A 57514-nucleotide genomic window follows, 5' to 3' on the forward strand; every position below is an offset into this window, starting at 1 on the left:
TGCACGGGCAGTGAGGGGCGCAGCTCGCGGACCTTCTCGATGAGGGCACGGATGGTGCTCAGCGCCCGCGGGTCACGGCTGCCGTGGCCCACGAGGACGAGCGCGGGCGCCGCGGAACGCCGCGTCCCGTCGCGCGAGACGAGGCTGAGCTGGCTGCCGAGCTGGCTCGTGATCCGGTTCATGAGTTGCGCCGTACTGTCGAGGTGAGCGGCCCGGAGCTGCTGGCCACCGGGGCGTGTGGTGGACTCGTCGCGAGGAAGGTTCGACGCCGTCATGAACTGATGGTGGCGGTTCGACGTTGCCGCCCCGTTGCGCGGGAATGACGGGTGTTTTCCAGGGGTTCACGGTGGGGGGCGGGGGGTCGTGAGGTGGCCCGGGGCCGCCGGAGAACCGGATCACCGTTCCTGGCGTCCCCTTCGACAAGGCCACTGACCTGGGAGGAAACCGGATGCGCCACCTGAGGCTGGGCAAGCTGCGGATGCTTCGACCGCGGCTGCTGCGCCTCTTTCCGCTGCTGAGACCGCGGTTGCCGCGCACCCGTGCCGGACAGCGGCGGGCCGTGCAGCTGGTGATACTCGGGTGCGTACTGGCGCTGCTCCCCTCGACGTGGCTGTTCCTTGCGGCGGACGATCGGCTGCGGACCACCCGGGACGTGCCGCGGACCGAGGTGGCGATGGTGTTCGGCGCCGGACTGCGGGGCGCGGAGCCCTCCCCGTACCTCGCCCACCGCCTGGACGCGGCGGCCGAGCTGTACCGGTCGGGCCGTATCGAGGTCGTCCTGGTCACCGGCGACAACAGCCGCGAAGACTACGACGAGCCCGACAGCATGCGCACCTACCTCACCGAGCGCGGCGTCCCCGACCGGCGCATCGTCAGCGACTACGCCGGCTTCGACACCTGGGACTCCTGCGTCCGCGCCAAGAAGATCTTCGGCGTCGACGAGGCCGTGCTCATCAGCCAGGGCTTCCACATCCGCCGTGCGGTCGCCCTGTGCCAGCAGGCCGGCGTCACGTCGTACGGCGTCCCGGCACAGGGCGACCGGCGTGACGGAACCTGGTACTACGGCGCCGTCCGGGAAGTCTTCGCGGCGAGCAAGGCGGCGACGGAGGCGGTGTTCGAGCCCGATCCCATGTTCCTGGGTCCGAAGGAGCCGGGGGTGTCGCGGGCCCTGGCCGCGGCGGAGTAGCAGAGGCGCCGCTCCCCGCAGTCGTCCTCCGTCGACCCAGCCCAATCGCCCCAGTGGTCCCGGTGTGCCAGTGGTCCCGGTCGTCATGGCCGCACGTCAATCAATGTCCCGCGTGCGCGTCACGTCCACCATCGGCTCCACCTGCGTCCGGCTGCCCGGCCCGCTGGCCCTTCTCGACCACCGCGAACTGGCCCATCATGCCCTCGTCCTCGTGGTAGAGGAGATGGCAGTGGTACATGTACGGGGTGTCCGGGTCGGCCGGGCCCTCGAAGCGCAGCGCCAGCTTCATCGTCGTACCGTTCGGCAGGAAGACGGTGTCCTTGGCGCCCCGCAGATGCGGGGGCGGGGTCTTTCCGTTCACCTCCAGGACGCGGAACTGCACATCGTGGACGTGGAAGTTGTGCGGCATGCCGTTGGTGTTGCGCACGGTCCAGGTCTCGGTGGTGCCCCTGGTGACCGTCTCGTCTATTCGGTCCATGGCCATCTTGCGTCCGTTGATCCCGGACTTCTTCAGGTCGAAGTGCCGGGCGCGCACGGCGTCCGAACCGTCCGGCACCTCCAGTTCACCCAGTTTCTGCGGCAGTGCGGGCGAGGGGCGGAGCGTCTCCGCGGCCCGTAGTTGCAGGATGTCGAAGGAGTCGTCGGCCCCGCCGAAGCGGGTGTTCCAGGCGTCCCCGTAGTTGTTCTGCGGGAAGCTGCGCAGGGTGGTGCGCTCGTCGGCCCGCATCCGTACGACGATCTCGGCACGCTCCCCCGGTGAGAGCTGAAGCCGCTCCGTCTGCACGGGGCGTTCCAGGAGGCCGCCGTCGGTCGCTGTCTGTGTGTAGCGGCGGTTGTCGTCGAAGCCGAAGGAGTATGTCCGGGCCGTTGAGGCGTTGAGCAGCCGCAGCCGCACCAGTTCGTCCCGTACCTCTCGGTGCGGGTCGAGGGTGCCGTTGACCATGGTGCGGTCGCCGAGGAAGCCGACGTTCTGCATCAGGCCGCGCCCGTGATCGAACTGGGCTCCGTCGAACTTGACGTCCTGCACGATGACGGGCAGATCGTCCACGCCGTACTTCTTCGGCAGCGGCAGGGCGGCGGACTTGTCGTCGTCGAGGAGGAACATCCCGGCGAGGCCGCGCTGGACGTGCTGCTCGGTCCGGCCGTGGGGATGCGGGTGGTACCAGAGAGTGGCGGCGGGCTGGTCGATCTTCCAGTACGGCGTCCACGTGGCCCCCGGCCGCACCATCTGATGCGGACCGCCGTCCATCCGCGCGGGCAGGTGCATTCCGTGCCAATGCACGGTCGACGACTCGTCAAGCGTGTTACGCACCCTGACCTCGACCTTGTCCCCGCGTTCGGCACGCAGGGTGGGTCCGAGGTGGTCGCCGTTGAATCCCCAGGTTCTGGTCCGCTTCCCGGGCCTGAACTCCTTCTCGCCCGCGCGCATTTCGAGGTCGAAGACCTTGGTGCCGTCCGCCTTGACCCGGCTGGGTTCGGCGAGCGGCGGGATGGCGAGCTCATTGCCGAAGGAGCCCTTGCCGACCGTGCTGGTATCGGCGCTGGTCCACAGCCACGCCAACCATCCACCGAACGCGGCGAGCAGAACGGCCACGACCGTGCCAAGGGTGACCAGAACCCGCGTGAGAGTACGGCGCCCCTTCTTCTTCCCGGCCTTCTTCCTGTCCGCTTTCCCGGCCGCACTCCCCTCGCCGCTGCCGCCCACCGGCCCTGCCGCCCCTGTCGTCCTCGTCCCCGATTTCGTCATGTCTCGACGATCTCGGTCCGAGGGCACCCCGGACATCCGGGCACCGCCCTGATCCGACCCCGGTCCTCCCCCTACGGGGCACGGACTCACAACCCCCACACGACGAGGGGCGGCGGACGAGAACCCCCGTCCGCCGCCCCCGCTCACCGGATCAGCTCACCCCCCTCACCGGGTCAACTCACCCCGTCCTCCCGTCAACGCCCCTGGAAAACAGGCGCCCTCTTCTCCATGAACGCGCTCATCCCCTCCCTCTGGTCCTCCGTCGTGAACAGCGCATGGAACACACGTCGTTCGAAAAGAAGCCCGTCACGCAGGCCGGTCTCCAGGGCCCGGTCGACCGACTCGCGGGCCGCCGTGACGGCCGGGCGGCCGTAGGAGGCGACGGTCGCGGCGGCTTCCGTGGCCTCGGTGAGGACGCGGTCGTCCGGGACCACCCGCGACACCAGGCCCGAAGCCTCCGCCTCACCGGCGTCCATCGTGCGGCCCGTGAGGATCAGGTCCATGGCCTTGGCACGGCCGACCAGGCGGGTCAGCCGCTGGGTGCCGCCGATGCCGGGGATCACGCCGAGCTTGATCTCCGGCTGGCCGAAGACCGCCGACTCGCCCGCGATGATCAGGTCGCACATCATCGCGAGTTCGCAACCGCCGCCCAGCGCATAACCGTTGACGGCCGCGATCTTCGGCGTACGGAATCCGGCGAACTCCTCCCAGCCCGCGAAGTAGTCCTCCGCGGCCATGTCCACGGCCGACTTCCCGGCCATCTCCTTGATGTCGGCACCGGCCGCGAAGACTTTCTCCGAACCGGTGAGGACGAAGCAGCCGACATCCGGGTCGCGGTCCAATGGACGGAGTACGTCGAGGAGTTCGGCCAGCAGCTCGCTGCTGAGGGCGTTCAGGACGTGCGGCCGGTGGAGTCGTACGGTGACCACGCGGTCATGGCGTTCGATCTTGAGGGTGTTCATCGACTCTCCCTCTCTCCTTCTCTCCTGATGGTCTGTTACGAGTCCCAGATCGCGCCGTACGCGGGAATGCCGCGCCGCTCGAGACCGTGAACGACCTGCCAGGTCAGCTTCTTGTTGGAGATGCAGATGACAGCTTCGGCACCGAAGCCGCGGTACGCGGTGTACGCGAGCCGCACCATGTCCGGTTTGCCGTGCTGTGCGGTGTCCCAGACCAGCGCGTTCGGCTGGACGGCGAGGATCTCGTCGACCAGGTCGTCGCCATAGGTCCTGCGGGGATCACGCGTCGCCCACACGAGCCGTGAGGGCACCTCGGCGGCCAGCAGATGCGGCAGGCAGGGACCGATACCGCTGCCGGTGGCGACGTAGATCACCTTGCTGAACAGGGTCTCGATATTGGCGACCCCGGCCGTGGTGATGCCCTTGACCCAGACCTTCGGGGGCGCGTCGTCGATGAACGAGCCCGTCCAGTCCCCCGCGCGGGAGATGGTCAGCCGGAAGCCGGGTTCGCCGGGTGAGGGCACGTTGGCGAAGGAGTGCCACTCGGTGAGCGGGCTGCGGCTGATGGCGGTGGACGACCCCGCGAAAGGGGTCACGCCGTGATCGAAACGGGCCAACGCGACGTGCGTGGAAGGCCGTTCGATCCGTACGTTCACCTTGCGGAGCCGCAGCCAGGGCAGGGCGACGCTGAAGGTGACCACGGCCAGCACCCCGAGGGCGACCGGCCCCTGCGCGCCCAGCAGCGTATGCGTCCAGAACAGTGCGAGGGCGCTCCAGCCGCCGAAGCGGTGGATCTTTTCGAAGTGGTCGTGGAAGCGGGAGCGGAAGGGCGGCAGGGCGGTTGCGACGATGACGACGAGCAGGGCAACGAGTGTCCAACTCACGGTGACAAGCGGCACGTTGGCGCCGTCGACGGTCACCACGACCGCCCCCGCAAGGAACCACACCGCTCCGGCCAGTGCCCCGCCCACGTGCAGTCCGCCGAAGTGGTACACCTTCCCGAGCGTCCACCGCACCTTCAGCGGCCAGCTCGTCGGAGCCCAGGTCGCCAGCCGGAAGAAGAGGTTGATGACGTACTGCTGGCGTACGACCACGGCGAGCGCGAGGTTCGCGAGGGACGCGTAGCCGATGGTTTGGCCGCTCGGGACCCAACTCGCCGCCAGCAATCCGAGGTTGGCGAGCAGCACCAGGGCCGCCAGGCGGTTGTAGTGCATCAGGCGGGGGTGCTTGAGGAGGCGACGGGGCGCGGACGTGAGCGGAGGGAGTTCGGCGAGAGCCGCGGGAGGGGCGGGAGGCGCTTCGTGCGTGGCGCCTCCCACCTCGACGGATGAGGCCTCAGCGGACGAGGTCTCCACGGACGACGTCATCAGGCCGCCCCCTCTCGCACCGCCGACACCCGCAGCAGGGGTGCTCCCTCGCCATGAACCGTCGCCGCCCGCGCGGCCTCCCGCGCGGCCTCCTCCCGTTCCGTCGCCAGCCGCAGCAGCGCCGCCCGGTCGACCTTGCCCCGGTCCGTCTCCGGCAGCGCGGCCACCGGGAGGACCGTGGCCGGCACGCAGTAGTACGGCAGTGCGTCGGCCACCGCGCGCCGGGCCGTGTCCGGGTCGACGTCGGCCGGGCAGACGAAGGAGATCAGGCTGCGGGCGTCCCGCTTGAGCGTGACGGCGCGGGAGCAGCCCGCCACCGACTCCAGCACTGAGGAGACGGAGTCGAGTTCCACGCGGAAGCCGCGGACCTTGACCTGGTCGTCGGTACGACCGAGATGCTCGAGTTCGCCGTCGGGCGTCCAGCGGCCGAGGTCGCGGGTACGGAACATCCGGTGTCCGCCGCCGAGGAAGGGGTCGGGGGCGTACCGCTCGGCGTTCAGCGCCTCGTTGTTCAGGTAGCCCGCCGATACGCAGTCACCGCCGGCCCACATCTCGCCTGTCTCCCCGATGGGCAGCGCACGCCGGTGCTCGTCGAGGACGTACACCGTGTTGTTGGGGGTGGGGCGGCCGATCGTGAGCAGCGGGTCGTCCACGTGGTGGCGCCGCATCGTGTTGACGATCGTCGTCTCCGTCGGCCCGCAGGAGTTGTGGAACGCGGACCGCCGGGCCCAGGCGTCCGCGAGCGGGCGCGGGCACGGCTCCCCCGCGACCGCCACCGTCCGCACATGGGGGCAGCTCGCCGGGTCGATACCGGACAGCACTGTCGGCGTCGCGATCAGCACGTCCGCCGTGCGGGCCGCCGCCGCGACGTCCTTGCCGCGGACGACGAGCGTGCCGCCGTGGGCGAGGCAGCCGAGGATCTCCCAGGCGGCCATGTCGAAGGCGATGTTGAGGAGCTGGGCGACCCGGTCACCGGGGCGGATGCCCAGGTCACCGGGCTCGGTGAGGAGGATGTTCGCGACGTTGCGGTGGGTGACCTTCACGCCGTTGGGCTTGCCGGTCGTGCCGGAGGTGAACAGGACGTAGCACCCGTCGTCGGGGTGTACAGGCCGCTCGAGCCGGACCGGCCCTTCCGTGGAGAGGTTGGCCAGATCGTCGTCGAGCGTGATCAGCCGGTGTCCGGTGTCAGGCAGAGGCACCCGCAGCGTGTGCTCTGTCTGAGTGAGGACGACCCGCGTTCCGGCCGTACGGATGACGTGCCGTAACTGTGCGGTGGGGGTGAGACCGATGTCCTGCGGGACGTACGCGGCGCCGGCCTTCAGCGTGCCGAGCAGTCCGACGAGCATCGGGATGGAGCGGCGTACGAAGAGGCCGACGTGATCGCCGGGCCTTACGCCCTCCCGTACGAGCCTGGCCGCGAGCCGGTCGGCACGACGGTTCAGCTCGGCGTACGTGATCGTCGTGCCCTGGTGCTCGGCGGCGACGGCGTGTGGCGTGGCGGCGGCCCGCCGTTCGACGGCGTGGTGGACGAGGGGGTCGGGGACGGGGACTTCAGGACCTTGGCCGAACTGCCAGAACAGGGCCCTGTCTTGGGGGGACAGATGGCTCAGGGGCATGCTTCACAGACCTCCTGTGCTGTGTGGGGAGAAGGTGCCTCGGGCGACTGAACGCTTTCTTTGCGTCGAAATGCCGAACACCGTGCGGAGGTGCATGGCCGCACCGTCCGTGCGCGGTGGCGGCTCCAATAGCTTCAACGTTCAATGTGGTCCGCGTCACTGGCAAAACCAGTCACATGACTGAACTGACAGCACATCGACAGCTTCCGAACAGGCAGATGACAGGAACCTCACGCGCGGCGCTTGTGGCGCCTCACGCCGCCGGAGCCCCCACGGGGAGGTCCCCGTGCCTGCCGTGTAACGAGAGGCGTTGCGGTGCGTAACACGTGCGACGCACGCTGGACGGTATGCAGAACACCGTGACGCCCACCCACTGCCCGTACTGCGCCCTGCAGTGCGGGATGAATCTCACGCCCGAGCAGGACGGGGGCGTCGCGGTGGTCGAGCGGCCGGACTTCCCGGTGAACCGTGGCGCGCTGTGCGGCAAGGGCCGCACCGCGCCCGCGGTGCTGTCATCGAGCGTCCGCCTGACCTCACCCCTCGTCCGGAACGACGGTGTCCTGGAGCCCGCCACCTGGGACGAGGCGCTCGGCCGGATCACCGAGGCGCTGTCCCGCACGCGTACGGAGCATGGCCCGGACGCGTGCGGGGTATTCGGCGGCGGCGGGCTGACCAACGAGAAGGCGTACACGCTCGGGAAATTCGCCCGCATCGTGCTCGGCACCTCGCAGATCGACTACAACGGACGCTTCTGCATGTCGTCCGCGGCGGCCGGCGGGATCAAGGCGTTCGGCCTGGACCGGGGGCTGCCGTTCCCGATGGAGGACATCCCGAAGACGGGCTGCGTCATCCTCGTCGGCTCGAACCTCGTCGAGACGATGCCGCCCGCGCTGCGCTATCTCACCGAGCTCAAGGCCAACGGCGGCAAGCTGATCGTCATCGACCCGCGCCGCACGCGCACCGCCGAGCAGGCGGACCTGCACCTCGCCCCCCGCCCGGGTACGGATCTTGCCCTGGCGCTCGGCCTGCTTCATCTGGTCGTGGCGGAGGGGCGTACGGACGAGGCGTACATCCAGGAGCGTACGAGCGGCTGGGAGGAGGCGCGGGCCGCAGCGATGGCGCACTGGCCGGAGCTGGTGGAGCGGATCACGGGGGTGTCCGTGCCTCAACTCCGGGAGACGGTACGGCTGTTCTGCGAGCCGGAGTCCGCGATGGTGCTCACCGCGCGCGGGCCCGAGCAGCAGTCCAAGGGTACGGACACGGTGGGCGCGTGGATCAACCTGTGCCTGGCGACGGGCCGTGCGGGGCGCCCGCTGTCCGGCTACGGCTGTCTGACCGGGCAGGGCAACGGGCAGGGCGGCCGTGAACACGGTCAGAAGGCCGACCAGCTGCCCGGCTACCGCAAGCTCGACGACCCGGCGGCCCGCCGCCATGTGGCCGAGGTCTGGGGCGTGGACCCGGACTCGCTGCCGGGTCCGGGACGCAGCGCGTACGAGCTGCTTGACGCCCTCGGTACGGACATCCGCGCCCTACTGCTGATGGCCTCGAACCCGGTGGTGTCGGCGCCACGCGCCGCGCACATCGAGGAACGCATCAAGTCGCTTGATTTCCTGGCCGTTTGTGACGTGGTCCTTTCGGAAACGGCGGCCCTGGCGGATGTCGTACTGCCGGTGACGCAGTGGGCCGAGGAGACAGGGACGATGACCAACCTGGAGGGCCGGGTGCTGCTGCGGCGGCGCGCGATCACTCCGCCGGAGGGCATACGCAGCGACCTGGAGATCATGCACGAACTGGCTGCCCGCCTGGGCGTGGAGAAGGGCTTCCCGACGGACGCGGAGGAGATCTTCGAGGAGCTGCGCCGGGCGAGCGCGGGCGGGCCCGCGGACTACTCGGGGATCACATACCGTCGGCTCATCGAGGAGAACGGGGTGTTCTGGCCTTGCCCGGCGGAGGCTCCTGAGGCTCAGCAGGCGGGCGCCGGCACCCCCGCGCCCGCGGCAGGGAAGCCGCTGCCCGGCGCCGCAGACGCCACGGCACAGGACGGCGAGGACGCAGCGCTGGACCTCGGGCCGGACGACCCCGCGAGCGAGGCGGCCGAGCCGACGGCCACGGCCGACGTCCACCCCGGCACGCCCCGCCTCTTCCTCGACCGTTTCGCCACCCCCGACGGCCGCGCCCGGTTCGCCCCCGTGACGCATCGGCCGCTCGCCGAGGAGCCCGATGGCGAGTACCCGGTGCTTCTGACCACCGGGCGGGTCGTGGCCCAGTACCAGTCCGGGGCCCAGACGCGCCGGGTGGACGAGCTGAACGCCGCCGCCCCCGGCCCCTTCGTGGAACTGCACCCGAGGCTCGCCGAGCGGCTCGGTGCCAAGGAGGGCGACCCGCTGGCCGTCGTCTCCCGGCGCGGACGCGCGACCGCGCCCGCGCGGATCACCACCTCCATCCGCCCGGACACGGTCTTCATGCCCTTCCACTGGCCGGGCGAGGGCCGGGCCAACACACTGACCAACCCTGCCCTCGACCCGACCTCCCGCATGCCGGAGTTCAAGGCGTGCGCGGTACGCGTGGAGCGGGCGAGCTAGCGGGCGTGCAGTCCCGCGCCCCTGAAGGAGGCCTCAGCCCTTCCTTCAGGGGCGCGGGGAACTGCGCGACCAGCCACAACGCACCCGCAGCTCAGAACTGCATCTCCCGCGGTGCGGCCCCAACTAGTCCAGAACAGGCGCCAGTTCAACCCTGTCGATGTTCGGCGCCCATGCGGTGGCGTTGCCGAACGTCACCGTGTTCGTGCCCTTCGTCAGGTCGACCGGGACGCCGAGCGTCCAGTAGTCGTCCCAGCTCCAGGTGTTCTTGAAGGTCACCTTCCTGGTCGTGCCGCCGACCGTGACGTCCGCCGTGCGGGACACGATGTCCGTGTTGTAGGCGTGGCCGTTGTCGCGGCGGTCGTTGTTGGCGTACGAGATGAGCAGGATGTAGCGGCCCGCCTTGGGGGCGTCGACCGCGAACTGGGCCGTACTGGCAGCGGAGTTGCCCAGCCAGCCGATGTACGAGCCCGCCGAGGCGTAGGACGAGGACTCCAGGCGCGCTCCGCCGGCCAGGGTCGCGTCGCCGCCCTCGTACCCGAGCGTGCCCGAGGACGAACCCGTTCCCGACACGTCCAGCGAGCGCAGCCCGACGCCCGAACCGGTCGCCGTCACACGGTTGTTGCCCGCGACCAGATACAGCCGGAGCGCCCGGTCGGGCGGTGCCGTCACCGACTGGCCGTGCAGGGACAGCTTCACGGCCGCCGAGGCCCGCGAGGTCAGCGTGTAGTAGCCGTCACGCGGCGCGTACACGTCGAAGACCGCCTTGTCGCCGGAGCCGAGCCGCAGAGTTCCCGTCCCGGTGCCGGCCGAACTCCCGTAGCCGTACGCCGGCTTGCCCGAGATGTCCGCGAGCGTCGCCTCGTACTGCGCCGAAGGCGTGCTGCTCGCCGTCAGGTCGACGCGGTCCAGCGTCACCTCCTTGCCGTCCTTGGCCAGCGTCAGCGTGTGGCTGCCCGCCGTGAGGGAGACGGGGACGGTCTTCAGGGCGCGGTACGTCCAGTTCTCCGTCGAGGGATACGTCACCGTCGTCGCCGTGCCGCCGTCCACGGAGAGCTTCTGTGTGGCGGGCGTCCCGCTCTGGTTGCCGTACAGGATCCCCAGGTCGTACGTCCCCGTGCGCGGCACCGAGACCGTGAAGTCGACCTTGCTGGAGGCGGTGTTGAGCGAGCCGACGTCCTTGGTGCCGGAGGCGGCGTACCCGTTGGCGTTGGAGACCGTGCCCTGGGTGTAGACCTGGCCGCCGGTGATCGCCGCGTCCTCCGCCTCGTACGACGCCGACCAGGGGACGGACGGCGTGGCCGGCGTCCCGGACCCGGCCGGGGTGATGACGACGCGGTACGCCGACATCTTCCGCATGCCGGTGAGCGGAACGGTGACCGTGCCGTCGGAGGCCACGTTCAGCTTCACGCGCTTGAGCACGTGCGGCGCCGGGTGCCCGCCCTCGTACCCGGACCAGGCCGCCTCCGCCACGGTCGCGGTGACCGAGCGACCGAAGACCCGCCGGTCGACGCTCTTGACGACGACGTCCGCGTCGCCCGCCGCGCCGCCGAGGACCACCTGCGCCTGGCGGCGATTCGTGTCGTACGAGGCGAGACCCTGGAGCGTGTCGATGGTGTTGGCCTGCGGCGGTGTCACCTTGACGGTGTCGCCGGTCAGACCCGCGTACCAACGGAACAGCCACCAGCCGCCGTTGGGGATGTTGGAGCGCACCACATGGCCGCTGAGATTGCCGGCGGCGTCCCAGTAGGCCATGTTGCCGTACACCTTGTTGCGTTCGAGCATCGAGATCCACTGCACGAGTTGCCCCGGCACGGACAGATCACGGCGGTTGGCGTACTCATCGATGTTGATCTTCAGCGGTGCGATCCCCAACTCGCGCTCGATCGCCCGGTAGTTGTCGTAGTGCCCCTGGAAGTCCCGCAGCGAGCCGGAGCCGAGCTCGTGCCAGGTCATGATCTGGGGCAGTACGTTCTCCCGCTTGGCGAAGGCGAGGAAGTCCGTCAACAGGCGTGTGTGGTACGCGGCTTCGTTCGGGCCCGCGATCCTGGCGTCCGGGTCGATCGCGCGGATCCGCTGGTACACCGTCTTCCAGTCCTGGAAGAACCGGTCGCGGTTCTTCTCGTACGTCGCCTGGTCGGAGACGCCGAGGTTGTACCAGATCTGGTCGGGCTCGTTGAACGGGATGTAGACGAAGCGATCGCTGTCGGGGGCGGCCGACACCTCCTTGACGATCTTGTCGACCTTGGGGAGGTAGTCGGCGATGCCGAGGTCCTCGTACGGCCACTTGGCGTAGATGTCCTGCATCATCACGTTGATCTCGCCGCCGCCGTTGCGGAAGAACGACTTGGAGACGGTGATCGCGTCGCCATTGGGGTGCTGGGCACCGCCCTCCGGCTTCTGCGAGATGCTGGTGACCTTCAGGGGCTCCAGCGCTGCGTCGCTGGGCACCCCGTCGTCGCTGAGCCCGTACAGCGCGCCGTTCGCGCCGCGCATCACCGGCCCCTCGGAGTCGGCGAGGTCGACGGAAAGGCGGGGCGCCGCCCGTTCCGCCCCCTGGGCCGCGGACATCTGTGCCGCCGACATGGCCCCTCCCATCAGTGCGAGCGTGAGGACCGTCGTGGTCCATCGTCCGGTCCCTCGTGTCGTGCGCGTTCTCCGAGTCATCCATCGGCTCCTGGACTCTTGTGTGAACGGTCACATCAGCGCATGATTCTCCCGCCGCAGTACCATCTGTCAACACCTGTTGCAGCATTAACAGTGGAGTGACCGTTCACATGAGGAGCCTTCAGGAGCCGACCATCCGGGACGTCGCCCGCGCGGCCGGCGTCTCGTACCAGACCGTCTCGCGCGTCATCAACGGCAACGAACGCGTCGCCGAAGCCACCCGACGGCGGGTGCAGGCCGCGATCGGCGAACTCGGCTACCGGCCCAACCGGGCCGCGCGTGAACTCGCCGGCAAGGCGGTCCGCTCGCTGACCGTGCTCACCTCCGACACCTCGCTGTACGGCAATGCGACGGCCCTGCGTGGCATCGAGGAGGCCGCGCGCACGGCGGGCTTCGCGGTCTCGATCAGCGTGCTCGACCGGCACGCGGCCCCGGACGCCGAGGAGTTGCGGGCCCGGCTGGTACGCCCGGGCGAGCCCGTGATCGTCATCGCCTTCGACGCGGCGGGCGCCCGCGCGCTGGAGCTGCTGCCTGCGGACGTACCGGTGACGGCGCTGGTCGAGCGGCCACCGGGCGACGACCCGGACCCCCGGCACGTATGGCTCGACGACCGCCTCGCCGCCACCCGCGCCACCCGCCATCTGCTCGGCCTGGGCCATCGCACCGTGCACTGCCTCGCACTCCCGTCGTCCACGGCACGCACGGCCCAGCGGACGGAAGGCTGGCTGGACGCCCTGCGGGAAGCGGGAGTTGACGCCCCCACGCCGGTCGAGGGCGGCTGGACGCCGCGCTCCGGTCACCTGGCGGCGCGCACGCTGCTGGATCGCCACCCCGACGCCACCGCCGTACTGTGCGGCAACGACGACCTGGCGCTCGGGATGCTGCGGGCGGCACGGGAGGCGGGGCGCCGGGTGCCGGACGAGCTGAGCGTCGTGGGCTTCGACGACACGCCCGCGTCCGCGTATCTCGCTCCGGCGCTGACCACGGTGCGGCTGGACTTCGAGGGGCTCGGGCGTACGTGTTTCGGCCTGCTGCATCGTCTGCTGGATCCGTCGGCTCCGGGGCAGGAGCCTTGCGCGGAGCCGGAGCTGATCGTGCGGGAGAGTTCGGGGCCGGGTGGCCCGGGTACCGGTTGACTTGTTGACTTTGGGATCACGGCATCAGGGCATGAGTCATCAGGGCTATCGCGGGGGGAATGAGTGACGCAAGAGCACGACAACGGCGCACGGCACTATCGCTGGGGACATTCGGGCCTCGCTGTCGACTTCGATTTCGGCGGGATCGGCGGGGTCAGCGGGGTGGGTGGGACCGGTGGGCCAAGCGGGGCCGCCTGGGCCGCCGGTGCCGGCGGGGACTCGCCTCGGCTGCTGCGGGTGGCGCGGCCGGGCGATCCGGAGCCGAAGGATGAGGATGCCGAGGTCCGCGCCGCCTTGCCGCTGGTCGACGTCGTGCCGGCCGGTGAGGGTACGGGGTTCTCGGGACCGCGGTTCACGGGGACGGCGCTCGGGCCGCGGCTGAGGTACCGGGCACACGACGCCACGTACAACGACGGCTGGCATCGTCTGACGGTCGAACTCCACGATTCAGCAAGCGAGTTGATGGTGTTCGCGGAGTACGCCTCGCCCGACGGGGTGCCTGTGCTGCGCTCCCGGGTACGGCTCCGCAACGACGGCTCAGCGCCGGTCACCCTGCGCTCGGTCAGCAGTCTGCTGCTGGGCGCTCTGCCCTCCCCCGACGACCTGCTCGTGTTCCGGGCGCGCAACGACTGGCTCGCCGAGTGCCGTTGGTACGCCGAGCCGCAGCGGGCGGCCGTGCCCGACATCGGCCGGGATGTCCACGAGCACGACAGCCGGGCCGCGGTGCGCCTCGCCGGGCGGGGCAGCTGGCCCACCGACGGGCATTTGGCGATGGGCGCCCTCAGCCACCGTACGGACGAACGCAGTTGGCTGTGGCAGATCGAGTCCGCGGCGAGCTGGTCCTGGGAGGCGGGGGAAGCCGGCGGGCACACGTATCTGACGCTCGGCGGCCCGAACTCGGACGAGCACGGCTGGCGTGAAGTCCTCGAGTCCGGCGAGGAGTTCAGCAGCGAGTGGGTGGCGCTGGCCCTCGGCACCTGCTTCGACGGAGCGCTGGCCGCGCTGACGACGTACCGCCGTCTCGTCCGCCGCCCGCACTCCGACCACGAACGGCTCCCCGTCATCTTCAACGACTACATGAACACGTTGATGGGCGACCCGACCACCGAGAAGCTGCTGCCGCTGATCGACGCGGCGGCCTCGGCCGGTGCGGAGTACTTCTGCATCGACGCCGGCTGGTACGACGACTCCGCGGGCTGGTGGGACAGCGTCGGCGCCTGGCTGCCGTCCTCCGGGCGCTTTCCCGGCGGGGGGCTCGGCGCGGTGCTCGACCGTATCCGCTCGCGCGGGATGGTGCCGGGGCTGTGGCTGGAGCCGGAGGTCGTGGGCGTCCGCAGCGCTGTGGCGCGCGAACTGCCGGACGAGGCGTTTCTGCGCCACGAGGGCGGTGCGCGGGTCACCGAACAGGGCCGCCATCAGCTGGACCTGACGCATCCTGCGGCCCGCGCCCATCTCGACCGGACGGTGGATCGGATCGTGGGTGAGTGGGATGTGGGCTATCTGAAGCTGGACTACAACATCACCACGTCCGTGCCGCGGTTGCTCTCGCATACACGGGCGTGGCTGTCGTGGCTGTCGTCTGTGCTGGACCGCCACCCGTCGCTGGTGATCGAGAACTGCGCGTCCGGTGGTATGCGCATGGACGGCGCGTCCCTGGCGGTGGCTCAGCTGCAGTCCACGTCCGACCAGCAGGATCTGCTCCGCTATCCGCCGATCGCGGCGGCGGCGCCTACGGCTGTGCCGCCGGAGCAGGGGGCGGTGTGGGCGTATCCCCAGCCCGAGTTCTCGGACGACGAGATCAACTTCACGTTGGGTACGGCGTTGCTGGGGCGGGTGCATCTGTCAGGGCATCTTGATCGGATGTCGGCGGGGCAGCTGTCGCTGGTACGGGACGCTGTGGCGACGTACAAGTCGATCCGGGCGGATCTGCGGGAGGGGGTGGCGTTCTGGCCGCTCGGATTGCCGGGGTGGACGGATGAGTGGGTGGCGTTGGGGATGCGCGTGCCGGATACCGGGGTGACGTATCTGTCGGTGTGGCGCCGGGGTGGCGAGGCCGCCGAACGGACATTGCCTTTGCCGCACTTGGCCGGCCGCGACGGCGTGCGGGTGGAGGTCCTGCATCCGTCGGCGTCGGCCGGTACGGCGGAGTGGGACGGGGAGTCGGGGGCGCTGCGGGTGGTGTTGCCGGTGGCTCCGGGGGTGCTGTTGGTCCGGGTTGCTTCCGGGGGATGAGCGGGTGGGTTCGTTGTCGGGTGCGGGTTGGTGGGTGGCTGGTCGCGCAGTCGAGACACGACCTGTCACCACCCGCCCCCTGTGGGGGCCTGGGGGCGGCAGCCCCCAGTTTCGGGAAGGGGTGGGGCTGGGGAAAAGAACCCCTCCCACCCGTAGTCGCACCCTCGGCCGATTCCGAGGGTGCGACTACGGGTGGGAGGGGCTGCCTGATCCGTCACCGGCGGTGGTGGGCGAGTCGCCGGGCCAGTACGGGAATGATCACGGCGGCGGCGACCACGTGGGACACGGCCAGGACAACCTGCGTGGACGTGGCGGTGTGCGGGGCGACGGCCGGACCGGCGAGGGACAGTGCGGTCAGTGCGACGGTGACCACCACGAAGGTACGGGCGGGCCGCTTGGCCCAGCGGGCGAGAACCATCGCGAGGACGATCCCGGCGATCGACCAGAACACCACGCCTCCGGCAAAGCCGCCCACCGGAATCTCCGCGGCCTCCTTGGCTCCTGGACTGGCCGCCTCCATCGGTACGCCGGCGCCGCGAACGATCAGCGCGAACACCTCGGTCACAACGGCCCCGGCGAGCGTGGCCAGAACACCGACCAGCCACACGGGCCGCGTGGCGAGGGACCGGGTCGAGGAGGGGGAGGACGGGGCGATGGTCTGCGTCTGGGGCGTGGTCACGGTCATGGCTCTGACTCCTGTTTGTCGTACGGGCGTTGGTGGGCCTTTCGTAGATGTAGACCGAGGAGCGCCACAGAACTGAGCGGTGACGGGGGACTTTTTCAGAAGGGTGGGCTTGGGGAAAGAAAGACCGACCTCAACAACCCCGTCCCCGCCAGTCCCCTCCCTCAATGAGCTTGCCGCGCGCCCGCAGCCGAGCCGCCACCGAAGGCGCAGCCACGTACACCCAGGCCTGGACACTCGTACCGTCCGCGAGCGCCACGTCCCGAGCTACGCGCTCGTACAGGTTGGCTGGATCTCCGGGCGCGTAGTCCTCCAACCGGTCGAGGGCGAGGAGGAGTTGGCCGTACTGCTCGGGCAAGGAAGTGATGAGCTCGCCGCAGACCACGCCCCCGGGCTCATCCACGGCATACGGATAACCGGGTCCCTCGTACAGCACCGCCCCCTTCAACCGCCCGGGCACCTCGGAAATGGTGCGCCCGAGGAGGAAGAGATCGTGATTGGGCTCTCCGGGCCGCAGCGTCCCGTACACGAAGATGGGCAGACGGCTCACCCCGCCGTCTCCTGCTCCAGCCACTCCAGATACGCCGCACTCCCCCGCACCACCGGCGTGGCGATGATCTCCGGCGTGTCATAGTCGTGCGCCTCGCGCAGATACGCCTCCAGCTCCGCGTACCGCGTGTCCGTGGTCTTGAAGAGCACCTGCCACTCGGACGCGGTCTCGATCTCTCCCTTCCACCGGTAGACGGACGTCACCGGCCCGGAGATCTGCGCGCAGGCGGCGACGCGCGCCGCGACCGCGCCGCGCGCGAGGGCGTCCGCCTTCTCCGGGGCGTCGGTCGTGGTCAGGACGGTGAGCCAGTCGGGCATGGCCATGATTGATCTCCTTTCCAGGCGCCACAGAACAATTCTCACCGGTCCTGACTGAAGACTGAGCGGGCGGCCCCTCGCACGGTGAGCGCCCAGAGTGCTCAATCAACCAAAGGCCGGCATGATCCCGTCGTGGATCAGGCGGAGCTGGGTGTTCACGTCGGCCACCTCCGTGAGGTCGCGGCCGGTGAAGGCCTTGACCAGGGTGCGGTCGGTGATGGCGCAGATCATGTGGTTGACGCCGGTGGGGGCGATCTCTCGTTGGATTTTGTCGCGGCATTCTTCGGGGGTGCCCGCTATGGAGAGGCGCTCGGCTATCTCCGGCGTCGTCAGTTCGATGCCGCGGGCCAGGTCGCCGGCGGCGATGGCGTCGATGATCGGTTTGAGTTCGGTCGGGTCGACGCCGTTGCGGCGTAGCTGCTCCTCGGGCATCGAGGAGGCGTAGATGCCGACCATGCTGCGTGCCGCGTCCTTGGCGGCGGCGGAGTCGGGGCCGGTCGCGAAGACGACCCAGGCGCCGATGTCCAGGGACTGCCAGTCCTTGCCGGCGCGCTCCGCTCCGGCCCGGATGTGCCGCACCGCGTACTCGTACGCCTCGCGGGTGTAGCTCAGCGCATGGTGGCAGCCGTCGGACAACTCCCCCGCCGCCTCGAAGGACTTGGGTCCGCGCATCGCACCGAGCTTCAGCGGCACCCGGCTCTGGACCGGTCGCGCGAACGTGAACAGGCCTTCGTACGAGAAGAATTCGCCGTCGTAGGAGATCGTCCCCTCGTCCAGCAGCGTGCGCACCACATGAAGCGCCTCCTTGACCCGGGACAGTGGGCGGGTGCGGGCCCAGTCGATCTTGTACTGGGCCAGCAGCCCGAAGTTGCCGCTGGAGAGCACGGCCTCCGCGCGTCCGTCGGACAGTTCGTCGAGTGTGGCCACGGCCTGGGCGATCAGGGTCGGTTCGCGGAGGGTTACCGGGGAGACGCTCGGGCCCAGGCGGATTCGGCTGGTCTGCCCGGCGGCCGCGGCGAAGAGCAGCCACAGGTCCTTGTGCCAGGTCTCGTCGGCGGCGTAGCAGGCATGGAAGCCGAGTTCGTCGGCGAGCCTGATGGACTCCAGGGACTCCGCGAGAGGGTAGTCGGGGAGCATGGCGTAGCTGAACTTCACAAATGTCACCTTCCGAAGAGGGGACGGCGGTCAGTACGGGTGACCCCACGAGGATGGGAAAACGGGGCCCAACTGTCCAGCCTTTTCAAGCCAGTTGGCTATCCCTCGCCCGGTGCCGCCATCGTGAAGCCCGCCTCCGTCAGTACCGTCGCCGCCACCCCGCGGCCGACCCGGCTGAGGCCTGTCAGCAGGTGGTCGCAGTCGATGAGGCCGGAGCCCGCTTGTTCTTCCGCCAGTGCGATGGCCTTGCGGGAGTAGGGAGTCCAGGCGATCCGTTCGGCGGCTTGTGAGGCGCCCATGCTCAAGTGGGCCTCGACGGAGCGGTGTACGACGTCGGGGGCGACACCGGACGCCTCGAGGAGCCGGGTGGCGTTGTTGGGCTTCGCGGTCAGGCCCCACAACAGGTGCTCGGTGCCTATGTAGTTGTTGCGGTGCTGCACCGCGGCCCGCTTGACGTGGGTCATCGCCTCGCGGAGATCGTCGGTCATCGTCTCGGGGGCGTATCGCTTGTGGGGTGCGTGAAAGCGCTGCTGCACCGCCTGCCGGGTCACGCCCAGGGCAGCGCCGATGTCGGTCCACGAGCAGCCGTGCATCCGGCAGTGCTCGACATAGTCCTCGACCAAGTCATCTGCCAGGGCCTGCAGTTGGCCGGAAAGCTGCGCGGCCACGGTCAGCAGGGCGAGCCAGTCGGGCTGCTCCGCCGCGCCGCCGGGTCGGTGTGCGGTGTCGCAGGTGCGGTCGACTTCCGCGATGAGTTCGTCCAGGTCTGGAAGAGTCATGAGGCAAGTGCGCCTTGACAGTTGGGAATTGTCAAGGCGCACTTGCCTCTTCAGCGGAACGAGGGGCGGAAACTCGTCACCCCGCGTACGGCCGAACCTCCTTCGCTTCCTTCAACGTCCTTCCCCACCACACCAGTTGGCCCAGCATCCCTTTCGCTGCGGCTTCCGGAGCCGCCGGATCCCGGTGGCGGCCCTCGTCGTCGAAGTGGGCGCCCGCGTTGTGGAAGGAGACCGTGTCGCGGACGGTGACGGCGTGAAGTTCGGCGAAGACCTGCCGGAGGTGCTCGACGGCGCGGAGGCCGCCGGAGAGTCCGCCGTACGAGACGAAGGCGACGGGCTTGGCGCGCCACTCGGTGTAGTGCCAGTCGATGAGGTTCTTCAGGGGCGCCGGGAACGAGTGGTTGTACTCGGGCGTGAGGACCACGAAGGCATCGGCGTCGGCGAGCTTCGGCGTGACCTTGGCGAGCTCGCCGGTCACCTCGGCGGACGGCGAGTAGGACAGGGCCGTCGGCAGTCGCACGTCGGCGGCGTCGACGACATCGACCTCCATGTCGTCGCGCTCGCGGATCCGGCTCAGCAGCCATTCGGCGACCACAGGTCCGAAGCGGCCCTCACGGTTGCTGCCGATGATCAGGGCGACATGGATGGGTGCGTCGGTGATGGGTTGGTCAGTAGCGGAGTTCATGAGGACAGGCTCATACCTCAATCAAAGTTGAGGTCAAGTCCTGGCCGTGCCACACGACTGGACCCCCCGCCAGGCCCGTCGCCCACGAGGGCCGGTCACCCGTTCACACCCGCGCCCCACGCCCCGCGAATTCTTTTTGCTCGTACGCCCGTGACCTGCCGAAACGTCGCCCGTCACGTCAGTCGACGCAGCCATCCGACACCCGTTCTGACGCATCATCAGGAGGCGTGTCGGACGGACTGCCACTTACCTCGACAGGAGAGGGATGCGACCGAGGTGGAGGAGCGAGCACGATGCGCACAGGCCGTCTGCTGACCGGTACCGCGCTGGCCGTCGCCGCCGCGGGCCTCCCCGTCGCGCCCGCGTATGCGTTCGGCGAGGACACCGGGCCGCTGGAGGTGTATCCGTCGACCGTCGCACCCGGCGCCGAGGTCATGGTGAACACGGCTCAGTGCGGTGCGGACGGCTCGATGACGGGGGACGCGGGCGCGGTGGGCGCGGGCGCCTTCACACTGACGCCCAGCGCGCACGAGCGGAACGCGGTCGGGCGGTTCCGGGTGCCGCCGTCCGCGCAGCCGGGAACGTACGAGATCGTCGCGCGCTGTTCCAGCGGTATGCGGCTGTCGGGGGACCTGAGGGTCGCGCTGGCCCAGGCGGAGGGAGCCGAGAAGGGCGTCGGCGAACCGGTGCACCCGAGAGGAAGCGTGAAGACGGGGGTCGGTGGCGCGGTCGGCCCCGGCCCCGTGCAGACCGCGGCGGGAGTGGCGGCGCTCGCCGTCGCCGTCGCGGGCGGTACCTGGCTCCTGCTTCGCCGGGCGAGAGGCGACGGGACCTGACGGACACCTCCGCTGTCCACCGGTACCGCGGTCCCCTCCCCCTCCGGGTCCGACGCCCCTCGCGGCCGGGTGGGGGAGGGTTTTCTTTCCCCAAGCCCGCCCCTTCCCGAAACTGGGGGCTGCCGCCCCCAGGCCCCCGCCAGGGGGTGGGGGTGACACGTCGTGTCGCGGCTGCCAGTCCGTCGTGGCTGGTCGCGCCCCGCGGCGGAGCCGCTAATGTCACAGCCCCGCGCCCCTGAAAAGCAAAAGCCTGCGACTCCCGCGCCCAGAAAAAGCCCGCACCCCCAACTACCCGCACCCTCCCACCGGCGGGAGGGGACGTGGGCCGGTGCGTCGTATGCCCGTCGCGTAGGTTCTGTCTCAGGAAACCCGCACCCTGTGTCAGACGCAGGGCCGTATGCCCACCCTGCGACGGGCTGACGCACCGGCCCACGGCCCCGACCCACCACGCACCCCAGGGGCGCGGGGAACTGCGCGACCAGCCACAACGCACCCGCACCCAAAAACGAACCCACCCGCCCAACCGCCGGAGGCAACCCGCACCCGACAACGAACCCAACCCTCACACCGCCGGAGGCAACCCGCTGAGGGCAGCGTTCCCAGGGGGAAACAGTTGTGATGCGGCCGGGTAACACCGGCACCGCACGCTCGTCACCATGACCTCGAATACGCGTGTGGTGGTGATCGGCGCCGGCCTCGCGGGCGTACGGCTCGCCCGGCGGCTCGGCGAGCTCGGGCTGCCCGCCGTGCTCATCGGTGAGGAGGAGCACACCCCGTACAACCGGGTTCTGCTCGCCGAGGTGCTGGCCGGACGGTACGCCCCCGACGTGATCGCCCTGCCCGCGCCCGCGGAGCTGGTCCGCGCCCGGGTCACCGGCATCGACCGCGGTCAGCGGGAGGTGCACTGCTCGGACGGCTCGGTGATCGCATACGACACGCTGGTCCTGGCGACCGGGTCGAACGCGAAGCTTCCCCCGCTGCGAGGGCTTTTCACCGCGGATCACGTGCTGCCGGAGGGCGTCCACGCCTTCCGCACGATGGACGACTGCCTCGGGCTGTCCAAGGCCGTGCGCCCGGACGCCCGCGCCGTCGTCATCGGCGGCGGTCTCCTCGGTGTCTCGGCCGCCCGCGCGCTCGCCGCGCGCGGCGCGCAGGTCGTGCTCGCGCAGCAGGCCGAACGGCTGATGGAACGCCAACTCGACCCGTCCGCCTCGAAGCTGGTGCTCCGGCACCTGAAGGACCTGGGCGTCGAGGTGCACACCGAGTGCCGGGTACGCGATGTGCGCTGCGTCGGCGGAGCGGTCCGCTCGGTCGAACTGGCCGACGGGTACGCGCTCGACGCCGACCTCGTGGTGCTGACCTGTGGCGTGCACCCGCGCGTGGGTCTGGCCCAGGACGCGGGGCTCGCCGTACACAAGGGCGTCATCGTCGACGACGAGCTGCGTACGTCCGACCCGCACATCCGGGCGATCGGCGACTGCGCGCAACACGCGGGCACCGTCTACGGTCTCGCGACGCCCGCCATCGAACAGGCCGAAGCGCTGGCCGAGCTGCTGGCGACGGGCGACAGCGCCGCGCGCTACACCGGCACCCGCGCCCTGACCCGGCTGACCCTCGCCTCAGGCACCCCGCTCGACCTCGCCGCCTTCGGCGAGCCCACCCCGCAGCCCGGTGACGACGTCATCCAGCTCGCCGACGCGACCCGCGGCACCTACCGCAAGGTCGTCGTTCGCAACGACCGTGTGGTCGGCGGCGTACTCGTCGGCGAACTCGGCACCGTAGGCGCGCTCGCCCGCGCCTGGGAGGGAGCAGAGCCGCTCCCCGAGACCGGCCCTCTGCTCCACCTGCTCACCAATGATGGAGGCTCCTGATGTCCACGGACACCCCCACGATCGTGCTCGTCGGCCATGGCATGGTCGGCCAGCGCTTCCTCGAAGCGCTCGCCGAGCGCGGCCTGACCGCCACGCACCGCGTGGTCGTGCTGTGCGAGGAGCCGCGGCCCGCGTACGACCGCGTCCAGCTGACCTCGTACTTCTCGGGCAAGACGCCCGAGGACCTCTCGATGACCGACATGGCGTTCATCGAGAAGGAGGGCATCGAGCTGTACGTCGGCGACCCGGCCGAGACCATCGACCGTGAGTCCCGCAAGGTGACCGCCCGCTCCGGTCTTGTCGTCGACTACGACGTCCTGGTCCTCGCCACCGGCTCGTACCCGTTCGTGCCGCCGGTCCCGAACAAGGACGCCGAGGGCTGCTTCGTCTACCGCACGATCGAGGACCTGCTCGCGATCGAGGAGTACGCGAAGTCGAAGGCGACGACAGGTGCCGTGGTCGGTGGCGGTCTGCTCGGCCTCGAGGCCGCGGGCGCGCTGAAGGGTCTCGGACTCAAGGCCCACATCGTGGAGTTCGCGCCGCGCCTGATGCCGGTGCAGGTCGACGAGGGCGGTGGCGCCGCCCTGCTGCGCACCATCGCGGACATGGGCCTGTCCGTCCACACGGGCGTGGGCACGCAGGAGATCGTGACCGACGACTCGGGCGCCGTCACGGGCATGACGCTGTCCGACGGTTCCGAACTCGCCACCGACATGGTGGTGTTCAGCGCCGGTGTCCGCCCCCGCGACCAGCTGGCCCGTGACTGCGGCCTGACGGTCGGCGAGCGCGGCGGCATCTCGGTCGACGAGCAGTGCCGTACGGTCTCCGACCCGCATGTCTTCGCGATCGGCGAGTGCGCGCTGGCCTCCGACGGCCGGGTGTACGGGCTGGTGGCGCCCGGTTACGAGCAGGCCGAGACGGTGGCCGCGACCATCGCTCTGGACGAGGCCGAGTTCACCGGCGCCGACCTGTCCACCAAACTGAAGCTGCTCGGCGTGGACGTGGCGTCCTTCGGTGACGCGCACGGAACGGCCGAGGACTGCCTGGACGTCGTCTACTCCGACTCCCGCTCGGGCCTGTACAAGAAGCTGGTCATCGGCCGCGACGGCGAGCTGCTCGGCGGCATCCTGGTCGGCGACGCGGATGCGTACGGCACGCTGCGCGCCCTGACCGGTTCCGTACCGCCCGTCTCCCCCGAGCAGCTGGTGCTCCCGGCCGGCTCGGGCGGCGGCGCCCAGCTGGGCCCGTCCGCGCTGCCGGACGAGGCGGTCATCTGCTCCTGCCACAACGTCTCCAAGGGCACGATCCGCGGCGCGGTCACCGACCACCAGTGCACGACGGTGCCCGAGGTCAAGAAGTGCACCAAGGCCGGTACGGGCTGCGGCAGTTGCGTCAAGGTCCTCGGTCAGCTCGTCAACGCCGAGCTGGAGGCCAGCGGCGTCGAGGTCGACAAGGGCCTGTGCGGCTGCTTCTCGCAGACCCGCGAGGAGCTGTACGAGATCGTCCTCGCCCTGCGCATCAACAAGTACCAGGACGTGCTCGACCGTTACGGCCGTGAGGGCGCCCGAGGCGGCGACGGCTGCGAGATCTGCAAGCCGGCCGTGGGCTCGATCATCGCCTCCCTCGCCCCCACGATCGGCGCGAGCGGCTATGTCCTGGACGGCGACCAGGCGGCCCTGCAGGACAGCAACGACCACTTCCTCGCCAACCTCCAGAAGAACGGCTCGTACTCGATCGTGCCGCGCATCCCGGGAGGGGAGATCACCCCCGAGAAGCTCATCGTCATCGGGGAAGTGGCGCGCGACTTCGGCCTCTACACGAAGATCACCGGCGGCCAGCGCATCGACATGTTCGGCGCACGTGTCGAGCAACTCCCCCTCATCTGGGCGCGGTTGGTGGACGCGGGCTTCGAGTCGGGGCACGCGTACGGAAAGGCGCTGCGTACGGTGAAGTCGTGCGTCGGCCAGACCTGGTGCCGCTACGGCGTCCAGGACTCCGTACGCATGGCGATCGATCTGGAGCTGCGCTACCGGGGGCTGCGTTCCCCGCACAAGCTGAAGTCGGCGGTCTCCGGCTGCCAGCGCGAGTGCGCCGAGGCCCAGTCGAAGGACTTCGGCGTGATCGCGACGGCCAACGGCTGGAACCTGTACGTGGCCGGCAACGGCGGCGCCACCCCGCGCCACGCGGACCTGCTCGCGCAGGACCTCTCCGACGCCGAACTGATCCGTCTGATCGACCGTTTCCTGATGTTCTACATCCGCACGGCCGACCGCCTTGAGCGCACGTCGACCTGGCTGGAGCGGATCCCCGGCGGCCTGGACCACGTACGCGACGTCGTCGTGGACGACTCCCTGGGCATCTGCGAGGAGCTGGAGTCCCTGATGGCCGCGCATGTCGCGAACTACCGCGACGAGTGGGCCGAGACCATCAGCGATCCGGAGAAGCTGTCCCGCTTCGTCTCCTTCGTGAACGCGCCGGACACCCCCGACCCCGTCGTCGGCTTCGTCCCCGAGCGCGACCAGATCAAGCCCGACCTGCCGCTGCTGACCATCGGCACCCGTCCCCTGGAAGGAAGCGCCCAGCGATGACCCTCGCACCCGAGACGACGACCCTGAAGGTCCAGCTTCGCGTCGACGACACGGCGGACGACTGGTTCACGATCTGCGACATGAGTGCGCTGATGCCGGGCCGTGGGGTGGCGGCCCTGCTCCCCGACGGCCGCCAGGTCGCCCTCTTCCAGGACCGCGCGGGCCGCCTGTACGCCATCGACAACCGCGACCCGTTCACCGGCGCCGCCGTCCTCTCCCGTGGCCTCATCGGCTCCTACCAGGGCCGCTCGTTCGTGGCCTCACCCCTGCTCAAGCAGCGCTTCGAGCTGGAGTCCGGGCGGTGCCTGGATGACGACACGGTGACGGTGGCGACGTACGGGGTGCGTACGTCCTGACGCTGACGGTGCGTACGTCCTGAACCTGCCGGCCCCTGGCTGTTGTCAGACCTTGAGGCCGTCGTACGTCACTCCCGTGAGGCGTTCCGATTCCGCCCAGAGCCGTTCCCCCGCCGCGTCGTTGATCGTCCACTTGGCGCGGCGGGACTTGGCCGGTGAGCCGCGCCAGTTGGCGAACGAGGGGCCGGTGAAGGAGTCGGGTTCGACGCCGGGCGCGGTGGCCGCGTACAGGATGGGCAGGGCGCCGGATTCGGCGGACTGGGCGAAGAAACGGTTGCCGGTCCGCATGAACAGTTCGGCGGCCTTGCGTCGCTCCATCCTGGGACCCTTGGTCTGCAGGTTCGTGGCCGCGTAACCGGGGTGGGCGGCGGCCGCGACGACGTCCGAGCCGGTCGCGGTGAGGCGGCGGGCGAGTTCGTGCGTGAAGAGCAGGTTGGCCGTCTTGGAGCGGGAGTAGGCGAGCCAACGGTTGTAGCGGCGCTCGCTGTTGAGGTCGTTGATGTCGATGTTGGCCACCGAGTGCATGGTGCTGGACACGGTGACGATCCGCGCGCCCGGCGTCTTCAGGAGCAGCGGCAGCAGGAGCCCGGTGAGCGCGAAGTGCCCGAGGTGGTTGACCCCGAACTGGGTCTCGAAGCCGTCCGCTGTGCGCCCGTGGGGCAGGGCCATCACACCAGCGTTGTTGATGAGCAGATCGAGCCGCTCGTGACCGTGGGACGCCGCGAACTCGGCCGCGAACTCCCGTACAGACGCAAGGCGTCCGAGGTCGAGAGCCCTCAACTCGACCTGTGCATCAGGGATTTCACCAAGGATCCGGTCGCGAGCGCGGGCCCCCCGCTCCTCACTCCGGCAGGCGAGCACCACATGGGCCCCACGCCGGGCCAGCTCACGCGAGGTGGCCAGCCCGAGCCCACTGTTGGCACCGGTCACGACGACGATGCGCCCGCCCTGGTCAGGGATGTCCTGCACACTCCAGCCGGCCATGACGGCTCCTTTTCACGGCGCCTGAGGACTCTCTCAACTCCGTACGGCACGTGCAGCTTCAGGGTAGCCCTGGTTCCGCTCACGGACGGCGGTCCGTCCTCCTCCTCGTACGGTGACGGTGCGCCGCCACCACCAGCAGAGCGACACCTGCAAGGCCGACCAGGAAGGTCCCCCATTCCGGCACGTCGGCCGCGCGCAGGATGCCGGCGACGCCAAAGCTCGTATCCCACCCGGCCTCTGTGATGGCAGAGCCGAACCCCTGGATGGCGAGGACGGCGCCGAACAGCCAAAGCAGCCCCTGACCTGAGTTGTTGTCCACACTTTTGAGCTGTTTCACCACGACGGATGTCCCTTCCCGGAGCGCCAATCGTTCCGATGCGATCGCATCACATCGTGCAGTGGATACGGATATGATGCAAGTGCATCGGAACGCGGGAGGGAGCGGATCATGCCCAGGCAGGTCGACTACGAGGACCGGCGCCGGCGGATCGCCGAGGCGGTCTGCGCTCTGATCGCGCGTTCCGGGATAGAGGCAGTCAGCCTCCGCGACGTCGCCGCCCAAGCGGACGTGTCCATGGGTGCTGTCCAGCGGAGCTTCCGCACCAAAGAAGACATGCTGCTCTTCGCCTTGGAGCACATCTCCCAACAGGTCAGCGACCGAGCCAACCAGCGCATCGCGGCGGCCCCCACCCCCCAGGCCGCATCCACCTTGCTGTCACACACCCTGGCTCAGATGGCCCTGCTGGATGAGGAATCGCAGACGCAGGCACACGTATGGCTGACCTTCGTCGCTCAAGCTCCTGCCAGCGAGAAACTGACGGACGTCCTGCGGGCCACCTACACCAAGCTCCATGACCTGGTCGCCTGGCTCATCCGCTACGGCCAGGACACCCAGGAAGTCCCCAAGAACGTCGACCCTGATCGAGAAGCACACACGCTCCTTGCCCTGGCCGACGGCCTCACGGTCCAAGTCCTCGCAGGCCATCACTCACCAGAGACGGCGCTCGCTGTCCTCCAACGCCACATCAATCAACTGCTGGATGCCACATCCGACCCCGGATGACACCTCCGGCCTGGTACTCCCGTGTGGCGTGATCAGGATGGTGTTGCCTTCCCGGAGGTTGAACGCCAGGTCGGATTCCAGCCAGCTTCGGGCGCTGGTGCCAGCAATGCTCAACGTCATGAACCGACTTGAAGGAAACGTGGCCTTGATCACGGGCGGAAGCCGGGGTATCGGTGCCGCTGTTGCGTTACGACTGGCCGAAGAAGGCGCCGACGTCGTCCTGACCTATGAGAACAGCGCGGAACTCGCCACCGAGGTGGTGGAGCAGATCAAGACCAGGGGGCGCCGGGCCCTTGCCATCCAAGCCGACAGCGCGGTCCCTGAGGCACTCACCGCCGCGGTGGACGAGGCCGCCGCACTGTTCGGCAGACTCGACATCCTCGTCAATAACGCCGCCGTCTTCCTCGTCGGCCCACTTGAGGACCTGGGGACGGCAGAGATCGATCGCACTCTGGCGGTGAACGTCCGGGCGCCGTTCACAGCGTCCCAGGCGGCAGTGCGCCATATGGGCCAGGGCGGCCGCATCATCAGCATCGGCAGCAATGTCGCCGAGCGTGCAGTCTTCCCCGGACTTGCGCTGTACTCGATGAGCAAGACGGCTCTGGCCGGGATGACGAAGGGCCTGGCCCGAGAACTCGGTCCGCGTGGAGTCACCGTGAATCTGGTGCATCCCGGCCCCACCGACACGGACACCAACCCCGCCGACGGGCCGAACGCCGAGATGATCGCCGGCTTCACCGCTGTTGGGCGCTACGCGCAAGCGGCCGAGATCGCGGCCACCGTCGCCCACCTGGCAAGTGCGGACGGCGCGTACATCACCGGAGCCTCGATCCATGTCGACGGCGGCTTCACCGCCTGACACGCGAGCTCGATTTCGCAGTCAAGCTGAGGGCCCAGCCCGCAAGAGGGACGGCCGCCGCGTGATCATCGGGGGTTGTGTGGAAGATCATGTGGTGGCCGCGGGCCATGGCGTGTCCTCTGGCGGGCGATCAGCTTCAGCATGAGGAGGACGGACTCCCGCCAGGCCCGAGTCATACGAGTACGTCTTCCGGTGCGAGGTCCTCGCAGAAGACAAGGCTCTACCCCTCGGGATACGCCTCGAACACCCAGCGGAGTCCGTCGGTCATTCCGTCATCCTGTCAGGCGGCACAGGTCAGCGCGTGGTACGGCGCTTGCGTGCCGCCAGCAGGACGCCGCCCCCGGCGAGCAGGACGGCCGCGCCGCCGCCCGCGAGGTAGGGGGTCGCGCTGCTGCCGCCCGTCGCGGCCAGGTCGGTGCCCTGGTCCTCTCCCGCGGTGTCGTCCGTGCCGTTGGACTCGTCGGCTCCGGCGCTCTCGTCCTCGTCGCCGGTGTTGCTGTCCTCGGCCGGGACGAAGTCCGCGGGCGGCTGGTCGCAGCCGATGCCGTCCTTGTCGCGGTCGAGGCGGTCGGCGTAGTGCTCGTCGCCCTCGAGGATGTTGGAGTACCCGTTGTCATACGCCTCGGTGCAGTTCTTGAACGGGTGATCGCCGTCATGGGCCTCGGCGGTGGCCGGCAGGGCGGCCAGTGCCAGGGCTGCGACGGCCACGGCGGCAGGTCTGCGGAACAGGTTCATGGAGAGCCCCCAGATATGTGCGGATATCCATACGCGTGATCACGAAGTGGCGATCGAGCGGATTTGAGGTGATCAACGTATTGAGAGGCTGTCGGTGTGGAGGCGATATGGAGGACCCGTGATGCGAACGTGACGTGACTGGAAGGTAACTCTCCGCTCATGGGGCAGTGGTTTGTAAACCTCGGGGCGTGCGAACACCGCCGCGTTCAACCCGAGAATCAGCCGGAGAACCTTCTCGCCAGGTCCCGGTGCCACTGCGCGGCCCCAGTCGCCTGGTCGCCGGTGATGATCGCGCCGGGCATACGGCTCAAGCGTTCGACCTGGTCGGCGAAGCGCAGATGCTCCCGGTGGGCGTGTTCCCGACAGGCGAGGCAGGTGACGCGTTCCGGGTGGGGAGAGGTCATCGCGTACGGCACCCGGCGTGCGCAACCGGTGGTGACGACGCTCGGCGCGTCGGGCACGCGGCCAAGCGTCGACGCGATCGTGTTGCGGTAGGCGGCGCCGGCCTGCGCCACCTTCTCCTCGACGTGGATGTGCGGATCGGTCTCGCTCATGTACGTCTCCACCTCCGCTCCCGAGTCGTCGGGCGCCACGCTACGACGTCAGGCGGGCAGCGCCGGTGCCTCGCGGCGACGGGGGCCGGGCTTCGCTGCCGGCGGCTCATGCGACTGCGCGGACGGGAGGCGGATCACCGCGTCCAGGCCGCCGGTGGTCGCGGCGTGCAGGGTTGCCTCGCCGCCGCTCGCGTGTGCGAGGCGTTGGACCAGGGAGAGGCCGAGGCCGGTGCCGCCCTTGGGGGCGCCGGGGGCGCGCCAGAAGCGGTCGAAGGCTCGGCTTCGCTGCTCGGGGCTCATGCCGGGGCCCTCGTCCGTGACGTGCAGGTCGACCCATGACGCGCGGCTGTCGCGGAGGTGGTGGAGATGGTGCAGGGGATGCCGGCGGGTGGGCACCGAGAGGCGGAGCTCCATCGACACGGTGCTGCCGGGCGGTGAGGCCCGCAGGGCGTTGGAGAGCAGGTTGTCCAGGATCTGCTCCACCGCTCCGGGCACCGCCAGCACCTGCCCCGCGTGGGCGCCCACCAGCACGAGCCGCACGCCGTGCTGCTCGAACAGCGGGGACCAGGCCCGGTGCCGTTCCACACACAACCGGTCCAGGTCCACCCGCTCACGCTCGGCGGCGCTCTCGTCGAGCCGCGCCATCGCGAGCAGGCCCTCGACCATCCGAGCCAGCCGGTCGGTCTCGGTCATCGCGGCGGTGAGGCTGCCCCGGGCGTGCAGGGCGATGTCGTTCTCCAGGTTCTCCAGGCGCAGCCGCAGCGCCGCGAGCGGAGTCTTGAGCTGGTGGGAGGCCTCACCGGCGAATGCGCGCTGGGAGGCGAGGAGGTGTTCGAGGCGGGCGGCGGTGCGGTTGAAGGTGGCCGCGAGGCTGCGTACCTCGGGCGGTCCTGAGGTGATCGCCACGGGCGTCGCCTGACCGCCGTCGGCCAGCCGGTGCGTGGCCTCCTCCAACTGCCGGATGGGACGTCCGGTCCACTTGGCGAACGCGAACGCCAGCGCGGCGACGGCGGTGAGGGCCGCGAGCCCCGTGAACGCCAGCAGCAGCCACACCCGGCTGACACGGTCGGTGACCATGTCCGTGGGCAGCGTGATCCGCACCGCCCCCTGTGCGCGCTCGGCACCCTGAGCCTGTCCGCCGTTCACCATCGGGGCCGCGACGGAGAGGTAGTCCACCCCGCCGATGGTGGATGTACGGACATGAGTGGTGGCCCTGCCGTCGAGTGCGGCGGCCACCTCGGGATGCGACGCCAGGCCGCGCTCCTCCTGACTCGGCAGCGGGTCGGAGGTGGCCAGCAGATCGCCCTCCGCGTCGACGATGACCACCTGCCCGCCGATGCGCTCGGCACAGTGCTCGACCCGCTCGGTCAGCGCCCCCTCCCGTCCGGACGCGACGGACAGCGAGGCGAACGCGGACACCGACTCGGCCTCGTCGTTGGCGGAGTTGACGATCCGCTCCCGCTCGGCCCGTGAGTAGACGATCCCCAGCGGGATCTCCAGGCACAGCAGGAGGAAGGCAGCGAGGCTAAGGTAGCTGAGCAGCAGGCGTCGGGTCATCGATACGCCGCCGTCTGCCCGGATACCGGGTACGCCGTGGGCGGCCGCGTGTGCACCGCCAGCCGGAACCCCACCCCGCGCAGTGTCTGGATCCACGCCGGGTTCCCCAACTTCCGCCGCAGCGTGGCCACGTGCACGTCCAGCGTCTTGGTCGGGCCCTCGTAGTGCGGGTCCCACACCCGGTCGAGAATCTGCTGCCGCGAGTACACCGCTCCCGGGTCCTCGGTGAGCAGAGCCAGCAGCTCGAACTCCTTGGGCGTCAGCGCAACGGGCGACTCCCCGACCCACACCTGCCGCGTCCGCCGGTCCACGACCAGCGGCCCGGTGGGGGCTTCCTCGGCGGCGGCTTCGGGGGGCGGTCCGGAGTCGAAGGCGGGGTCGGGGGCATCGAAGGAGCGTGGGGAGCCGAACGGAGGGGACGCCTCAGCGGAGCCGGGCGCGTCGAACGAGCGGGACGAGTCGAAGGAACCGCCCGTTTCGAAGGAGCGGGTGATGTCGAAGGAGCGGGTCGAGTCCAGCGAACCGGTCGAGTCCGATGAGCTGGTCGAGCCTGAGGAACCGGTCGGCTCGAAGGAAGAAGTCGAGTCGAACGAGCTGCTCGTGTCGAGCGCGCGGCCCCTCTCGCGGGAACCGCCCGACTCCGGCGAACGGCTTGACTCCGGGGTGCGCCCCCTGTCGAAGGAGCCGCTCTCGAAGTTCTCCGAGGACCCGAAGTTCCGCGAGGACTCGAAGCGTTGCGAGGACTCGAACTGCCGGGTGGCACCGCCGGGTTCGTACGAGGAGGAGGACGGCCCGGACGACGCGGCCCCCGAATCCCTGGTGAACGACTCACCACCGAACGACCCACCGCCTAACGACTCGCCACCGAACGACCCACCGCCTAACGACTCGTCACCGGACGACCCACCACCGACCGGATTCCCGACCGACGGCTCCCCGCCGAACGACTCCCCGCGGGACGACTCTCCGGCCCTCGGCCAGGAATCCGACGTCCGTGAGCTCGATGCTCGTGAGCTGGACGCCCCGCTCTCCGGCTCCGCCGCATCGCGCGCCCCGGTGCCGGAGTCCAGGGCGGCATGCGTCCCCGTATCGGCCATCCCGGCAGCCCCAGCCCGCGTACCGGGGACGGCTCCGTCGCCGTACGTCCCCGGGCCCGGCAGACCGGCTCCGAGTGATCCCGAGACCGACAGGCCGGTCCCGAGCGACTCGCCCCCGGTGTCTCCGGCGCCGAAACCACCGCCGGCACCGGGCCCGTAGGCTTCCGCGCCCGGGAACTGCCCACCGGGCCCGTTCCGTTGCGTACGGCGGGTCACCGCCCGCACCCGCGCCACGAGTTCGCGCATGCTGAATGGTTTCGCCAGATAGTCGTCAGCACCCAGTTCGAGACCCAGGACACGGTCGGCCTCCTCGCCCCGTGCACTGAGGATGATGATGGGGACGTCGGAGGTCTGCCGGATGCCACGGCAGACGTCGATGCCGTCCACGTCGGGCAGGCCCAGGTCGAGCAGGACGACATCGCCGTACGGCCCCCTCAACCCCTCGGTTCCGGTGCCGACATGATTGACCGCCAGCCCGAAGTGCCCCAGACCCTCGGCGAGCGGTTCGGCGATCGTGTGGTCGTCCTCGATGAGCAGCACTCGTACGCTCATGCGTTCCCGTCTCTCCGTGAACCGTCAACAGCAACCACGCATCCGGACAGCACGAATTTCCGTTGCCGTGGAGAGGACACGCTACAAGAACGGTCAATGGCGCGTAAACGTAGTCCGGGCAATGTGAGCAGACACTCAGAAACCTTCCGAGCCCGCCCTGTTGGCGCTCCCTTAACGCTCCTCTGGGGTGCCCGGACAAATTCTGAGCCATTCCTGGTCGCGTTTTAGTGTTCCCCTAACCTTCGTCTGGCAGTCGCTGTTCTACGGTTGGGGAGACCCGGTCGAACCCCACCCGTGAACTACCCCTTGAATCATCCTGACTACCCCTGACCTGGTCAAACCCTACGCACGATCTGGCGATACGCCATGTCGAACGCGATGGGAAAACCCCTGCCGGGAGGAACCGTGAAGGCATTGCTGGACCACGCCCGCTCGCTCAAGCGACGGGTCGACTTCGAAAGCGGCGAATACCGGAAGCTGGCCGAGGGTCAATGGCCCGAGGCATTGTTCATTACCTGCTCGGACTCACGGGTCATACCCGCCCTGATCACGGGCGCACGGCCCGGAGAAGTATTCGAGCTGCAGAACGCCGGCAATATCGTTCCGCCATATGGACAACCTGGCGCCTCGGGCGAGGCCGCCACCATCGAGTACGCACTGGAGGTGCTCGGCGTTCAGGACATCGTCGTGTGTGGCCATTCCCACTGCGGCGCGATGAGCGCCATCAGGTCCGGCGACGACCTGTCCAGGCTGCCCGGTGTGGACGCCTGGCTGGACCTGGCCCGCCCGCGGCTGGCGCCGGTGCTCGAAGGAACGCCCACCGGACCGTCCCTGTCGGACGTGGTGCAGCTGAACGTCGTCAACCAGCTCGCCGCACTGCGGAGTTATCCGTCGGCACGGCAGCGTCTCGACGAGGACCGGCTGCGGCTGCACGGCTGGTACTACGAGGTGGACACCGGCCAGGTCCATGAGCTGGCCGAGGACGGCCTGTTCCGGGTGCATGCGGCATGAGCGGCACGCACAGGAGGCACGCCAGGAGCCGCGGCGCCGGACCCGACGGCGCGGGCCGCACGGTGAGGGTCGACGCGAGGGGACCGCAGCAGACCGCACCCGCACCTCAGGACGCGTGGGGGACCCCCGGACCGACGGACGAGTGGGCGGCACCCCCGCACCATCAGGACGAATGGCCTGCATCGCCGGGACCCCCGCGCCACGACGCGTGGGCGACACCACCTCATCCGTCCGAACCACCCGGACCAACAGCCCGCCCACCCCGGCCACCCCACGCACCACCCCATGCGGCCGAGGGCCACAGTCCCAGTACGGGCCCCGAGGCCGCCGGGCCGCCCAAGACACCCAAGTCACCCCTGGTCGCGAACCTTTTGAAGGGCGCGAAGAGCTCGAAGGGCTCGAAGGGCTCGAAGTCCCCCAACGCCCCCAAGGCTGACCTGGCCACCGAGATCACGGCATCCCTCGTGGTCTTCCTCGTGGCCCTCCCCCTGTGCATCGGCGTCGCCGTGGCCTCCGGTGTCCCGGCCGAGCTGGGCATCATCTCGGGTGTCATCGGCGGCCTGGTGGTCGGCGCGGCGAAGGGCAGCACCCTCCAGGTCAGCGGCCCGGCCGCCGGTCTCGCCGCCCTGGTCGCCGAGACCGTGGCGGACCTCGGTGTGGCCCAGCTGGGCGTGATCGTCCTCTTCTCGGGCATCCTGCAGATCGTCCTCGGCCTGGTGAAGCTCGGCCGGTTCTTCCAGGCGATTTCCCTGGCGGTCGTCCAGGGCATGCTCGCGGGCATCGGTCTGCCGCTGATATTCAGCCAGGCGTACCCGGCGGCCGACGCCAAGGCCCCCGGCACCCCGCTCGAGAACATGGCCGGCGTCCCCGGCCTGCTCGCCGACACCGTCTCGAACCCGCAGGCGATGATCGCGGCCGGCCTCGGCATCCTCACCGTCGTCCTCAGCTTCATGTGGAAGAAGGTGCCGGGCCCGGTCAACAAGATCCCGGCCGCGCTCGTGGCCGTGGGCATCGGCATCGCGGTCGCCGCCCTACCCGGCGTGAACGTGAAGACGCTCCAGGTCGGCAATCTGCTGGCCTCCGTCGACGTACCCGGCGCGGAGCAGTTCGCGGGCCTGGCCGACCCCGCCGTCATCACGGCGATCCTCACGTTCACCGTGATCGCGTCCGCGGAGTCGCTGTTCACCGCTGCCGCCGTCGACCGTATGCACGACGGCCCGCGCACCCGCTACAACCCCGAGCTCATCGCGCAGGGCGCCGGCAACACGGTGGCGGGCATCCTCGGCGCGCTGCCCATCACGGCGGTGGTGGCCCGCAGTTCGGCCAACGTGCAGGCGGGCGCCAAAACCCGTATGTCCCGCACCCTGCACGGCCTGTGGCTACTGCTGTTCGCGCTGCTGCTGCCGCAGGTGCTGGCCCTGATCCCGATCTCGGTCCTCGCGGGCGTCCTCATCCACAGCGGCTGGAAGCTCTTCGCACCCGCCGAGTTCCCGAAGATGTGGCGCCAGGACCGGGGCGAGTTCGCGGTCATGTCGCTGACCACGCTGGTCATCGTGGCGACGGCCCTGCTGGAGGGCGTCCTGGTCGGCCTCGCCGCGGGCATCATCCTCGCGGCCGTGCGCATGTCGCAGACGGTCATCAAGCAGCACATCGAGGACGACACGGCGAAGGTGGTGATGGCGGGCAACGCGACATTCCTCCGCCTGCCGCAGGTCATCGAGGCCCTGGAGGGCGCCGCCGAGGCCGGCAAGCCGCGCATCCGCCTCGATCTGAAGGGCGTCACCCACCTGGACCACGCCTGCCGCAACCAGGTCGAGGAGTTCGTCACCCAACAGCGCGCCAAGGGGCTGCGCGTGGAACTCCTGATGCCGGGCCCGGCGAAACACACGGCCACCGACACGAAGGCCCCCACCGCACCGGAGTCCTCGCGCACGATCCGGGCCGACGAACCCCTGTCCCAACACCCACCCGCCGCCCCGGCTCCGGGTCCCACCGCCGAGTGGTTCTACCTGGACACCCGCCCGATGCCGGAGGAGTACGCGGAGACCTACACATCCCGCTGACCTCGCGAAAGGGGCGGCGCCTCCGCACAGGCGCCGCCCCTTCCTTTCGCGCACCGGAGCCGCCATCGCGTCGGTGAGGGTCGGGGTGACCGACGACGGCTCCGGAGTCCGGGACAGGATCAGCGGTGGTCGCTGCCCTTCGACGAGGATGCCGCGCGGCCGGCCTCCAGGCGGGCCACCGGGATCCGGAACGGCGAGCAGGATACGTAGTCCAGACCCACCTCGTGGAAGAAGTGGACCGACTCCGGGTCACCGCCGTGCTCACCGCACACGCCGAGTTTCAGATCGGGGCGGGTGGCGCGGCCGGCCTCGACGGCGAGCTTCACCAGGGAGCCGACGCCGTCCTTGTCGATCGTCTCGAACGGGGAGACGCCGAAGATGCCCTTCTCCAGGTACGCCGTGAAGAACGAGGCCTCCACGTCGTCGCGGCTGAAGCCCCACACCGTCTGCGTCAGGTCGTTCGTGCCGAAGCTGAAGAACTCGGCCGCCTCCGCGATCTGGCCCGCCGTCAGCGCGGCCCGCGGCAGTTCGATCATCGTGCCGATCGACAGCTTCAGTTCCGTGCCCGACGCCGCCTCGACCTCGGCGACGACCTGGTCGGCCTCCTCGCGGACGATCTCCAGCTCCTGGACCGTGCCGACCAGCGGGATCATGATCTCGGCTCGCGGGTCGCCCTTCGCCGACTTCCGCTCCGCCGCGGCCTCGGCGATCGCCCGTACCTGCATCGTGAACAGGCCGGGGATGACCAGGCCGAGGCGTACGCCGCGCAGACCCAGCATCGGGTTCTGCTCGTGCAGGCGGTGCACCGCCTGGAGGAGGCGGAGTAGGTTCTCGTGCGGCTCCTGGCGGGACTCCGCCAGGGCGACCCGGACCGAGAGCTCGGTGATGTCGGGCAGGAACTCGTGCAGCGGCGGGTCGAGGAGACGGACCGTCACCGGCAGGCCGTCCATCGCCGAGAACAGTTCCACGAAGTCCTGCTTCTGGAGCGGCAGCAGTTCCTTCAGCGACTCCTCGCGCTCGGCCTCCGTGTCGGCCAGGATGAGGCGCTCGACCAGCTCACGACGGTCACCGAGGAACATGTGCTCCGTGCGGCACAGGCCGATGCCCTGCGCGCCGAAACGACGGGCGCGCATCGCGTCCTCGGCGTTGTCCGCGTTGGCGCGCACCCGCAGGCGACGCTTGCGGTCGGCGAACGCCATGATCCGGTGTACGGCCTCGACCAGTTCGTCGGCGTCCTGGGCGCCCGCGTGCATCCGGCCCTCGAAGTACTCCACGACCGGGGACGGGACCACGGGCACCTCACCGAGGTACACCTTGCCGCTCGACCCGTCGATGGAGATGAGGTCGCCCTCCTCCACCACATGCCCGCCCGGCACCGTCATCCGGCGCCGCTTGGTGTCGACCTCGAGCTCCTCGGCACCGCACACACAGGTCTTGCCCATGCCGCGCGCCACCACGGCGGCGTGCGAGGTCTTGCCGCCGCGCGAGGTCAGGATGCCCTCCGCCGCGATCATGCCGTCCAGGTCGTCCGGGTTCGTCTCGCGGCGGACCAGGATCACCTTCTCGCCCGAACGCGACCACTTCACCGCCGTGTACGAGTCGAAGACCGCCTTGCCGACCGCCGCACCCGGCGACGCCGCGATGCCCCGGCCGACCGTCTGGACCTTCGTGTCCTCGTCGAAGCGCGGGAACATCAGCTGCGCCAACTGGGCGCCGGTGACGCGCTGAAGCGCCTCGGCCTCGTCGATCAGTCCCTGGTCCACCAGTTGTGTCGCGATACGGAAGGCCGCGCCCGCCGTCCGCTTGCCGACGCGCGTCTGGAGCATCCACAACTGGCCGCGCTCGATGGTGAATTCGATGTCGCAGAGATCCTTGTAGTGGTTCTCCAGGGTCTCCATGATCTGCATCAGCTGGTCGTACGACTTCTTGTCGATCTTCTCCAGATCGGCGAGCGGGACCGTGTTGCGGATGCCGGCCACGACGTCCTCGCCCTGCGCGTTCTGCAGGTAGTCGCCGTACACGCCCTGGTGGCCGCTGGCGGGGTCGCGGGTGAAGGCCACGCCCGTACCCGAGTCCGGGCCGAGGTTGCCGAAGACCATCGAGCAGACGTTGACGGCCGTGCCGAGGTCGTGCGGGATGCGCTCCTGGCGGCGGTAGAGCTTCGCGCGGTCGGTGTTCCAGGAGTCGAAGACCGCGTGGATGGCGAGGTCCATCTGCTCGCGCGGGTCCTGCGGAAAGTCGCGCCCGGCCTCGGTCTTGACGATCTTCTTGAACTTGGTGACGAGCTTCTTCAGGTCGGCCGCTTCCAGCTCGGTGTCGACCGAGACCTTCTTGGCCGCCTTCGCCGACTCCAGCGCGTCCTCGAAGAGTTCGCCGTCGACGCCGAGGACGGTCTTGCCGAACATCTGGATGAGCCGCCGGTACGAGTCCCAGGCGAAGCGCTCGTCACCGGCTTGCTTGGCCAGGCCCTGGACCGACTTGTCGGAGAGCCCGATGTTCAGGACGGTGTCCATCATGCCCGGCATGGAGAACTTCGCCCCTGAACGGACCGATACGAGCAGGGGGTTATCGGCCTGCCCGAGTTTCTTGCCCATCTGCTCTTCGAGGGCGTCGAGGTGCGCACTGACCTCGTCACGCAGTGCCGCGGGCTCCGCGCCGCTTTCGAGGTACGTCTTGCACGCCTCGGTGGTGATCGTGAAGCCCGGCGGGACGGGAAGGCCCAGGTTGGTCATCTCGGCGAGGTTCGCGCCTTTGCCACCGAGGAGGTCCTTGAGGTCCTTGTTGCCCTCGGTGAAGTCGTAAACAAACTTCACTCCGCCGACAACACTGTCGCCGCTACCAGTTACGTGGGGATCTTTGTTTTCCGACACGGATCTCGACTCCTCGAGGACGCGCTGGCTGCCCTGACGGCGAGGAACATACCCAGATCGAAGGTACCTCGGTACGTCCACTTACGCGTCATGCGGCCGTAACCGCTCGTCCGCCAACAGATCGCAAGTCAAGACCTGGCAATGAGTCGGAAGTTGGTGTTTTCACTTCCCGAACGAGTCAACGCACGTAGACCCGCCAGAGCGCTCAGATGAGCGGCACTCCACACGTGTGAGTTCGAGTCGTGAACGATCAAGGGGTGGCACTGAGTGCCACCCCTTGGAGAAGTGCAATGGCCCAAGATCCGCTCATCTGAGCGCAACCCTTATCAAGGGTGGCAAGAATCACGCCGATGGAAGCGGCCAGATTTCACCATGCGGACGCGTACGCGGACCGTAACGCCGATGTCACACACGGATCCGCACCCATGCGACCACCGCGCAGACCCGCACCCCGGCCGACTCACACGCCCATCGCCAGCAGTCGCTCCTCAGCCCGCTCTGGCGCGTACAGGTGCTCCACCACCAGCAGCCCCGCCCCCACCAGGCCCGCCCGCTCCCCCAGCCGTGAGGTGACCACGTCCAGGTGGGCGGTGGAGCGGGGCAGGGCGCGCTGGTAGAGCAGCTCGCGTACGCCCGTGAGGAACGGAGTTCCGGCCAGATCCCCGGCGATCATCAGCACCCCGGGGTTGAGCAGCGTCACCACGGTCGCCAGTACGTCACCGACCAGCCGCCCGGCGTCCCGCGCCAGCGCCGCCGCCCCCGGATGCCCGGCGGTCAGCAGATCCCGCACATCTGAGCCGGACGAAGCCGGCACCCCGGTCTCCACAAGCCGCCGCGCCACGGCGCCGCCACTGGCGACGGCGGCGAGACAGCCGTACGAACCGCACTTGCACAAGGCGTCGGCGCCCTCCGGGACCCGTATGTGCCCGATGTCCCCGGCGCCTCCGTCGATGCCCCGGTAGATCGTGCCGCCGACCACGACGCCCGCGCCGATGCCGGTGGAGACCTTGATCAGGACGAAGGCCGAGCAGTCCGGGTAGGCGGTGCGCTGTTCGCCGTACGCCATGAGGTTGGCGTCGTTGTCCACCAGCACCGGGACGGATTCGGCGCCCGTGTGCTCGGCGAAGGAGCGGGTCAGCCGGGTTCTTATGTCGTAGCCGTCCCAGCCGGGCATGATCGGCGGCTGGACGACGCGGCCGGTGTCGCTGTCGACCGGCCCCGGCACGGAGAGCCCGATCCCGCACACCTCCTGCGCCCGGTGCCCCGCCTTCTCCAGCAGCTCACCGAACCAGCGGCCGAGTTCGCCGAGCACCACGTCCGGGCCGTCCTCGATGAGCAGCGACCCCGTGTGCTCGGCAAGCAGTTCGCCGGTGAGCGAGAGGACCGCGGCGCGCGCATGCCGGGTGTCGAGGTCGGCAGCGAGGACGACGGCATGTGAGTCGTCGAACTCAAGTCGGACCGAGGGCCGGCCGCCGAGCGGCGATTCCACCGGGCCCGCGGCACCCTCGCGCAGCCAGCCCGCCCTGAAAAGCCGGTCGAGGCGCTGGCCCACCGTGGCCCGGGACAGGCCCGTGACCTGCTGCAAGGCACCGCGCGTGGTGGCCCGCCCGCTGCGCACCAGCGCCAGCAGCTCGCCTGCGCTCGCCTGGCCGCCCACCCTCCCGGCCCGTCCTGCCATACCGGTCCTCCCGGCGTTCCCGGTCATGCACACCCTCTTGCGTTCCTCAACTCTGCATTACATATTGAGTTTTGCGTGTTAAATAGACGTAACCCTACGGCAGCATCAACCGAACTGGCCGGACATACGTCTTCGTGGAGACCCGAGTGGACCGCTCGACCCAGCTCACAGCCCGCCGCACCGGACCCCTGGGGCCCGTACGCACCTCGGCCTCACCCCCATTTTCCGGCCACGGTGAGATCGGCCATTCCGGGACGGCCGTATACGATCCGGGCCCCGCCGCGCGCTCGCTGCACCTGAGGGCCGCCCGGGTGCTGCACGACAACTGGACCGGGACGTCCACGGTGCCCTCGCGCGGCCTGTATCCCCACCAGTGGTCCTGGGACTCGGCGTTCATCGCGATCGGGCTGCGCCATCTGTCGCCGCTCAGGGCACAGGTCGAGCTGGAGACGCTGCTGGACGCGCAGTGGGGCGACGGCCGGATTCCGCACATCGTCTTCAACCCCTCCGTCCCGCTGGATGCGTACTTCCCGAGCCCCGACTTCTGGCGCTCCTCCACCGCGGGACACGCCGCGGGCGCCCCGCGCACCGTACAGACGTCGGGCATCGTGCAGCCACCGGTGCACGCGCTCGCCGCCTGGCTGGTGCATGTCGCCGACCCGGGCCTGTCACGGGCCCGCGGCTTCCTGTCCCGCCTCTATCCGCAGCTCGCGGCCTGGCACCGCTATCTGCTGCACCGCCGGGACCTGGGCGGCGGGGGCCTGGCCTCCGTGGTCCACCCGTGGGAACAGGGCATGGACAACGCCCCCTCCTGGGACGCCCCGCTCAGCCGCGTCACACCTGCCCCGCCCCGCACCTTCCGCCGCGCCGACCTGGACCACGGGGCCGCCTCGGACCGGCCTACGGATCTGGACTACGGGCGGTATGTGGCGCTGGCGAGCGACTACCGGGACCGTGGATATGCCGATGGGGCGGGCAACTTCGCGGTCGAGGACCCGGCGTTCAACGCGCTCCTGATCGCCTCCGAGTACGCGCTGGCCCGGATCGCCCGCGAGCTGGGCGCCAATGCCACGGCCCGCCGCGCACGGGCGGAGCGGCTGACGGCGGCACTGGTGGAGCGGTTGTGGGACCCGGCGGAGGGGATGTTCTTCTGCCGGGACGTACGGACCGGGGAGCTCATCCCCGAGCGCGGCGTGGCCGGACTCGTCCCGCTGCTCCTGCCCGCCCTGCCCCGTGACGTCGCCGACAGCCTCGTACAGACGATGCGCGGCCCGCACTTCGGGCTCGGCGGCGCCACCCGGCTCGTACCGAGTTACGACCTGACCGGCGAGGCCTTCGATCCGCACCGGTACTGGCGGGGCCCGGCCTGGTTCAACACCAACTGGATGCTGGAGCGGGGCCTCAGGCTGCACGGGGAGCAGGCCCTCGCGGACGGCCTGCGGAGCGCGCTGCTCGGCACGGCGGGCGCGTCCGGATTCGCGGAGTACGTGACCCCGTACGCCGGCGAGGCCTGCGGAGCGCCCGGCTTCAGCTGGACCGCCGCGCTGACGCTCGACCTGCTGCACGACCACGACCACGACCACCAGCACGAGCCGCCCGGCCCGGCACACAACACGGCACAGGGCGCGGTGCGCGCAAGCGAAGAGATCGGCAAGGGTGCCAAGGGAGGGAACCAGGTATGACGGACCGGCAGCATCTGCTTGTGCACGGTGGGACGTTCGCGGCCGTGGGCGACGGTGGGGACATCAGCGGAGTGCGTGGCAGCGGCTCCCCGGACGGGCTGTTCGTACGAGACGCCCGGCACCTGAGCCGCTGGCAGCTGACCGTCGACGGCGCGGTGCCCGAGTTGCTGTCTCCGGTCGCGGACGGCGACGCGGCGCGCTGCGTTCTCGTACCGCGCGGTGGCCGCCAGGAGCCGCCCGCGTACACGATCTTCCGTGAACAGGCCGTCGCCGACGGCGCGTTCGTCGAGGCGCTGCGCGTCACCAGCAACCGTCCGGTGCCGACGACGGTCCGGATCGCGGTCACCGCGGACGCCGACTTCTCGGACCAGTTCGAGCTGCGCTCCGACCACCGTACGTACGCCAAGATCGGCGCCGTCCGCTCCCGCGAAATCCTGGACGACGGCGTGGAGTTCAGCTATCGGCGCGGTGAGTGGCGTTCTTCCACGACGGTCACCGCCGAGCCCGCGCCGGAAGGCGTCGAGGAGACGGGGACGGGCGCCCGTCGCCTGGTCTGGGCCCTCGACCTGGAACCGCACGGTTCCGCAGAGCTGGCCCTCCGGGTCGCGGCCCGCCCGCACGGCACGCCGCACCCGGAGGTGCCGGCCTCCCCGTCCGCCGCGAACGAGCAACTTCGCGTGCTGGAGGGCGGGTTCACCGAGGGTGTGCCCTTCCCGACGGGCTGGCCGGAGTTGGCCGCGGCCTGCGCGCGGGGCCTCGCCGACCTGGCCGTCCTCCAGGTTCCGGCAACGGGACCCGACGGAGAGGAACTTCGCGTCCCGGCAGCCGGAGTCCCCTGGTTCCTGACGCTGCTCGGCCGGGACGCGCTCCTCACCTCCCTCTTCACGCTCCCCTACCGCCCCCAGCTCGCCGCGGCCACCCTGCCCGCGCTCGCCGCCGCGCAGGCGACCGCGACCGGCACCGGGGCCGTGGCCCAGCCGGGCAAGATCGTGCACGAGGTACGGCACGGGGAGCTGGCGCACTTCGGGCAGGTGCCGTACGGGCGTTACTACGGCTCGGTCGACGCCACGCCGCTGTTCCTGGTGCTGCTCGGCGCGTACGTCGAGCAGACCGGCGATGTCGCCACGGCCCGCCGCCTCGAGCCGCACGCCCGCGCGGCGATCGGCTGGATGCTGGACCACGGTGGCCTCACCTCGCGCGGCTACCTCGTCTACCGCGCCGACGAGGGCGGTCTCGCCAACCAGAACTGGAAGGACTCCCCCGGCGCCATCTGCTCCGCCGACGGCAGCCGCGCCACCGGGCCGGTCATGGCCGCGGGTGCCCAGGGGTACGCGTACGACGCCCTGCGCCGTACCGCGCATCTGTCGCGCACGGTGTGGCAGGACGAGGTGTACGCGGCGTTGCTGGAGCAGGCGGCGGGCGACCTCCGTGATCGCTTCCAGCGGGACTTCTGGATGCCTGAACGCGCCTTTCCCGCACTGGCGTTGGACGGTGACGGCAACCAGGTGGACGCACTCGCCTCCGACGCCGGGCATCTGTTGTGGTCGGGGCTGCTGGACAAGGAGTACGGGGAGTTGGTGGGGCGGCGGTTGCTGGAGCCGGACTTCTTCTCCGGGTGGGGGGTGCGGACGGTGGCCTCCGGCCAGGCCGCGTACCATCCGCTGTCGTATCACCGGGGGTCTGTGTGGCCGCATGACAACGCGTTGATCGCGTTGGGGTTGGCGCGGTACGGGTTGCACGACGAGGCTCGGGCGGTCGCCCATGCGCTGGTGGACGCGGCGACGGCCGCGGGTCATCGTCTGCCGGAGGTCCTTGCGGGCTATGGCCGCGACAGTCACGGGGAGCCGGTGCCCTATCCGCATGCGTGCGTGCGGGAATCCCGGTCGGCGGCGGCTCCATTGGCGTTGCTGACGGCTGTTGGGGGCGCTTAAGAGCTCGGGGCTATATGTCGGTTCGCGAGGGCGGGTCCACGATGAGTATCAGTGGGCGGCGAGAGGTGAGGTCGTCTGTCCTCTTGCCCGTACTCAGAGGTCGTCCACGTCGACCAGCCCGTCCTGGATGGCGCGGGCCACCAGGCTTGCCTTGGTCCGCGCGGGGCGGCCGACGTTCGCGTACTTGATCCGCACCCGGTCCAGATACGAGTTGACCGTCCGTACGGAGATGCCGAGACGCTGCGCGACCAACTCCTTCGACTCCGACTGGAACCACTCGATGAGCACGTTCTCCTCGCGCGCGGAGAGCAGGGGGCGGTCGGCGCGGGTGTTGGTTCCCAGCGCGCCGGCCAGCGCGGGCGGCATGTAGGGCCGCTCATCGGCTGCTGCCAGCGTCGCCTCGACCAGGTGCTCTCGGCCCTCGCTCTTGGTCAGAAAGGTCGCGGCTCCCAGGTCAAGGCAGCCGAGTGCTGTCTTCTCGTCATCCCGCATCGAATAGACGACCACCTGCCGCCCGGCGTCGACGAGTCTTCGAAGGCTGCCGAAGGCGGGGCCGCCCTCGCCCAGTTGCAGATCCAGGACGACGACATCGGCGGTGCTGCCCGGCGCGGTCCAGGCTTCCTGTACGGAGCCGCCGGCCGCGACCACGGTGATGGGCCGCCGCGATGCGGCGTACCACGCCTCTACTCCCGCGAGGATGGCGGGATGGTCGTCCACGACGACCACGCTGACTGGTGCGTTGTCACTCATGTCAGCTCAACTCCGGAGGCCGCCGGTCTTCTCCAGCCGGCCTCCACCCACACACTTCCACCGCGCATTGTTCGGGCCACGGTCACCTTCGCGTCCGTGGCACGGCCGTGGGCTTGAGCAGCCTCTGCCGTGCCACGGCCGCCGGCGCAGTCCTCGCTGACCACGCTCACCCGGACCGCGCGGGGGGTCCACACGACCGTCACCCGCGCGGTCGAGCGGGTACGGCCCAGAATCACCGCCACCGGATCGATCAGCTCCCTGCGTACCTCCACAGGCACCTCACCCGACTGGCCTCGTACGGCCAGGCTCACCGTCATCCCCTGGTGCTCGGCCACCTCGACGCACGCCTGCAACTCGTTCAGCAGCGGGTCCAAGACGGCATCGCCCTCGGCGAACAGGCGGCGCATACGGGCGGCTTCCACGCCGCACCGGAGCCTGACCTCCTCGTCGTGCGGGCTCAGCACACCGTGGCCGAGTCCCACGAGCAGCGGCACTGTCGTCGCCGTCAGGGCGCGGTAGCGCTCCTTGTGATCACGCTGCATGTCCTCGTGGATGCGTTCCCGGGTACGCAGTTCCTCCTCCTGTGCGGCCGCGGTCCCCGCTGCCGGTGCCATACCGTGGAGCAGGCGCGTCAGTAGGACACCGACGGAGAGCTGGAAGCCGCAGATGGATACCGTGGAGATCCCCATGGCGGCCGACTCCGCGGCGGTGGGAGCCCCCGACAAGAACACAGCGGCCGCGTTGAGCCCGATATGCGCCCCGAGGAACGCCGCGAACACCCGGACCCGCAGGTCTGCCAGCAGGAACAGCGCATGCCAGCCGACCAGTCCGAACGCCCAGTCCTCGGCACCTGTCAACCGCTCCGGCGGGAGCGTGAACGCGCCTGTCGCCGAAACGGTCAGTACCGCGCCCAGGCTCCACCAGCGCACCCTGGGCGGCACCTGCCTGCCGCGCAGCAGATAGGCGGCCCCGGTCGCCGCGACGGCGGCGAGGCAGACGAAGGCCGCTGTCTGTGCCCACGCCGGGTGGTACACGTCCTGGTAGGCCGTGAGCTGGCGCAGCGAGATGGCGAACTGCGCCACCAGGCTGATCAGCAGTGCGGCCAGTTGGGCCCCGTAAAGCAGCTGCCCGCGGATGAGGCGGACGACAGCGGTGTGCTGTGCCTGGGCGCGGGGCGGGCGCGGTACGCCGTCGGTCACCTGCGCTCCGTCTGCTGCCTGTGACGCCCGAGCTCCTGCCTGTGACGCCCGAGCCCGGCCGTGCCAGCGCCACTGCACGAGGGTCCCGGTGCCCGGACGTGAGGTAACGGAAGCGGAGCCGCCGACCGCGTGCATCCTGCCGATGATGGAACCGGAGATGCCCCGGCGCCGTGCGGGGACGGACTCCGGATCGAAGCCCCGTCCCGCGTCGGACAGTTCGACGACGGCGCCGTCCTCCTCTGCCCATGCCCTGAGCTCCGCCTCCCGCACCCCGGCATGGCGTGCCACATTGGTGACGGCCTCCCGGACCCCGTTGAATATCGCGAGCCCAGGCCCGGACGGAATCGCGAGCGGGCCGTCGATGTGCGTCTTGAGCTGCACCCTGGCCTGTCCCTCACCCTCGGGCACACAGCCGAGAAGCTCCGCGAGGTCGACGCTCTCCTTCTCGAATCCGGGCATGGCGGACAATGCCTCCAGATCCTGTCTGGCACGTAGAGGCAGCCACGACCAGTCCCGGCCGTCGCCCTGGGAGACCATCAGCAGTGTCGCGCTCGCCGTGTCGTGCAGGGTCGCCAGGTACTCGCGCTCGGTTGCCCTCCGTGCGGCGGCGACCTCGGCCTCCCGGCGCGACGCCGCCCTGGCCGCGGCCGACCGGTCAGCCGCCCTGGCCCGCGCCCGAACGATGAGGTAGGCGGCCCTCGACAGGCCCCCCTCGATCAGCATGCGCACCAGGGGTACCAACTCCGGGCTGTGCCCGGGCGAGGAGAGGACGTCGCCCAGCACGCAGGCGACAGCCCCCAACGCGGCCAGGCCAACCCCGGCCACTGGGCGCGTCGCCCACTCGTGCTGGAAAGTGATGACGCTGATGCCGACAATCGCCTCCACCATCACATCCGCGCCATCGCCGCCGAGCACCGGCTGAGACAGTCCTGTCAGCACCAACACGGCCGCGTCCAACGTCCACAGCAGGGCGAACGGGAGCGGGTGGCGCAGCGCGTAGAGGCGCACACCGCAGGCCAGGACAGCGGGCACCAGCAAAGACATCGCCAGGGGAATCCCCGCCACGTCCGCCGAGACGACACCCAGCGCACTGCCCAGGCAGACCACGGTGGACCGGAGCCACACCCCGTACCGCTCGAGGGTCAGGTTCAACAGGCGCTCACTGGACCTGGGCCCGTCTCTGGGCCCGTCTATCGGCTCAGCGGCCCCATCCCCGTTCCCCCCGTATCCCCCATGCCGCACAGCAACAAGGGTAGTTGATCCACGATCAAGGAAGAGCGCCCGTTCAGCCCCGGCCTCGGTGCGATGAAGGCGTCAGGTCGGCCTTCTGATTCCAGCCGCCGAACGACAACTGAGCTGCCCGCGTTGTGCAGCGGCAGTCGAAGCTCAACAAGGTCACGGCTGTGAACGAGAGGCGGTCTCGGCCGCTGCCTTGCGCGTATTCCGGTGTGTGCGGCGACCGTTCCTTGTGGGGCAAACGACCGGCACACTCAGCGACCGGGCCGGGCTACTGTGCCCGTCGTACGGGGCTGACACCGGCCGTGGCGGGCGCGCATGACCTCACTTTCACTGTGATGATTCTTAGTTCACGCTGCTTCAGTCGCACCCGCAGTCCCGTCCTGCAGGAACTCGGGCAAGCCGCCCGGCAATCGGAAGGTGGAGCAAAGTTGATCAAAATCCGAAGCGGGCGCGCCAAGTCGGCTACGGCCGCGGGGGCCCTTCTGGCCGGCCTCCTCGGCGGCGTCCTCGCCGGCGCGCCGTCCGCGACCGCGGCCACGGCTGCCTCCCCTTGCAGCTACGGGGCTACGATTTACAACAGAGTCACAAACCCCACCTCTTACAAGTACGTCCCCTACGTCACCGGCGATGGGAGCAATTGCTGGCTGGACCGGGGGATGAGCAACACGGCAGTCCGCGCCCTTCAGAAGAACCTGAATTCCTGCTACGGATACGGCCTGGCAACGGATGGGGTCTTCGGAGCCCTCACCGAGTCGGCGCTCATCTCCGTTCAGAGGAGGGTGGGTGTCAGGGCGGACGGCGATTACGGCCCCAATACGCGGGATGCGATGGTGTGGGCGAACTACAGCATGGAAACCGGGGCGCGGATCAGCTGTAACTGACGAACAGCTGATCCGCCGCCCGGTGCCCGGCGTGGACAGTCGGGACGGTTCGGTCCGCGCCCTGCGAGGGGAAGGCGCGGCTCGGAATTGGGCGCCGCCGTTGTTCACAGCGGCGGCGTCCACTCGACCGCTTGCGCCGCTGCCCGCGCGGCCCGAGCACCTGGGCCCGGCACCACCGCCTGCAAGCCCATCCGGCAATGGGAGCGGGGAACTGCGCGACCAGCCCTCACGCACCCGCAGCGAACACTCAGCCCCCGGACGTGTCCAACTCCGCGTCCTCGCCGATCCCGGCGCAGTCGTACGGGTCCTTGAGCCAGCCGTCCGGCAGGACAACCCTGTTGTTGCCGGACGTACGGCCGCGAGGCCCGTCCGCGCCCGTCGGCCACGGCTGGTCCAGGTCCAACTCCGCGAGACCCTCGGAGAGTTCCTCCAGGGACGACGTGATCGCAAGGCGCTTGCGCATCTCCGACCCCACCGCGAAACCCTTCAGGTACCAGGCCACATGCTTGCGGAAGTCGATGACTCCGCGGCTCTCGTCGCCGATCCACTCCCCGAGCAGGGTCGCGTGTCGGACCATCACCGTCGCCACCTCACGAAGCGTCGGACGGGCGCTGCATCCATCAGAGCCTCCGGCCCGGGCGGCCGGGCGCCCCTCGAACGCCGCCACCAAGTCCGAGAACAGCCACGGCCGTCCGAGGCAACCCCGGCCGACCACCACCCCGTCGCAACCAGTCACCCGCACCATCCGCAGCGCGTCGTCCGCCGACCAGATGTCGCCGTTGCCGAGGACCGGGATCTCCGGCACGTGCTCCTTGAGGCGGGCGATCGCGTCCCAGTCCGCCGTACCGCCGTAGTGCTGCGCGGCCGTCCGGCCGTGGAGGGCGATCGCCGTCACGCCCTCCTCGACGGCGATCCGGCCCGCGTCCAGATACGTGATGTGGTCGTCGTCGATGCCCTTGCGCATCTTCATCGTGACCGGCAGGTCCCCCGCGCCGCTCACCGCCTCGCGCAGGATCGCGCGCAGCAGGTTGCGCTTGTACGGGAGGGCCGAGCCGCCGCCCTTGCGCGTCACCTTCGGTACCGGGCAGCCGAAGTTGAGGTCGATGTGGTCGGCGAGGTCCTCCTCCGCGATCATGCGGACGGCCTTGCCGACGGTCGCCGGGTCGACCCCGTACAGCTGGATCGAGCGCGGAGTCTCCGAGGCGTCGAAGTGGATCAGCTGCATGGTCTTCTCGTTGCGTTCGACCAGCGCCCGTGTCGTGATCATCTCGCTGACGAACAAGCCCTTGCCGCCGCTGAACTCCCTGCACAGCGTGCGGAACGGCGCGTTCGTGATCCCGGCCATGGGGGCGAGGACGACGGGCGGCTGCACCGGGTGCGGGCCGATCGACAGCGTGGGGTTCAGGAGAGGTGTGGGCGTGGGCATGGCCCCATTGTCGCGTACGCCGACGAGCACGAGCCACAGCCGTCGGCCGCGACGTCCCGCGATCGTTAGTTAGGCGCACTACCGACATCGCGTACTCTGGAGCAATGCCCGAGCTCAGCCACCGCCGACGCATGCTGGTTCTCGCGATCTGCTGCATGAGTCTGCTGATCGTGAGCCTCGACAACACCGTGCTGAACGTCGCGCTGCCCTCGATGCAGCGTGAACTGCACGCGAGCACGTCCGGCCTCCAGTGGACGATCGACGCGTACACGCTGGTGCTGGCCTCGCTGCTGACGCTCGCGGGGTCGACGGCCGACCGTATCGGCCGCAAGCGGGTCTTCATGGCGGGGCTGGTCGTCTTCACGATCGGCTCGGTGCTCTGTTCCCTCGCGCCGAACCTCGAGTCGCTCATCGCCTTCCGGATGGTGCAGGCGGTGGGCGGTTCGATGCTCAACCCGGTCGCGATGTCGATCATCACCAACACGTTCACGGATCCGCGCGAGCGCGCCCGCGCGATCGGGGTGTGGGGCGGTGTCGTCGGCATATCGATGGCGGCCGGCCCTCTGGTCGGCGGCCTTCTCGTGGACTCGGTCGGCTGGCGCTCGATCTTCTGGATCAACCTCCCGGTGGGATTGGCCGCACTCCTGCTCACCTTCCGCTACGTCCCCGAGTCCCGCGCCCCGAAGGCCCGCCGCCCCGACCCGGTCGGCCAGCTCCTGGTGATCGCGCTGCTCGGCTCCCTGACATACGCGATCATCGAAGCCCCCCACTCGGGCGCTCCCAAGGTCATCGCCTTCGGCACTCTCGCCCTGGCCGCCCTGCTGAGCCTCCTGTGGTACGAGCCGCGCCGCGCCGAACCCCTCATCGACCTGCGCTTCTTCCGTTCGGCGCCGTTCAGCGGGGCCACGGTTGTGGCGATCAGCGCGTTCGCGGCGCTCGGCGGGTTCCTCTTCCTCTCGACGCTCTATCTGCAGAACGTACGCGGTCTCACCGCCCTGGGCGCGGGCCTGTGGATGCTCCCGATGGCCGCTCTGACCTTCGTGTCCGCCCCGTTGTCCGGCCGCCTGGTCGGCAGCCGCGGCCCCCGCCTCTCCCTGCTCGTCGCCGGAGTGGCGATGACGGCGAGCGGGGTGCTCTTCGCCGCCTTCGAGGCCGAGACGTCGAACGTGACGCTCGTCATCGGCTACGTCCTCTTCGGCCTCGGCTTCGGCTTCGTCAACGCCCCCATCACCAACACCGCCGTCTCCGGCATGCCCCGCGCCCAGGCCGGTGTCGCCGCCGCGGTCGCCTCCACCAGCCGCCAGATCGGCCAGACCCTGGGGGTCGCCGTGATCGGCGCCGTACTGGCCGCGGGTGTGGGCTCGTCCCCGTACCGCGAGGTCTTCGTCTCGGCCGCCCGCCCCGGCTGGTGGATCATCGCGGCCTGCGGCCTCTCGGTCCTGCTCGTCGGCGCCCTGACGAGCGGCCGCTGGGCCCGGCGGACCGCCGAACGCACGGCAGAACGGCTGGAGTCGGCGGAGGTCAAGGCGCAGACGGACGTACTGGCCTGATCCTCTCAGCCTCTCTCGAGGGCGATCGCGTGCAGTTTCTCCAGGCGTTCGCGGGACTCGGCGTCGGCCGGGGCGAACGTCAGCATGCGGGGGCCGCTGTGCGGGCCCAGCCACAAATCGGTGCCGTCCACGGTGAGCAGGCCGACATGGGCGTTGGTGAACTGCTTGCGCTTGCTGCTCGCGCTCACGACCTCGTGCCGCTCCCAGATCTCCCGGAATTCCGGCGACTCGGTACGCAGCCGCTTGAGCAGCATCTTCCAGGCGGGCTCGGCGAGATGACCGGCCATCGAGGCGCGGAACTTGGCGGCCATGACCCGCATGGTCTCCTCCAGCCGCACGAGCGACGACTGCCAGTCCTCGTTCGTGAAGCACAGGAGCATGCAGTTGCGGTCCTGAGGCGGGATGGCGTCGAGGTCGCAGAACAGCAGCCCGTACGTGCGGTTGTAGGCGAGAACGTCGTACCGGCTGTTCTGGATGGAGGCCGGGATCGGATCCAGCTGTCGCAGGAGTGCGCGCTGGGCGTCGGTTACCGACGCGCAGTGCGCGCCGGGTGCGGGGTCGACGGCCCCCGCCAGGTTGAAGAGGTGCGCGCGCTCGCTGGCGTCGAGCATCAGCGTGCGGGCAAGAGCGTCGAGGACCTGGACGGACACCTGGATGTCCCTGGCCTGTTCGAGCCACGTGTACCAGGTGACGCCGACCGCGGAGAGCTGCGCGACCTCCTCGCGGCGCAGGCCCGGGGTGCGTCGGCGGCGGCCGCGGGGCAGGCCGACCTGCTCGGGGGCGATGTGCTCGCGGCGGTGGCGCAGAAAGGCGGCAAGCTCATGCCGCCGGATCACCGACTCCCTCGCCGCCACCGGCTCCTTGTCCTCGCGAGCCTCCGCGTCTTGAATCTCCTGAACCTCCCGGACCATGCTCGTCATGCCTCCAGCCTGCCGTCTGGCCGATCCTGTTGCCAGGTACTGCTGGTACCAGGATGAGCACACTCTGGTGCCCGTCTGGGAGTTGGCCGACGCTGAGGTACGTGACCGACACAGAAACTCTCGACCGCAGTGCCGCCCGCTCCCCCGCCGCCCCACCCGTGCTCGGCGGACTGGGGCTCTTCACCGTGCTCCTCGGCGCGGCGCTCCCCCTCATCGACTTCTTCATCGTCAACGTCGCGCTGCCGACGATCGGCCGCGACCTGTCCGCCGGCGAGGCGGTTCTGGAACTCGTCGTCGCCGGATACGGAGTCTCGTACGCCGTGCTCCTCGTCCTCGGCGGACGGCTCGGCGACATGTTCGGCCGGCGTCGGCTCTTCCTCGCCGGTATGGCCGCCTTCGGGCTGACCTCGCTGGCGTGCGGACTGGCGCCCACCGCCTGGACGCTGGTCGCGGCACGCGTCGCCCAGGGCGCGGCGGCCGCGGCGATGCTGCCGCAGGTCCTCGCCACCATCCAGTCGGCGACTCAAGGCCCGCGCCGCGCCAAGGCCATGAGCCTGTACGGGGCGACGGCCGGGCTCTCCATGGTCGCGGGCCAGATCCTCGGCGGCGTCCTGGTCGCGGCGAACATCGCGGGCACGGAATGGCGCTCCGTGTTCCTGGTGAACGTGCCCGTGGTGCTGCTCGGCCTGATCCTGGCCGCACGCACCGTCCCCGAGACGCGCTCGCAGCACCCCGAGCCGGTGGACGTCCCCGGCACAGTGCTCCTGGCCGTCTCCCTGCTGACCTTGCTGGCACCGTTGACCGAGGGCCGGGCGGCGGGCTGGCCGCTGTGGACCTGGCTGGCGATGGCGGCGTTCCCCTTCGCGGCGGGGGCCTTCTATCTCGTCGAGCGCCGCGAGGACCGCCAGGGCCGTACGCCCCTGGTGCCGCCGAGCTTGTTCGCGCTGGCGTCGCTGCGCCGGGGCCTCGCCATGGTGGTGCCGTTCTCGATCGGCTTCAGCGGCTTCATGTTCGTGATCGCGGTGGCGCTGCAGCAGGGTGCCGGGCTCGGCCCGGTCCCGGCCGGACTCGCGCTGGCGCCCATGGCGGTGGTCTTCCTCGTCGTCTCGCTCTGGGGCCCGCGGCTCGTCACCCGCTACGGCACACGCGTCGTGACCGCCGGCGGACTGATCCAGGCGGTCGGCGTGGCCCTCATCGCCCTCGCCGCCTGGCGCTCCTGGCCGGACCTGGGCGTGGTGGAACTGCTGCCGGGCGCGGCCGTGGCGGGCGCGGGCCAGGCCCTCCAACTCCCCGTCGTCTTCCGCGTGATCCTCTCCGAGGTCCCGCCCGCCCGGGCCGGAGTCGGCAGCGGCGTGATGATCACCGTCCAGCAGTCGGCCCTCGCCCTGGGCGTCGCCACCCTCGGCACCCTCTTCCTGGCGCTGGTACCCGGCCTGGGCATGCGAGACGCCCTGGTCACAACGCTGTTGGCGCAGCTGGCGGGCATCGTCCTGACGATCCTGCTGAGCCTGCGGCTGCCCCGTACGATCAGTTAGCGCGCCCGTGGCCCGAGGCCGTCCGTGGGCCAACTCTCCTCCCAAGTAATCCCTGTTGATGTTGGTCTTGCTGCACACTCCTTCTGCGAGCCACCCACAAGAGGAGTTCGTCATGCTGGAGATCAACACGAGCAAGGTCAGCCGCTGGGACCAGCACGGCCGCGAGCACGTCGTACGGGTTCAACGCGCGGGCATGCAGCGCACGGTCAGATGCGATACGTGCGGCTGGAAGAAGGGCGCGCAGTTCCTGCCGTGGCTGAAGGCGGAGGAACACCTCGCGGAGGCGCATCAGGCGACGGTGGATCCGTCGGAGGGATAGCGGAGCCGGTCCCTACCGTGTCCGCCCGGCGTCCACCAGCCGACCGCGCAGGCGGGCCGCGTCCTGGGCGGGCGGCAGTCCGTACGCCCGTCGGTACTCGCGGTTGAACTGCGTCGCGCTCACATACCCGACCGCCTCCGCGACCAGCGCCGCCGTGGCGTCGCCGGCGAGGAGACGGCGGCGGGCCTCCTGAAGTCGCAGATGCTTCTGGAAGCGCAACGGGCTCATGCCGGTGGCGGACTTGAAGTGGCGGTGCAGGGTGGCGGGGCTCATGTGGGCCACCGCAGCGATCTTCTCGATGCTGAGCGGCTCGGTGTAGTGCTCGCAGATCCACCTGGCCGCCGTGCGGACGCGGGCGGCGGCGGTGTCCGCAAGCGTGAAGTGACGCAGGGTCGGGCCGAGGGGACTGCCGAGCAGGCGGTAGAGGATCTCGCCCTCGATACGGTTCGCCAGGGGGCGGATGTCGTCCGGAGTGTCGAGCAGCCGTACCCATCGGGTGACCGCGTCGACGATCTCGGGGGTCATCGGTGCGGTGATCTGCCCGCCGGGCTCGCGCCCGGTGAGCGGGACGGGGTCCGTGCCGTCCAGTTCCAGCAGGAGGTCGGCGAGCATCCGGCCGTCGAGGCGCAGCACCGCCGAGCGGTACGGCAGCCGCTCGAACGTGGAGGTGACCGGCAGCACGAGCGAGTTGAAGAGCATCTCCCCACTCCCGGTCGTCCAGCTCCGGTCGCCCGCGACACTGCTCTTGGAGCCGTCGACGATGAAGCAGATCATCGGCTCGTACAGCAGGTCGATGGGGGTGATGGGCTCGTCCAGCCTCACCAGCCGGAGGCGTGGCACCGCGGTGTCGGACCACCAGTCGTCGCCGTGCCGGGCGATGGCCGCCGCGAGCTCGTCCAGCATGAGGCGCTCCCTGGTTGGCGTGTTCCTGGGCCGGAGCCCTGAGAGGATCAGGCAATCCTATGCGGTCCCCGGCCCATGACCGCGCGGTGCCCGCGCTCGTAGCGTCGACGGCATGACACAGCAGGACAAGAACCAGAGCAGGAACCTGCCGAAGCGCAAGCTCGGCACGCAGGGCCTTGAGGCCGGGGCGATCGGTCTCGGCACGATGGGCATGACCATGGCGTACGGGGTCGGCGACGAACCCGGCGGCATCGCCACCATCCGCAGGGCGTACGACCTCGGCGTCACCCTCTTCGACACCGCCGAGCTGTACGGCATGGGCACCGGGAGCAACGAGCAACTGCTCGGCCGGGCCGTGAAGGACTTCCGCGACGACGTCGTCATCGCCACCAAGTTCGGCTTCGACATGAGCGTCCCGCAGAACGGCGCGGGCTTCGCGCTGAACAGCCGCCCGGACCACATCCGCGAGGTCACCGAGAACAGCCTGTGCCACCTCGGCACCGACCACATCGACGTCCTGTACCAACACCGGGTCGACCCTGACGTACCGATCGAGGACGTGGCGGGCGCCGTCGGCGAGCTGATCGCGGAAGGCAAGGTGCGGTACCTCGGGCTCAGCGAGGCCGGCCCGGACATTCTGCGGCGCGCCCACGCCATCCACCCGGTCTCCGTGCTGCAGACCGAGTACTCGGTGTTCGAGCGGGCGGTCGAGGCCGAAGTACTGCCCGTGGTACGCGAGTTGGGCATTGGTTTCGTACCGTACTCACCGCTGGGCCGCGGTTTCCTCACCGGTGCGGTGAAGCCCGCCGCCGAATACCCCGCGGACGACATGCGCAGCTGGGACGACCGCTGGCAGCCCGGCAACTACGAGAAGAACCTGGCCGCCATCCGCGAACTGACCGCGCTGGCCGACGCCAAGGGCATCACGGTCACGCAACTGGCGCTGGCCTGGCTGCTGGCCCAGGGCGACGACATCGTGCCCATCCCGGGCACCCGCAGCCCGCAGCGCCTCGCCGAGAACGTCGCGGCGGCGCATGTCACGCTGACGCCGCAGGACCTGGCCCGCGTCCAGGAGATCCTGCCGCAGGGCGCGGCCGGGTCCCGCTACCCCGAGGCGATCATGCCGTCCTGGTGAGGCCTCCAGGCCCTGGGCCCTTCACGGGTCCGGGGAGGCGGTCAGGCGCGCAGACCCCGTAGTACGAGGTCGAGGACGGCCTCGAACTCCGCACCGATCCCCGGCCGTTCCCATTCGGGCCAGTCACGCAGCCGGGCCTCCGGTCCGCGGTCCGCGGTCCGCGGTCCGCGGCGACGATACCGGCGAGCGCCTCGGACGTAGGGTCCAGCCACCGCTTGGTCACCGTCTCCCGCAGCGCCGCCTTCGTACGGAAGTACCGGTAGACACTGCCCTGACAGCTGACAGATTTCAATATCTGTCAGCTGTCAGGCGTCAGGTGTCAGTCCCAGCCCTGCTGTCGCCGACTCAGCCCTGCCGCAGCGGCAGCGCCACGTCCACCACCGCTCGACCGCTGTCGAACGTCCCGGTACGAGCCACCGAGCCGTTCAGCAGATCCGCCCGGTACAGCCGCTGCTTGCCGTCGACGCGCAGGACGGCGTACGCGGTGTTGGAGCCGGACCGGGTCGAGGTGTAGATGTCGAATCCCGCGCTCGGACCGGCGTCCACGCCCAGCTTGCCGGTGGGCGCGAGGTTGCCCGCGTTGGCCGGGGACTGGACGGAGACCTGGTCGAGAGCCGTGTCCACGTCGAAGAGGGTGGTGGCGGTCGCCGCGGCGAGATCGTTGTTCGTGTACGCGGCCCCGGTCACCCCCTGCGCCGTGGCCCCGGTCGTGGCGGGAGGGACCGGCGGGTTGCTGAGGGTGCCGTCGACCGCGGTGGCACCCGCGGCCGGAGCGCCGGCCGGGTCGTCGATGTTGTGGCGGAGGTTCTGGCCGGTGTCGCTGATGACCCGCAGCCGGTTCGCGGCCGGGTTGAAGTCGACGCCGAAGGAGTTGCCCTGCAGGGGCACACTCAGCTGCGAGACCTTGGTGGCCTTGGCGCCGATCTCGCGGATTGTGTAGATGCCGCCGCGGTCGCCGACGCCGTACAGCTTGCCGTTCTGAACGCGGTAGTCGATGCCGACCAGCTTGCTGTCACCCTTGAGCCCGTCCACCTTGCCGAGCGGGAGGGCGCGGTTCGGCTGGTCGACACGGAACTTGACGAGCCGCTGCTTGTCGGTGAGCCCGATGGCACTGAGCCGCCCACCCGAGCCCGCCGGCAGCGCCCCGGCACCACCCTTGGCCTCGATCGCCGAAGAGGACGAGGCCGCCGACGACGCGGCCCCCTGCTCCCCGTCACTCCCCGCGACACAGCCGACGGTTCCGATGGCCAGCGCCATGGTCGCGACGCCGATGATTGCCTGCTTACGCATTGATGCCCCCGTGAGAGGTTCACAGCGACCCACCCCCTGCGGGCCGCGTATGCCCACCTCTTCGGAACGGTTTGGGCTTTGGATTGCGAATCCGCCGGTTCTGTTACATCCGTTACGGACGTGACAGAACCGGGGCATTTGAACCGGGCAGGTCCCCGCTGAAAAACGCGCGGTTCCCCGCGCCCCGTAAGGGGCGGGGAACCGCGCGTTTTTAGGGGCGCGGGGAACTGCGCGACCAGCCACAACGAACCCGCAGCCGCCCAACCACACGAACCCGGCAGACGCAGGCGGGTCTGGGGCGCAGCCCCAGTGGGGTCGTCCGGGGCGCAGCCCCCAGGATGGGACGGGTAAGGGCGGCGGGGGCGGACTAACAGCCGATCAGCCGACTCGCCAGGTAACCCTCGATCTGGCCCAGCGAAACAC

The 57514-nt window shown here is 69.9% G+C and carries 45 protein-coding genes and 3 pseudogenes (2 of these 48 only partly in view); 19 read left to right on the forward strand and 29 right to left on the reverse strand.

Going from position 1 to position 57514, the window contains the following annotated elements:
- Positions 1 to 275, reverse strand: the 5' end (the start) of a protein-coding gene (locus tag ACGFNK_RS01565) for a sirohydrochlorin chelatase (RefSeq protein WP_393410843.1). Its footprint begins 628 nt before the window's first position; the window shows 275 of its 903 coding nt (coding positions 1–275); the start codon lies at positions 273 to 275; its stop codon lies beyond the left edge, outside the window.
- A 203-nt stretch (positions 276 to 478) separates the two neighbouring features.
- On the opposite strand from ACGFNK_RS01565, the gene ACGFNK_RS01570 reads away from it, so the two are divergent.
- Complete coding sequence (locus tag ACGFNK_RS01570; RefSeq protein WP_393412120.1) at positions 479 to 1186, forward strand: vancomycin high temperature exclusion protein; 708 nt, start codon at positions 479 to 481, stop codon at positions 1184 to 1186.
- A 100-nt stretch (positions 1187 to 1286) separates the two neighbouring features.
- Here ACGFNK_RS01570 and ACGFNK_RS01575 read toward each other — a convergent pair whose 3' ends face one another.
- The 4 genes from ACGFNK_RS01575 to ACGFNK_RS01590 form a co-directional block, all read right to left on the reverse strand.
- On the reverse strand, positions 1287 to 2933 hold the full coding sequence (locus ACGFNK_RS01575) for a multicopper oxidase family protein (RefSeq protein ID WP_393410845.1): 1647 nt from the start codon (positions 2931 to 2933) through the stop codon (positions 1287 to 1289).
- 194 nt (positions 2934 to 3127) lie between these two features.
- Entirely contained in the window at positions 3128 to 3895 is a 768-nt protein-coding gene (locus tag ACGFNK_RS01580; RefSeq protein WP_393410847.1) for an enoyl-CoA hydratase-related protein, read from the reverse strand.
- A 35-nt stretch (positions 3896 to 3930) separates the two neighbouring features.
- Positions 3931 to 5259, reverse strand: a complete 1329-nt coding sequence (locus tag ACGFNK_RS01585; protein WP_393410849.1) for a hypothetical protein — start codon at positions 5257 to 5259, stop codon at positions 3931 to 3933.
- A complete protein-coding gene (locus tag ACGFNK_RS01590; protein ID WP_393410851.1) occupies positions 5259 to 6875 on the reverse strand; it encodes an amino acid adenylation domain-containing protein in 1617 nt (538 codons plus the stop codon). The genes ACGFNK_RS01585 and ACGFNK_RS01590 overlap by 1 nt, the downstream gene beginning before the upstream one ends.
- A 347-nt stretch (positions 6876 to 7222) precedes the next feature.
- Here ACGFNK_RS01590 and ACGFNK_RS01595 point away from each other — a divergent pair, with 347 nt between their 5' ends.
- Complete coding sequence (locus ACGFNK_RS01595) at positions 7223 to 9457, forward strand: molybdopterin oxidoreductase family protein (protein WP_393410853.1); 2235 nt, start codon at positions 7223 to 7225, stop codon at positions 9455 to 9457.
- Between the two features lie 123 nt (positions 9458 to 9580).
- On the opposite strand, the gene ACGFNK_RS01600 is transcribed toward ACGFNK_RS01595, so the two are convergent.
- Positions 9581 to 12040 carry a CBM35 domain-containing protein gene (locus ACGFNK_RS01600; protein ID WP_393410855.1) on the reverse strand — a complete coding sequence of 820 codons (2460 nt, stop codon included), beginning with the start codon at positions 12038 to 12040 and terminating at the stop codon, positions 9581 to 9583.
- 191 nt (positions 12041 to 12231) lie between these two features.
- Between ACGFNK_RS01600 and ACGFNK_RS01605 the strand changes: the two genes are divergently transcribed.
- Both ACGFNK_RS01605 and ACGFNK_RS01610 read left to right on the forward strand, forming a co-directional pair.
- On the forward strand, positions 12232 to 13257 hold the full coding sequence (locus tag ACGFNK_RS01605) for a LacI family DNA-binding transcriptional regulator (RefSeq protein WP_393410857.1): 1026 nt from the start codon (positions 12232 to 12234) through the stop codon (positions 13255 to 13257).
- 63 nt (positions 13258 to 13320) lie between these two features.
- On the forward strand, positions 13321 to 15489 hold the full coding sequence (locus ACGFNK_RS01610) for an alpha-galactosidase (RefSeq protein ID WP_393410859.1): 2169 nt from the start codon (positions 13321 to 13323) through the stop codon (positions 15487 to 15489).
- A 214-nt stretch (positions 15490 to 15703) separates the two neighbouring features.
- Here the strand turns inward: ACGFNK_RS01610 and ACGFNK_RS01615 are convergent, their stop codons facing one another.
- From ACGFNK_RS01615 to ACGFNK_RS01640, 6 genes are all read right to left on the reverse strand, one after another.
- Entirely contained in the window at positions 15704 to 16174 is a 471-nt protein-coding gene (locus ACGFNK_RS01615; RefSeq protein WP_393410861.1) for a DUF6069 family protein, read from the reverse strand.
- A gap of 130 nt (positions 16175 to 16304) precedes the next feature.
- Positions 16305 to 16721: a gamma-glutamylcyclotransferase family protein gene (locus ACGFNK_RS01620; RefSeq protein WP_393410863.1), complete on the reverse strand. Its 417-nt coding sequence runs from the start codon at positions 16719 to 16721 to the stop codon at positions 16305 to 16307.
- A complete protein-coding gene (cutA, locus tag ACGFNK_RS01625) occupies positions 16718 to 17044 on the reverse strand; it encodes a divalent-cation tolerance protein CutA (RefSeq protein ID WP_393410865.1) in 327 nt (108 codons plus the stop codon). The genes ACGFNK_RS01620 and cutA overlap by 4 nt, the downstream gene beginning before the upstream one ends.
- Positions 17045 to 17143: 99 nt before the next feature.
- Positions 17144 to 18193 carry an LLM class flavin-dependent oxidoreductase gene (locus ACGFNK_RS01630; protein ID WP_393410867.1) on the reverse strand — a complete coding sequence of 350 codons (1050 nt, stop codon included), beginning with the start codon at positions 18191 to 18193 and terminating at the stop codon, positions 17144 to 17146.
- 98 nt (positions 18194 to 18291) lie between these two features.
- Positions 18292 to 18972, reverse strand: coding sequence for a Clp protease N-terminal domain-containing protein (locus ACGFNK_RS01635; RefSeq protein WP_393410869.1), 681 nt, complete (start codon positions 18970 to 18972; stop codon positions 18292 to 18294).
- Positions 18973 to 19048: 76 nt separating this feature from the next.
- Positions 19049 to 19657: an NADPH-dependent FMN reductase gene (locus ACGFNK_RS01640; RefSeq protein WP_393410871.1), complete on the reverse strand. Its 609-nt coding sequence runs from the start codon at positions 19655 to 19657 to the stop codon at positions 19049 to 19051.
- A gap of 293 nt (positions 19658 to 19950) precedes the next feature.
- On the opposite strand from ACGFNK_RS01640, the gene ACGFNK_RS01645 reads away from it, so the two are divergent.
- The 4 genes from ACGFNK_RS01645 (at position 19951) to nirD (ending at position 25308) form a co-directional block, all read left to right on the forward strand.
- Positions 19951 to 20493, forward strand: coding sequence for a hypothetical protein (locus tag ACGFNK_RS01645; protein WP_393410873.1), 543 nt, complete (start codon positions 19951 to 19953; stop codon positions 20491 to 20493).
- A 656-nt stretch (positions 20494 to 21149) separates the two neighbouring features.
- Positions 21150 to 22364 carry an NAD(P)/FAD-dependent oxidoreductase gene (locus ACGFNK_RS01650; protein WP_393410875.1) on the forward strand — a complete coding sequence of 405 codons (1215 nt, stop codon included), beginning with the start codon at positions 21150 to 21152 and terminating at the stop codon, positions 22362 to 22364.
- On the forward strand, positions 22364 to 24952 hold the full coding sequence (gene nirB, locus ACGFNK_RS01655) for a nitrite reductase large subunit NirB (RefSeq protein WP_393410877.1): 2589 nt from the start codon (positions 22364 to 22366) through the stop codon (positions 24950 to 24952). The genes ACGFNK_RS01650 and nirB overlap by 1 nt, the downstream gene beginning before the upstream one ends.
- Positions 24949 to 25308 (forward strand): nitrite reductase small subunit NirD, encoded by a 360-nt coding sequence (gene nirD / locus ACGFNK_RS01660; protein WP_393410879.1) that lies wholly within the window; start codon positions 24949 to 24951, stop codon positions 25306 to 25308. Before nirB ends, nirD begins: the two co-directional genes overlap by 4 nt.
- A gap of 45 nt (positions 25309 to 25353) precedes the next feature.
- Here the strand turns inward: nirD and ACGFNK_RS01665 are convergent, their stop codons facing one another.
- Both ACGFNK_RS01665 and ACGFNK_RS01670 read right to left on the reverse strand, forming a co-directional pair.
- On the reverse strand, positions 25354 to 26292 hold the full coding sequence (locus tag ACGFNK_RS01665; protein WP_393410881.1) for an oxidoreductase: 939 nt from the start codon (positions 26290 to 26292) through the stop codon (positions 25354 to 25356).
- A 79-nt stretch (positions 26293 to 26371) separates the two neighbouring features.
- Positions 26372 to 26632: a hypothetical protein gene (locus tag ACGFNK_RS01670; protein WP_393410883.1), complete on the reverse strand. Its 261-nt coding sequence runs from the start codon at positions 26630 to 26632 to the stop codon at positions 26372 to 26374.
- A 108-nt stretch (positions 26633 to 26740) separates the two neighbouring features.
- Between ACGFNK_RS01670 and ACGFNK_RS01675 the strand changes: the two genes are divergently transcribed.
- Together ACGFNK_RS01675 and ACGFNK_RS01680 are read left to right on the forward strand one after the other, a co-directional pair.
- The gene (locus tag ACGFNK_RS01675) at positions 26741 to 27355 is read left to right on the forward strand and encodes a TetR/AcrR family transcriptional regulator (protein ID WP_393410885.1); all 615 of its coding nucleotides are present in this window, start codon (positions 26741 to 26743) and stop codon (positions 27353 to 27355) included.
- 118 nt (positions 27356 to 27473) lie between these two features.
- A complete protein-coding gene (locus ACGFNK_RS01680) occupies positions 27474 to 28214 on the forward strand; it encodes an SDR family NAD(P)-dependent oxidoreductase (RefSeq protein ID WP_393410887.1) in 741 nt (246 codons plus the stop codon).
- Positions 28215 to 28508: 294 nt separating this feature from the next.
- Here the strand turns inward: ACGFNK_RS01680 and ACGFNK_RS01685 are convergent, their stop codons facing one another.
- The 5 genes and pseudogenes from ACGFNK_RS01685 to ACGFNK_RS01705 all read right to left on the reverse strand — a co-directional run.
- Positions 28509 to 28949, reverse strand: a complete 441-nt coding sequence (locus ACGFNK_RS01685; protein ID WP_393410889.1) for an LAETG motif-containing sortase-dependent surface protein — start codon at positions 28947 to 28949, stop codon at positions 28509 to 28511.
- A gap of 218 nt (positions 28950 to 29167) precedes the next feature.
- Positions 29168 to 29503, reverse strand: a complete 336-nt coding sequence (locus tag ACGFNK_RS01690; protein WP_393410891.1) for a hypothetical protein — start codon at positions 29501 to 29503, stop codon at positions 29168 to 29170.
- A 48-nt stretch (positions 29504 to 29551) separates the two neighbouring features.
- Positions 29552 to 31060 (reverse strand): ATP-binding protein, encoded by a 1509-nt coding sequence (locus ACGFNK_RS01695; protein ID WP_393410893.1) that lies wholly within the window; start codon positions 31058 to 31060, stop codon positions 29552 to 29554.
- Positions 31057 to 31404 (reverse strand): annotated as a pseudogene (locus ACGFNK_RS01700) (winged helix-turn-helix domain-containing protein); the annotation flags it as partial. The gene ACGFNK_RS01695 and the pseudogene ACGFNK_RS01700, both read right to left, overlap by 4 nt.
- Positions 31405 to 32436: 1032 nt before the next feature.
- A pseudogene (locus tag ACGFNK_RS01705) lies at positions 32437 to 32709 on the reverse strand (response regulator); the annotation flags it as partial.
- A 405-nt stretch (positions 32710 to 33114) separates the two neighbouring features.
- On the opposite strand from ACGFNK_RS01705, the gene ACGFNK_RS01710 reads away from it, so the two are divergent.
- Together ACGFNK_RS01710 and ACGFNK_RS01715 are read left to right on the forward strand one after the other, a co-directional pair.
- Positions 33115 to 33720, forward strand: coding sequence for a carbonic anhydrase (locus tag ACGFNK_RS01710; protein WP_386353449.1), 606 nt, complete (start codon positions 33115 to 33117; stop codon positions 33718 to 33720).
- A 371-nt stretch (positions 33721 to 34091) separates the two neighbouring features.
- Complete coding sequence (locus ACGFNK_RS01715; RefSeq protein ID WP_393410895.1) at positions 34092 to 35783, forward strand: SulP family inorganic anion transporter; 1692 nt, start codon at positions 34092 to 34094, stop codon at positions 35781 to 35783.
- 119 nt (positions 35784 to 35902) lie between these two features.
- Here ACGFNK_RS01715 and ppdK read toward each other — a convergent pair whose 3' ends face one another.
- Positions 35903 to 38653, reverse strand: coding sequence for a pyruvate, phosphate dikinase (gene ppdK / locus ACGFNK_RS01720; protein ID WP_393410897.1), 2751 nt, complete (start codon positions 38651 to 38653; stop codon positions 35903 to 35905).
- 460 nt (positions 38654 to 39113) lie between these two features.
- Positions 39114 to 40331: an ROK family protein gene (locus ACGFNK_RS01725; RefSeq protein WP_393410899.1), complete on the reverse strand. Its 1218-nt coding sequence runs from the start codon at positions 40329 to 40331 to the stop codon at positions 39114 to 39116.
- A 146-nt stretch (positions 40332 to 40477) separates the two neighbouring features.
- Here ACGFNK_RS01725 and ACGFNK_RS01730 point away from each other — a divergent pair, with 146 nt between their 5' ends.
- Positions 40478 to 42013, forward strand: coding sequence for a trehalase family glycosidase (locus ACGFNK_RS01730; protein WP_393410901.1), 1536 nt, complete (start codon positions 40478 to 40480; stop codon positions 42011 to 42013).
- On the forward strand, positions 42010 to 43944 hold the full coding sequence (locus tag ACGFNK_RS01735; RefSeq protein ID WP_393410903.1) for a glycogen debranching N-terminal domain-containing protein: 1935 nt from the start codon (positions 42010 to 42012) through the stop codon (positions 43942 to 43944). The genes ACGFNK_RS01730 and ACGFNK_RS01735 overlap by 4 nt, the downstream gene beginning before the upstream one ends.
- 93 nt (positions 43945 to 44037) lie before the next feature.
- Here the strand turns inward: ACGFNK_RS01735 and ACGFNK_RS01740 are convergent, their stop codons facing one another.
- Together ACGFNK_RS01740 and ACGFNK_RS01745 are read right to left on the reverse strand one after the other, a co-directional pair.
- Positions 44038 to 44694, reverse strand: coding sequence for a response regulator (locus ACGFNK_RS01740; RefSeq protein WP_393410905.1), 657 nt, complete (start codon positions 44692 to 44694; stop codon positions 44038 to 44040).
- Positions 44691 to 47045, reverse strand: a complete 2355-nt coding sequence (locus tag ACGFNK_RS01745) for a sensor histidine kinase (RefSeq protein ID WP_393410907.1) — start codon at positions 47043 to 47045, stop codon at positions 44691 to 44693. The genes ACGFNK_RS01740 and ACGFNK_RS01745 overlap by 4 nt, the downstream gene beginning before the upstream one ends.
- Positions 47046 to 47560: 515 nt before the next feature.
- On the opposite strand from ACGFNK_RS01745, the gene ACGFNK_RS01750 reads away from it, so the two are divergent.
- Positions 47561 to 48013, forward strand: a complete 453-nt coding sequence (locus ACGFNK_RS01750; RefSeq protein WP_393410909.1) for a peptidoglycan-binding protein — start codon at positions 47561 to 47563, stop codon at positions 48011 to 48013.
- A gap of 247 nt (positions 48014 to 48260) precedes the next feature.
- Here ACGFNK_RS01750 and dusB read toward each other — a convergent pair whose 3' ends face one another.
- Positions 48261 to 49439, reverse strand: coding sequence for a tRNA dihydrouridine synthase DusB (dusB, locus tag ACGFNK_RS01755; RefSeq protein ID WP_393410911.1), 1179 nt, complete (start codon positions 49437 to 49439; stop codon positions 48261 to 48263).
- A 104-nt stretch (positions 49440 to 49543) separates the two neighbouring features.
- On the opposite strand from dusB, the gene ACGFNK_RS01760 reads away from it, so the two are divergent.
- Positions 49544 to 50989: an MFS transporter gene (locus ACGFNK_RS01760; RefSeq protein ID WP_393410913.1), complete on the forward strand. Its 1446-nt coding sequence runs from the start codon at positions 49544 to 49546 to the stop codon at positions 50987 to 50989.
- A gap of 5 nt (positions 50990 to 50994) precedes the next feature.
- On the opposite strand, the gene ACGFNK_RS01765 is transcribed toward ACGFNK_RS01760, so the two are convergent.
- The gene (locus ACGFNK_RS01765) at positions 50995 to 51900 is read right to left on the reverse strand and encodes a helix-turn-helix transcriptional regulator (RefSeq protein WP_393412122.1); all 906 of its coding nucleotides are present in this window, start codon (positions 51898 to 51900) and stop codon (positions 50995 to 50997) included.
- A gap of 110 nt (positions 51901 to 52010) precedes the next feature.
- Between ACGFNK_RS01765 and ACGFNK_RS01770 the strand changes: the two genes are divergently transcribed.
- Together ACGFNK_RS01770 and ACGFNK_RS01775 are read left to right on the forward strand one after the other, a co-directional pair.
- Positions 52011 to 53444 (forward strand): MFS transporter, encoded by a 1434-nt coding sequence (locus tag ACGFNK_RS01770; RefSeq protein WP_393410915.1) that lies wholly within the window; start codon positions 52011 to 52013, stop codon positions 53442 to 53444.
- A 112-nt stretch (positions 53445 to 53556) separates the two neighbouring features.
- Complete coding sequence (locus ACGFNK_RS01775; RefSeq protein ID WP_344395465.1) at positions 53557 to 53763, forward strand: hypothetical protein; 207 nt, start codon at positions 53557 to 53559, stop codon at positions 53761 to 53763.
- Between the two features lie 12 nt (positions 53764 to 53775).
- On the opposite strand, the gene ACGFNK_RS01780 is transcribed toward ACGFNK_RS01775, so the two are convergent.
- Complete coding sequence (locus ACGFNK_RS01780; RefSeq protein WP_393410917.1) at positions 53776 to 54666, reverse strand: AraC family transcriptional regulator N-terminal domain-containing protein; 891 nt, start codon at positions 54664 to 54666, stop codon at positions 53776 to 53778.
- Between the two features lie 112 nt (positions 54667 to 54778).
- Here ACGFNK_RS01780 and ACGFNK_RS01785 point away from each other — a divergent pair, with 112 nt between their 5' ends.
- Positions 54779 to 55801, forward strand: a complete 1023-nt coding sequence (locus tag ACGFNK_RS01785; RefSeq protein ID WP_393410919.1) for an aldo/keto reductase — start codon at positions 54779 to 54781, stop codon at positions 55799 to 55801.
- Positions 55802 to 55920: 119 nt separating this feature from the next.
- Here the strand turns inward: ACGFNK_RS01785 and ACGFNK_RS01790 are convergent.
- The 3 genes and pseudogenes from ACGFNK_RS01790 to ACGFNK_RS01800 all read right to left on the reverse strand — a co-directional run.
- Positions 55921 to 56072: pseudogene (locus ACGFNK_RS01790) on the reverse strand (TetR/AcrR family transcriptional regulator); the annotation flags it as partial.
- Between the two features lie 74 nt (positions 56073 to 56146).
- Entirely contained in the window at positions 56147 to 57091 is a 945-nt protein-coding gene (locus tag ACGFNK_RS01795; protein ID WP_393410921.1) for a DUF4394 domain-containing protein, read from the reverse strand.
- Positions 57092 to 57458: 367 nt separating this feature from the next.
- A protein-coding gene (locus ACGFNK_RS01800) for a glycine--tRNA ligase (RefSeq protein WP_393410923.1) crosses the window boundary here: on the reverse strand, positions 57459 to 57514 show its 3' portion. Its footprint extends 1327 nt past the window's final position; only the last 56 of its 1383 coding nucleotides appear in the window; its start codon lies off the right edge, out of view; its stop codon occupies positions 57459 to 57461.

Source organism: Streptomyces sp. NPDC048825, from assembly GCF_043198355.1.
GTDB lineage: Bacteria > Actinomycetota > Actinomycetes > Streptomycetales > Streptomycetaceae > Streptomyces > Streptomyces xiangluensis.

Excerpts from the sequence above, each read along its gene's own strand:
- ACGFNK_RS01570 (WP_393412120.1), top strand. The coding sequence starts at position 479 with ATGCTTCGACCGCGGCTGCTGCGCCTCTTTCCGCTGCTGAGACCGCGG.
- ACGFNK_RS01575 (WP_393410845.1), bottom strand. The coding sequence starts at position 2,933 with ATGACGAAATCGGGGACGAGGACGACAGGGGCGGCAGGGCCGGTGGGC.
- ACGFNK_RS01580 (WP_393410847.1), bottom strand. The coding sequence starts at position 3,895 with ATGAACACCCTCAAGATCGAACGCCATGACCGCGTGGTCACCGTACGA.
- ACGFNK_RS01585 (WP_393410849.1), bottom strand. The coding sequence starts at position 5,259 with ATGACGTCGTCCGTGGAGACCTCGTCCGCTGAGGCCTCATCCGTCGAG.
- ACGFNK_RS01590 (WP_393410851.1), bottom strand. The coding sequence starts at position 6,875 with ATGCCCCTGAGCCATCTGTCCCCCCAAGACAGGGCCCTGTTCTGGCAG.
- ACGFNK_RS01595 (WP_393410853.1), top strand. The coding sequence starts at position 7,223 with ATGCAGAACACCGTGACGCCCACCCACTGCCCGTACTGCGCCCTGCAG.
- ACGFNK_RS01600 (WP_393410855.1), bottom strand. The coding sequence starts at position 12,040 with ATGTCGGCGGCACAGATGTCCGCGGCCCAGGGGGCGGAACGGGCGGCG.
- ACGFNK_RS01605 (WP_393410857.1), top strand. The coding sequence starts at position 12,232 with ATGAGGAGCCTTCAGGAGCCGACCATCCGGGACGTCGCCCGCGCGGCC.
- ACGFNK_RS01615 (WP_393410861.1), bottom strand. The coding sequence starts at position 16,174 with ATGACCGTGACCACGCCCCAGACGCAGACCATCGCCCCGTCCTCCCCC.
- cutA (WP_393410865.1), bottom strand. The coding sequence starts at position 17,044 with ATGGCCATGCCCGACTGGCTCACCGTCCTGACCACGACCGACGCCCCG.
- ACGFNK_RS01635 (WP_393410869.1), bottom strand. The coding sequence starts at position 18,972 with ATGACTCTTCCAGACCTGGACGAACTCATCGCGGAAGTCGACCGCACC.
- ACGFNK_RS01640 (WP_393410871.1), bottom strand. The coding sequence starts at position 19,657 with ATGAACTCCGCTACTGACCAACCCATCACCGACGCACCCATCCATGTC.
- ACGFNK_RS01645 (WP_393410873.1), top strand. The coding sequence starts at position 19,951 with ATGCGCACAGGCCGTCTGCTGACCGGTACCGCGCTGGCCGTCGCCGCC.
- ACGFNK_RS01650 (WP_393410875.1), top strand. The coding sequence starts at position 21,150 with ATGACCTCGAATACGCGTGTGGTGGTGATCGGCGCCGGCCTCGCGGGC.
- nirB (WP_393410877.1), top strand. The coding sequence starts at position 22,364 with ATGTCCACGGACACCCCCACGATCGTGCTCGTCGGCCATGGCATGGTC.
- nirD (WP_393410879.1), top strand. The coding sequence starts at position 24,949 with ATGACCCTCGCACCCGAGACGACGACCCTGAAGGTCCAGCTTCGCGTC.
- ACGFNK_RS01665 (WP_393410881.1), bottom strand. The coding sequence starts at position 26,292 with ATGGCCGGCTGGAGTGTGCAGGACATCCCTGACCAGGGCGGGCGCATC.
- ACGFNK_RS01675 (WP_393410885.1), top strand. The coding sequence starts at position 26,741 with ATGCCCAGGCAGGTCGACTACGAGGACCGGCGCCGGCGGATCGCCGAG.
- ACGFNK_RS01680 (WP_393410887.1), top strand. The coding sequence starts at position 27,474 with ATGAACCGACTTGAAGGAAACGTGGCCTTGATCACGGGCGGAAGCCGG.
- ACGFNK_RS01685 (WP_393410889.1), bottom strand. The coding sequence starts at position 28,949 with ATGAACCTGTTCCGCAGACCTGCCGCCGTGGCCGTCGCAGCCCTGGCA.
- ACGFNK_RS01690 (WP_393410891.1), bottom strand. The coding sequence starts at position 29,503 with ATGAGCGAGACCGATCCGCACATCCACGTCGAGGAGAAGGTGGCGCAG.
- ACGFNK_RS01695 (WP_393410893.1), bottom strand. The coding sequence starts at position 31,060 with ATGACCCGACGCCTGCTGCTCAGCTACCTTAGCCTCGCTGCCTTCCTC.
- ACGFNK_RS01725 (WP_393410899.1), bottom strand. The coding sequence starts at position 40,331 with ATGGCAGGACGGGCCGGGAGGGTGGGCGGCCAGGCGAGCGCAGGCGAG.
- ACGFNK_RS01735 (WP_393410903.1), top strand. The coding sequence starts at position 42,010 with ATGACGGACCGGCAGCATCTGCTTGTGCACGGTGGGACGTTCGCGGCC.
- ACGFNK_RS01740 (WP_393410905.1), bottom strand. The coding sequence starts at position 44,694 with ATGAGTGACAACGCACCAGTCAGCGTGGTCGTCGTGGACGACCATCCC.
- dusB (WP_393410911.1), bottom strand. The coding sequence starts at position 49,439 with ATGCCCACGCCCACACCTCTCCTGAACCCCACGCTGTCGATCGGCCCG.
- ACGFNK_RS01760 (WP_393410913.1), top strand. The coding sequence starts at position 49,544 with ATGCCCGAGCTCAGCCACCGCCGACGCATGCTGGTTCTCGCGATCTGC.
- ACGFNK_RS01765 (WP_393412122.1), bottom strand. The coding sequence starts at position 51,900 with ATGGTCCGGGAGGTTCAGGAGATTCAAGACGCGGAGGCTCGCGAGGAC.
- ACGFNK_RS01775 (WP_344395465.1), top strand. The coding sequence starts at position 53,557 with ATGCTGGAGATCAACACGAGCAAGGTCAGCCGCTGGGACCAGCACGGC.
- ACGFNK_RS01780 (WP_393410917.1), bottom strand. The coding sequence starts at position 54,666 with ATGCTGGACGAGCTCGCGGCGGCCATCGCCCGGCACGGCGACGACTGG.
- ACGFNK_RS01785 (WP_393410919.1), top strand. The coding sequence starts at position 54,779 with ATGACACAGCAGGACAAGAACCAGAGCAGGAACCTGCCGAAGCGCAAG.
- ACGFNK_RS01795 (WP_393410921.1), bottom strand. The coding sequence starts at position 57,091 with ATGCGTAAGCAGGCAATCATCGGCGTCGCGACCATGGCGCTGGCCATC.